The following is a 55821-nucleotide window of genomic DNA, read 5'->3' on the forward strand; positions in this document are numbered from 1 at the left end:
TGAAAGCGAGCCGGAAGTTCGACGCCACATGCGACTGCCATTGGCGCGACGGCACAACGAAGCACTTCCGCTTCAAGACGATCGCGGCGGTCAAGGCTGAACTGAAGCGCCTGGGCTATTAGCCGCCGGCGAGGGCTCGCTTCCCGGATGTTGCCCTCGCCACCTCGCCTATGCTGACCCGCAATCGTCACCAGCGCCAGCACAGGCACAGGCTGGGTCGCTCGTCAGAACTCCATATCACCGAAGTCACCGCCATTATCGGAGCTGGAATCGCCTGCCTGATCGGCTTCGTCCGGCTGCGGCGTCGGCTGTTCAGCTGCCTTCGCTTCGCTGCCGCCAAACACGCCGGCGATCGCGTTGCCGAGCAGCACGCCGCCCGCCACGCCCATCGCGGTCTGCGCGGCGCCGGCAAGAAAACCGCCGCCTGCCCGCTGTGGCGTGTCCTGCGGCCCTTCAGTTGCAACGGAGGCGGTGCGCCCTACCCGCGGAACCGAGCCTGAGCGCCTGCCGCCGCTGCGGCCGAAGAAGCCGCTGAGCGGTCCACCGCCGGCCGGCTGCCGCGCCTGCTCCTCCAGTTCTTCTATGCGCGCCTGAGCTGCGTTCAGGGCCTGCTCCTGCACCACGATCGTCTGGGCCATGTAATATGGCGCCCCAGGCTGCTGGGTGATCTGGTCCTGGATGAAGCGCTCTGCTTCGGCATCGCGCGGCGGCGCCTGGCGCTCGGCGCTTGCCAACTTCTCGAAGAGCTGTCCGATCGCTTGCTGATCGTTTCTGTCCATGATGTCCAACTCCGGTCCTGGTTCAACGCCGGCTATTCGCGCTCGCCGGTGAAGTTCAACAGCAGTTGGAAGATGTTGATGAAGTTCAGATAGAGCGAGAATGCACCGAAGACAGCGAGTTTCTGCTGTGATTCCGCGCCGAAGTTTTCTGCATACTGCTCCTTGATCGTCTGGGTATCCCAGGCGGTGAGGCCGATGAAGACGGCGATGCCGATCACAGAGATCGCGAATTGGAGCGCGGTCGAGCCCAGGAAGATATTGACGATGCTGGCGATCACCACGCCGATCAGGCCCATGATCAGGAACGACGAAAACTGCGTCAGGTCGCGTTTGGTCGTGTACCCGTAAAGGCTGGTCGCGCCGAACATGGTGGCGGCGACGAAGAAGGTGCGTGCGATGCTGGTGCCGGTAAAGACCAGGAACACGGAAGCCAGCGACAGGCCCATGACCGCGCAGAATGCCCAGAACATCGCCTGGGCGCCGGCTGCCGACATCGCCTGCATCCGAAACGAGAACAAGACCACAAAGGCCAGCGGGGCCAGCATCACCACCCATTTCAGCGGTGTGGAGAAGATCGGCACGTAAAGAGCGGGCGTGGAAGCCACCACGAACGCGATCACGCCCGTAACGACGAGGCCAAGGCCCATATAGTTATAGACGCGCAGCATGTGCCGGCGCAGGCCTTCATTGTAGACGGCTCCGGCTCGGGCTTCGGCCCCGATATATCCGAGATTGTTCATGTGGTTCTCCTTCTTGCAGGTCGATCAGTAAAGCGTTTTGGCGAGGGCTTCGGCCGTGCGATCGAGACCGCCGACATCGCTGCGTCCGACGACCGCGTAGGCGACCTCGCCGATCTGGAAATAAGCCGAGGAAACTTCGCCCGAGGGAACGACGGTCGGCTTGACGACGTCGAATGTTCCGGGCCTGATCGCGAACAACGAGACCAGCCCCATCTCTTTCGTCTCGACAGCCATCTCGACGCTCGGTCCGAATTGCGATGGATAGATCTGCACGTCACGGACCGTCCAGTCCGCTGGCAGCGATGGCATCACGATCGCCGTCGCGGCGCGGATTTCGTCGGCATTGTAGCCGGGTGCTTCGGGTTGCGACGACATCGCCTCGCGCACGAGCGTCGTGCGGTGCGCCCGGACCGCGTCCTCCACATAGGCCGGCGGATGGGTCGAAGCGACGACTTCCGTCACCGATATCGGTCCGATGAGCCCGTTCGCAAGCCAGCCGGCAGCGACGAAGACAGCGACTGCCGCAGCTCGCTGCAAAGCACCAAGGACGCGGCCGCGCGCCAATCCCCGCTCCAGCCGCCGTGCAGCATCGGCCGTCGCGGGCCGCGCCATGCCTTTCGATCCGGCAAGCGCCACGCGCAATTCGTCACGCATCCGTAAGTCGGACATCACCCGCGCGGCCGCGTCCGGGCGGGCCGAAAGGAACGCCTCGACCTCGATGCGACGAGCCACGTCCAGCTGATCGTCGACATAGGCGTCGAGATCGGCGTCGGTCACGGGATCGCGCAGTTGGTTCATGATCCACCTCCGACGATCTTCAGATGGCCTTTCGCGCGTGCCGGCACCGCGTCCTCCATCTCGCGCAGGGCCGCACGCGCCCTGCCGATGCGCGACATCAGCGTGCCAAGCGGCACGCCACTCACCTCAGCGGCCTGGCTGTAGCTAAGCCCCTCGATGGCGACGAGATGCAACGCCGAACGCTGCTCCTCCGGCAATTCGAAAAACGCTTCGCGCACCTGCGCCAGACGGACCGAATGTTCCTGCGGAGCCTGGACATTCGCCTCGGCGAGATAGCCGGCCTGTTCGATGCGCATTGCTTCGGATTTGCGGGACCGCAGACCGTCGATGAATGCATTATGGACGATCGACAGCAGCCATACGCGAAGATTTCCGCCGGAGCGGAAGCTGCCGCGTCGCTCATAGGCACGCACCAGCGCATCATGCACCAGATCCTCTGCATCGGCGCTGTCGCGCGTCAGCGAGCGTGCATAGCGGCGCAGCGAACCGAGCTGTCCCAGAATATCGAAGCGTGGCATCGGCCGTTTCATGTCCTGTTTACGGAGCAGGTCGGGATGTTAATCCCGCTCTCCCCGAAATTTTCTTACGGCTCGCCGCGTTCTCGTCCTGGGAGATATCGGGCCCGCTCTCGCCCGCCAGATAGTATCGGCCGCCCTCGAGGCAAACCGGCGCCGAGTTGGCGCATATGAAACTGCTGGCAAAGTACGGCCGGTTTGCGTATCACTCCGCCGCCAACGGAACCTTATCGATGTTCGAAAATCTCCAGCCCGCGCCTGCCGACAAGATCCTGGCCTTGATCGGTCTCTATCGCGCCGACCCGCGTCCCGACAAGGTCGATCTTGGTGTCGGCGTTTATAGGGATCGCGACGGCAAGACGCCGGTGATGCGCGCGGTGCGCGAAGCCGAAAAGCGGCTGCTGCAGGGCCAGGATACCAAGACCTATCTCGGCCTTGCCGGCGATACCGCCTTCAACGCGGCGATGGCCAGGTTGGTGTTCGGCCCAGCCCCCGACCTGACGCGCATTCGTGCGGCGCAGGCGCCAGGCGGCTCCGGCGCGCTGCGGCTGGTAGCAGAGCTGCTGAAAAGGACCCGCACCGACGCGATGGTCTGGCTGTCGGATCCGACATGGCCGAACCACATGCCGGTGATGCGCGCCGCTGGCCTGCAGACACGCGAATATCCCTATTTCGACGCTGCTTCTGGTGCGGTTCGCTTCGACGACATGCTGAATGCATTGAGAACCGCCAATCCTGGCGACGTCGTATTGTTGCATGGCTGTTGCCATAACCCGACAGGCGCCAATCTAGACATCTCGCAATGGGCTGCCATTGCCGATCTTGTCGTTGAGCGCGGCCTGCTGCCCTTTGTCGACATCGCCTATCAGGGCTTTGGCGAGGGACTTGATGCGGATGCCGCCGGCTTGCGCCTTCTGGCGGCAAAAGTTCCGGAAATGGTCGTTGCCTCCAGCTGCTCGAAGAACTTTTCCGTCTATCGCGACCGAGTCGGTGCAGCGCTGATCATGGCGAAAGGTGGCGCGCAGGCGGATTTGGCGATGGGCCAGATGCTGTCGGCGGCGCGCGCCATGTATTCGATGCCGCCGGACCACGGCGCGGCGGCGGTGCGCATCGTGCTTGAAGACCCCGCATTGCGTTCCGACTGGGAGGCAGAGCTTGAAGAGATGCGGCTGCGCATGCTACGGCTGCGCGTCCAGTTCGCCGAGGCGCTGCGGCGGCAGTCCAACTCCGACCGTTTCGATTTCGTCGCCAGCCATCGCGGCATGTTTTCCCGGCTTGGCCTGTCGGAAGCGCAAGTCGAGCGGCTGCGCGCCGAGCATGCCATCTACATGGTCGGCGACAGCCGCATCAACGTTGCCGGCCTGCCCGAGGACGGCATGGATGCGCTCGCCAAGGCGATAGTCTCCGTGCTCGACTGATACTTTTTGCTAGTTAGTATCTTTTCCGGAAACCGGCTTCCACTTTCGGATCATGGTCTGGCCGCCCATCTGTGGACAAGACGCCCTCGCCGGCTGAAGCCGTTGGCCGCGCGGCCGGGTACAGGATAGCGTTCGCCTGATGAAACCCTCGAAAGACATTTCCCGGCTGATCGAGATCATGGCCGCGCTGCGGGCGCCGGAAACCGGCTGCCCGTGGGATATCGAGCAGGACTTTTCGACAATCGCGCCGTACACGATCGAGGAAGCCTACGAAGTGGCGGACGCCATTGCGCGCGGCGATCTGGACGATCTGCGGGATGAACTCGGCGATCTCCTGCTGCAAGTGGTCTACCACGCGCAAATGGCCGAGGAGGCCGGCGAATTTTCATTCGGCGATGTGGTCCTGGCCATCACCACAAAAATGATCCGCCGCCACCCCCATGTCTTCGGCGACGACAAGGCGCGCAGCGCCGGCATGGCCAAGGGCATGTGGGAAAAGATCAAGGCAGAGGAAAAGGCGGAGAAGCGCAGTGCGCGCCTCGCCCGTGGGCTCGACCCGGAAGACCATGGCAAGGGCTTTCTCGACAGTGTGCCGGTCGCCCTGCCCGCGCTGACCCGGGCGCTCAAGCTGCAGGAAAAGGCCGCCCGCGTCGGCTTCGACTGGAGCGAGGCGGCGCCGATCCTCGACAAGATCGAGGAGGAGATCGGCGAACTACGCGAGGCGCTGGCCAAAGGCGACACTGCGCCGATCGAGGACGAGTTCGGCGACATGCTGTTTGCGGTCGTCAATCTCGGCCGGCACCTCAAAATTGATTCCGAAGCGGCACTCAGCGGCACCAACGAAAAATTCCGGTCGCGCTTCCACTATGTCGAGCGGACGCTGCAAGCGTCGGGAAACAGCCTCGAAGAGGCGACGCTGGACGAGATGGAAGCGCTCTGGCAGCAGGCAAAAAGCGCGAAGTAAACGCCTCTACCCGTTGTTTTGACGGCGCAATCGGCTTTCGATCTCTTGCCGAGCGCTGTGTGTAGCCTTGAGCGCGACGGTTACGCTGCCATCCTCATTGTCGTCGCGCGAGATGATGTCGCCGTTGCGGTAAAGCCAGTCGACGACGCCGAGTTGGTCGGGCTTGAGTGTGACGGTGAACGTCTCCAGTTCGCCCGACATCATCGTCTCGATGATCGCCTTCAGCGCATCGATGCCCTCGCCGGTTACCGCCGATATGGCGATCGGCGGTGCCTTCTTGCCGTCAGCACCATCGGCAAGCAGCCGCGCCCGGTTGCCCTCGTCGAGCCGGTCGATCTTGTTCCATACTTCGATGACGCGCTTGCTATCGCGGGCATCGACGCCGAGATCGGCAAGGATGCGCTCGACATCTTCGGCCTGCGCGGCCGTATCGGGATCGGAGATGTCGCGCAGATGAATGACGAGGTCTGCCTCGACCACTTCCTCCAGCGTCGCCCTGAAGGCCGCGACCAGATGCGTTGGCAGGTCGGAAATGAAGCCGACCGTATCGGAAAGGATGATCGGCGTGCCGTGCGGCAGGCGCACGCGGCGCAGCGTCGGGTCGAGCGTGGCAAACAGCATGTCTTCGGCCAGCACCCCTGCTCCGGTCAGCCGGTTGAACAGAGTCGACTTGCCGGCATTGGTGTAGCCGACGATCGCCATCACCGGAAATGGCACCTTCTTGCGCTTGGCGCGGTGCAGGTCGCGGGTGCGGCGCACAGTTTCGAGCTCGTGCTTCAGCTTGGTGATCTTGTCCTGCAGCACACGCCGATCCGACTCGATCTGGGTCTCGCCAGGGCCGCCGAGAAAGCCGGCGCCGCCACGCTGGCGCTCGAGGTGGGTCCAGCTCCGCACAAGGCGGCCTTTCTGGTAGTTGAGATGGGCAAGATCGACCTGCAGCGTGCCTTCCTTGGTGCGGGCGCGCTCGCCGAAAATCTCCAGGATCAGCCCGGTGCGGTCGAGCACCTTGGCGTTCAACTCTTTTTCGAGGTTGCGCTGCTGTACCGGGGTCAGCGGATGATCGACAATGACCACTTCCGCGTGGCCCTCTTTGACGATCTCAGCGAACTCCGCCACCTTGCCGCTGCCGAGCAAGGTCGCCGGGCGTGGATCGTTGACGGTCACCACCGCCGTGTGGACCAGGTCGAGGTCGATTGCGCTGGCGAGGCCGACGGCCTCGTCGCGACGAGCCTCGGCGGAACGGCTCAGGCGGGGGCGGTTGGTGTCGTCGTCGCCACGCGGCTGCCGGGTAAGCACCGGCACGATAACCACCGCCCGGGTCGGGCCGTTGGCCTCTGTCCCGGTCTGATGTGCTGGTTTTCCGCGAACGCTGCGGTCCGCGTCTTTCTCACGTGCCAATCAGGCGCCCTGGCTTTCCTCACCATCGAACATCTGAACCGGCTGGCTCGGCATGATCGTGGAAATAGCGTGCTTGTAGACAAGCTGGGAATGGCCGTCGCGACGCAGCAGAACGCAGAAATTGTCGAACGAAGTGACCACGCCGGTCAGCTTCACGCCGTTGATGAGAAAGATGGTGAGTGGATTTTTGCTCTTGCGAACTGAATTCAGGAACAGGTCCTGAAGATTTTGCGATCGTTCCGCCATTGTTCTTGTCTTTCGCCGATCCCCTTCGGTTTGCAGGCCAATGCGCCAAATTAGCCGGCACATGTCAAGCACGCAAACACCATCTTGCCGTCAGTAACGACAAGCAGAACGAGATATATTGATGTTCATTCCATCTGTGCGGTTATCAGGCTGGACTTTTTTCCGCAACGTCAAAAAAGGCCTGCCGTAATGAAACTGTTATCGAGCCCGGGTGGCCGTTGGCGACGGGAGTGCCATCGATCGCCACCACCGGCATGGCAATCGTGGTCGCGGAGCTGATGAAAACCTCGCGCGCGGCCTTGGCTTCAGCCACCGAAAAACCGCGCTCCTCGATCTTCAGGCCGAGCTTGGCGGCCACGTCGAACAGCGTCGTACGGGTGATGCCGCGCAGGATGCCGTGCTCGGCCGGCCGCGTCACCAGCACGCCATCCCCGGTGATGATCCAGGCGTTCGACGATCCACCTTCCTTGACGGTGCCGTCGACATCGACGAACCAGGCCTCCTGAGCGCCGGCTTCCTTGGCTTTCTGCTTGGCCAGCACGTTCGGCAGCAGGCCGACCGACTTGATATCGACCCGATCCCACCGGTTCTCCGGCACTGTGATAACCCGGATCCCGCTCTCGGCCCGCTTCGCGGCAGCTGCAGGATCGGCTTTTTTGGCGGTCACCACCAGCGACGGCTTCGTGTCCGCCGGCGGGAAGAAAAACTCGCGGCTGGCGACGCCGCGTGTCACCTGGACATAGACCAGGCCGTCGACGACATGGTTGCGGCGCACCACCTCGCGCATGACGAGCGGCAGCACGCCGCGCGTGATCGGCCAATCGATCGAGAGTTCGGCAAGTGAGCGGTTCAATCGGGCGAGATGGCGCGGCATGTCGACGATGAAGCCTCGTGCCACCTCGCAGACCTCGTAGACGCCGTCGGCGAATTGATAGCCACGGTCCTCGATATGCACGGAAGCTTCGGCGTGAGCGACGTAGCGCCCGTTCACATAGGCAATGCGCGGCATGGCTAATCCCTGAGAGAAGTCCAGCTTTCTTATGCGATTCCAAGACCGCCGTAACCGATAATTGCGTGGGCCACGACTGGTTTGGCTGTCAGACGCCCAGCGACTTCAGCTTGCGGTGCAATGCAGAGCGTTCCATGCCGATAAACTCTGCCGTCTTCGAGATGTTGCCGCCAAAACGGTTGATCTGGGCGATCAGATAGTCCTTCTCGAATTGTTCGCGCGCTTCCCGCAGCGGCAGCGCCATTATGTGCTGATCGGATTTGTTTGGAGTGCGCGGCATGACGTCGCCGATCTCGGCAGGCAGGAGATCGGCGGTGATCGGCGCATCGACATCGTCGCCGCGCGCCAGGATCATCAGCCGCTCGACATTGTTGCGCAACTGGCGAACGTTGCCCGGCCAGTTATGCGCCTGCAGCACCGCCAGCGCGTCGTCGCCGATGCGGCGCGGCTTGATGCCGGCCTGGCGAGCGATCTGCTTCATGAAATTGTCGACCAGATAGGGAATGTCCTCGCGACGCTCGGCCAGTCCCGGCACCATGACCGGAACCACGGCCAGGCGATGATAAAGGTCCTCACGGAAACGGCCGTCGGCGATCATGGCTTCCAGGTTCTGCGAGGTCGACGAGACGATGCGCACGTCGACCTTGACCCGCTTGGTGCCCCCTACCCGCTCGAACTGCTGTTCGACCAGCACGCGCAGGATCTTGTTTTGCGTCTCGCGCGGCATGTCGGCCACTTCATCAATGTAGAGAATGCCGCGATGGGCTTCCTCCAGCGCGCCGACCTTGCGTTCGACGCCGTTCGATTCGGTGCCGAACAACTCGATCTCCATACGCTCAGGCGTGATGTTGGCGGCGCTCAGCGTCACAAACGGTGCACTCTTGCGCGCCGACAGTGCGTGGATGGCGCGCGCCGCCAGTTCTTTGCCCGAGCCGGAGGGGCCAATGATCATGACGCGGCTGTTGGTCGGCGCGACGCGCTCGATGGTCTGGCGCAATTGGCTCATTGCCGACGACATGCCGATGAGGTCGAAAGTCTCGCCGCTGCGCAGCTTGAGATCCGAAACCTCGCGTCTCAATTTGGAGGTTTCGAGCGCCCGTTCGGCAATGAGGATCAGCCTGTCGGCCTTGAATGGCTTTTCGATGAAATCATAGGCGCCGCGGCGGATGGCCGAGACTGCCGTTTCGATATTGCCGTGGCCCGAGATCATCACCACCGGCAGGTTCGGGTGCATCGTCTTGATCTCGTCCAGCAAGGCCAGGCCATCGAGCCGCGAGCCCTGCAGCCAGATGTCGAGGAAGACCAGCCTGGGTGCCCGGTCGGCAACCGCCGCAAGCGCGCTGTCGGCGTCAAACGCCGTGCGTGTTTCGTGACCTTCGTCGCTCAGGATACCGGCGACGAGTTCGCGGATGTCTTCCTCGTCATCGACGATGAGAATATCAGACGCCATTACCGACCTTTTCAGTTTCTTTTTCGTGTTCCGTCTTGCCCTCGCCGCGTACCGGAACGGTGGCGGCAACCGGCAGGATGATGCTGATCATTGCACCCCGCCCATCGTGGAAGTCCGCTGGTGCATCGTGCAATTCGAGTCGCCCGCCATGGTCCTCCACGATCTTCTTGACGATAGCGAGGCCAAGCCCGGTGCCTTTCTCGCGTGTCGTCATGTAAGGCTCGAGCAAGCGCTGCCGGTTTTCGCGCGGCAAGCCCCTGCCGTTGTCGATGACGTCGATTCGAATCGCGCCATTCTGACGCCCGGCTTGAATCCGGATTATGCCGTGCGGACGATCCTCTGCATCAAGTCCGTCGATGGCTTCGGCAGCATTCTTGATGACGTTGCCGAACGCCTGCGCCATCAGCCGGCTGTCGAATGTGCCTTTGAGCGGCTCATTGCCGAAGACGCGCTCGAAGGTGATGTCGGCGCGGCTCACTTCGACCAGGAACGAGGCTTCGCGCAAGGAATCGCGCAGATCGATGGCCTTCATTTCCGGTTTCGGCATGCGGGCGAACGCCGAGAACTCGTCGACCATGCGGCCGATGTCCTCCACTTGCCTGATGATGGTGTCGGTGCATTGATCGAAAACCTCACGGTCCTCGGTGATGACCTTGCCGTAACGGCGCTTGATGCGCTCGGCCGAAAGCTGGATCGGCGTCAGCGGGTTCTTGATCTCGTGGGCAATGCGCCGCGCCACGTCGGCCCATGCGGAGGAACGCTGTGCCTGGACCAGATCGGTAATGTCGTCGACTGTCACGACGTAGGATTTATCCTCCGAACCGTCGTCGCCGGCTTCAATCGTGATCTGCACGTTGAAGGTCCGTTCAGTGCCGGCACGATAGAAGGTGACCTGTTCGCGATAGACCGGCTTGCCCGACTTGCGGCCGATCTCGAAGACGCGGCCGACATGCGGCAGCACGGCGGAAAGGTTCTGCCCAAGCGCTGCCGTGGCGGATATGGCCAGCATCGTTTCGGCCGAACGGTTGACGATGGTGACGATGCCATATGGATCGACGCCGATGACCCCGGCGGTGACGCCGGCAAGCACCGCCTCCGAAAAGCGTCGCCGCTCGTCGATCAAATCCTTGGCCGACAGGATCTCGTTGCGCTGCGATTTCAGCTCCATCAGCATCTTGTTGAAGGTGTCGCCGAGCGAGGCGACGTCGCCGTCGGAGGGGCGGACTGGCACGGCCACATCGAGATTGCCGGTAGCGACCTCGTCGGCCGCGCCGATGAGCTGACGAATCGGCCGCACCAGGCGGTCGGCCACCGCAATGCCGGTCCAGATGGCGGACAGGATGATGATCAGCGTCAGCGACAGATAGGGAAGCGCGAAAGCCACTTGCGAGGTGCGGCGATTGTCTTCGAGACCGCGATATTCGGCGGTGTTGGATTTGACGATCTGCCGCGCCTTGATCACCTCGGGATCGACGAGGCGAATGGTGTAGAGATAGAGGCCGTCGATCTCGCGCAGCTTGACGATGGCACCCATGATGTTGCGGGTGCGCGGTTCTATCAGCACCGGCTTGCCGTCGGCAGCGCTTGCCACGGCGCCCTCAGGCGGCTCCGGCATGGCAAAGTCCGCGTCGGTCTTGGCGCTCATAACGAAGGAACCATCGGGCTTGATGAGTGCTGCGTGCGCCAGCGAGCGTCCCACCGCCTCCTTGTTCATGAGGTCGAGAAAACCGGTACGATCGAGGCCGTAAAGCGTGCGCGAAGCGTCGAGGTCGTAAGCCATCGACAACGTCGTGCCCTGAAGATTTCGCGCGTTTTCCTGCACATAGGCGTCGGCGATCGACAATGACGAATTGACGATCGTCTTGGTGCGGATCTCGAACCAGCGGTCGAGGCCGATGTCGAGCGTGATCGACGCGATGATCGCCACCATGATCGCGGGGATGGCGGCGACTAGCGCAAACATCGCCACTATGCGCACATGCAGGCGCGACGCAGCCTTGCCATGCCGTCGTGCCATCAGGATGCGATGCACCTCGCGGCCGACCAGCAAGATCAGAAACAGGACGAACGCCGCATTAAGCGCAATCAGCGCCAGCGTCGTCCTCGCGTCGGGCGTGATCGGCGTCGCGCCGACCAGAATGGCGAAGGAGATCGCCGCCGTCACCAGCGCACCGGCAACGGCGATCACGCCCGGCAGCGCAAGCAGCCGGCGACCGTCTCGCGCGCCCGTATTGCTGAAAAGCGATTTGCTCAGTGTCGGTGCGTGCAGGGCCATGTCGCCGTCTAGAGCCAGTGATTGCGTCGGATGTATGCAACGCATTGTGGCGATTATGCAACAAGTGTGGCCGAGACGGAAATCTTTCGGCAATCGATCCCCTGGAAAGCGCTCGTAAAGGGATTCGTCTAGACCTGCCTGGACGATTTGTAGACGTTGACGCCGAGTTCGCGAATCTTCTTGCGCAGCGTGTTGCGGTTGAGTCCGAGCAATTCGGCGGCCTTGATCTGGTTACCGCGCGTTGCGGTCATCGAGGCGAGGACCAGGGGATACTCGACCTCGGAGAGGATTCGCTGATAAAGGCCGGCCGGCGGCAAGTCGCCGGCAAACGAGGCAAAATAGCGCTGCAGGAAATGCTCCACCGCCTGGCCGATGGAAAGGTCGTCGGGAATGAGGTTGCCGCCACCTGGAACGACAGGCCTTTCGCCGGTCTTCAACTCCGCCTCGATGATCTCCGCTGAGATCTCGTCCTGCGAATACAGTGCGGCCAGTCTGCGGATGAGATTTTCGAGTTCGCGCACGTTACCGGGCCATGGGTAGCGCTTCATCAGCTCGATGCCGCCGGTGGAAATGCGCTTGGTCTGCAAGCCTTCACTGACGCCGAGCTTGAAGAAGTGGCGGACGAGGTCCGGAATGTCCTCCGAGCGCTCGCGCAGCGCCGGCAGCCTGAGCGGCACAACGTTCAAACGGTAGAACAGGTCCTCGCGGAAAAGCCCCTGATTGATCAGTGTGCGCAGGTCCTTGTTGGTGGCAGCGACGATGCGCACGTCGGTCTTGATCGGCGTGCGGCCGCCGACCGTGGTGTATTCGCCCTGCTGCAGCACACGCAGCAGCCGCGTCTGCGCTTCCATCGGCATATCACCGATCTCGTCGAGGAAGAGCGTGCCGCCTTCGGCCTGCTCGAAACGGCCGGTGGAGCGGTTCTGTGCGCCGGTAAAGGCGCCCTTCTCGTGCCCGAATAGTTCCGATTCGATCAGGTCGCGTGGGATCGCCGCCATGTTGATGGCGACGAAGGGGCCACCACGACGACGGCCATATTCATGCAGCGCGCGCGCCACCAGTTCCTTGCCGGTACCCGATTCGCCCGAGATCATCACCGTCAGGTCGGTCTGCATCATGCGCGCCAGCATGCGGTAGATGTCCTGCATGGCCGCCGAGCGGCCGACCAGCGGCATCGTTTCAGGCGGCTCGTCGGCACGCGTATCGATCTTGGGCCGCCGCGGCTCGGAAAGCGCGCGGTTGACGATGTTGAGCAGCTCCGTCAGGTCGAACGGTTTCGGCAGATATTCATAGGCTCCGGTTTCGGAGGCCCGGATCGCAGTCATGAACGTGTTCTGCGCACTCATGACGATGACCGGCAGTTCCGGTCGCGCCTTCTTGATGCGCGGCAGCATGTCGAAGGCGTTCTCGTCGGGCATGACAACGTCGGTGATGACCAGATCGCCCTCGCCCGCCGCCACCCAGCGCCACAGCGTCGAGGCATTGGAGGTGACGCGCACGTCGTGACCGACGCGCGAAAGCGCCTGGTTGAGGACAGTGCGGATGGCCGCATCGTCGTCGGCGACGAGAATATTGCCGCGAACGGTCATTTGCGGTCTCCTTCACCGTCGTCGTCGGTGCCAAACTGAGTTTCTTTCCACGCCGGCATCAGGATACGGAAGGTGGTCCCGCGCGGCGTCGATTCGCATTCAATGATGCCGCCATGCTCGCCGACGATCTTTGCGACCAGCGCCAGACCGAGACCGGAGCCGTTCGGCTTGGTGGTGATGAAGGGATCGAACAGGATCGGCAGGATATCTTCGGAGACACCCGAACCGTTGTCGCGCACGCAGAATTCCAATGGCAGCGACACGCGGTCCTGCGTTCCGGGCACGGAAACACGGATGCCCGGGCGGAAGGCGGTCGACAGCATGATCTCGCCCTGCGGATCGCTGCCGATCGCCTCGGCGGCATTTTTTACCAGATTGAGGAATACTTGGATGAGCTGGTCGCGATTGGCAAAGACCGGAGGCAATGATGGATCATAATCCTCTAATATCTTGATCCTCTTGGCAAAACCGTTCTTGGCGATTGCCTTAACATGGTCGAGCACGACATGGATGTTGACAGGGTAGCGGTCGATCGGCCGCTCGTCGGAAAACACCTCCATGCGGTCGACCAGCGAGACAATGCGGTCGGTCTCGTCGGTGATCAGCCTGGTCAGTGCGCGATCCTCGTCGGACGCCGACAGCTCTAGCAACTGCGCCGCACCACGAATGCCGGACAGCGGGTTCTTGATCTCATGGGCAAGCATCGCGGCGAGGCCGGTGACCGAGCGCGCCGCACCGCGATGCGTCATCTGCCGGTCGATCTTGTCGGCCATTGAGCGTTCCTGGAACATTACCACGACGGAGCCTGGAAATTCCGTCACAGGCGCGACGTAGAGATCGACCACCTTCTCGATGCCGAGCCGCGGCGACGACACGTCCACCCGGTATTCGTTGACCGGCGCCCGGCGCTCGCGCACCTGGTCGACAAGCGTCAGCAGCGGGCTGCCGAAAGGAATGAGCTTGTGCAGCGTGTTGCGGGCGAGCACCGTGGCGCTCGACCGGAAAAAATCCTCGGCATCGGCATTGGCGAAGGTGATGAAACCTTGCGGATCGACCATGATCACCGGCCGGCGAATGGTATTGAGCACAATATGCGCGGCGTCCGCCATATCCGTGCTCTGTGTGACGGTGGCGTTCATGCCGCACTCCGCAGGTTCGCCGCTTCGGGAGCGGTTGAAAACATGTCGCGCAGCAACGCAATGACACGCCCAGGCTCGAAAGACGTGAGTATGGCTTTGCGCCGGTCATCGCTTGTGGCGGCGTGGCGGTCGAGATACCAGCCGAGATGCTTGCGTGCCTGGCGCAATCCGCTTTCCACGCCATAGAACGTCAGCATGTCTTCGTAATGGGCAATGACGTAATCGGACAGCGTTTGCGGGCTGGCCGGCATGCCAGATACCGGCTCGGCCAGCGCGGTCGCTACAATGCTGCCGGCCGTCCAAGGCGCGCCATAGTGCGCGCGGCCGATCATCACCGCGTCGGCGCCGGACTGGTCGAGGATCGACGCTGCCTCCGCCGGCGAGCCGACATCGCCATTGGCAACGACCGGGATCGAGACGGCCTGCTTGACACGTGCGATGGCACGCCAGTCGGCCGTGCCCTGATAGAACTGGCAACGTGTGCGGCCGTGCACCGTCACCATCATCACCCCGGCCTGCTCGGCGCGTCGCGCCAGCATCGGCGCGTTGAGCGCGCCTTCGTCCCAGCCGAGCCGCATTTTGACCGTGACCGGCACGTCGACCGCGCCGACTACCGCTTCGATCAGCGACAGCGCGTGGTCGAGGTCTCGCATCAGTGCCGAACCGGCATGGCCGCCCGTCACTTTTTTGGCCGGACAGCCCATGTTGATGTCGATGATGTCGGCGCCTTCGCCGACCGCGATTCGCGCGCCCTCGGCCATGTGCATCGCCTCGCGGCCGGCAAGCTGGACCATGTGGACAGGCAGCCCGGAATGACGGATGCGCAGGCCGGAACCAGCCCTGCCCTTTGCAAGCTCACCGCTCGCCACCATTTCCGAAACAACCAGCCCGGCGCCATGCGCATGGGCGCGCTGCCGGAACGGTTCGTCGGTAATGCCCGACATCGGCGCGAGAAACACGCGGTTGCGGATTCTCACGCCACCCACATCCAGCGGCGAAGCCAATTTGGTCACATCAGGCATGCACAAAAACCAAGCACCTTCGGTTGCTGCACATTCTCTAGCCAGAATGATGGCAATGTGCAACGCGCAATGTCGTGATATTAAGGCGGATTTGGGAAAATACGGATCGCCGCACCGCATCAATCCTGGGTCTTCCGAAAGCGATACCACTTTTCGGGATCATGCGCTAAGCGTCTCGGCATGAGAGATGTCAACGAAAAGCAAGCTGCGGACGACAAGGTCGCGGTGGTCATCGTTGCCGCCGGCCGCGGCGCGCGCGCCGGACAGGCCAAGGGGCCGAAGCAGTACCAGCAGATTGGCGGCGGCGCCGTTATCGCACGCACGCTCGACGCCTTTCTGACGCATCCGAAAATTGGAGCTGTCGTCGTTGCTATACATGCCGAAGACGACGCGCTTTTCCGCCGCGCCGCCGGCGCGAACGCCGACCGTGTCGTCGCGGTGATCGGCGGTACGTCACGGCAGGAGTCCGTCCGGCTTGGACTGCTGGCGTTGAGAAGCCATGCGCCGGGCCGGGTCCTGATCCATGATGCGGCTCGGCCGTTTGTCGATGCGGAACTGATAGACCGTACGATCGCCGCCATTGAAGAGCGCCAGGGAGCGCTGCCTGCTTTGCCCGTTGCCGATACGCTGAAGCGCGAAACGGCCGAAGGCATGATCGGCGAAACAGTGTCCAGGGCCGGGCTCCATGCCGCACAAACACCACAAGGCTTTCCGTTCTGGCCGATCCTGGCCGCGCACGAAAAGGCTCATCATCTGGGCAAGGCGGATTTTACCGACGATGCGGCAATCGCCGAATGGGCGCATATTCCGGTGAAGATCGTTCCCGGCTCGCCGGACAATGTCAAACTGACCTGGGCAAGGGATATTGCGATGGCGGATCAGCGGCTTTCCGGGGGGGCACGTTTTCCGGACATCCGAACCGGCAATGGCTATGACGTCCATGCCTTCGAGCCCGGCGACCATGTCACCCTGTGCGGCGTCGCCATTCCACACGACAGGAAGTTATCCGGCCATTCGGATGCCGATGTCGGTCTCCATGCCTTGACCGACGCCCTGCTGGCCACCTGCGGCGCCGGTGACATCGGCACGCATTTCCCGCCCTCCGACCCGCAGTGGAAAGGGGCCGCTTCACGCATCTTCGTCGAACACGCGGTGAAGCTGGTGCGCGAGGGCGGCGGGCGCATTGCCAACGCCGACATCACCCTGATCTGCGAGGCGCCGCGCGTCGGCCCACATCGCGAGGCAATGACCGAAGCGCTTTCGGCAATGCTGCGAATTTCGCGCAATCGCATCTCGATCAAGGCGACAACCAATGAGAAGCTCGGCTTCGTCGGCCGTGAGGAAGGCATAGCGGCCATCGCGACCGCCAGCGTTGTGTTTCCAGGGGATGTCCCCGAGTGAGCAATAGCGATCTCGCAGATGCCCTGCTTCAGGCCTGCCAGCAGCGCGGCATCATGCTGGCGACGGCGGAGAGCTGCACCGGCGGCATGATCATCGCCGCGCTGACCGACATCGCCGGCTCTTCCGCGGTGATCGATCGCGGCTTCATCACCTATTCCAACCAGGCCAAGACCGAGATGCTCGGCGTCTCGGCCGCTACGCTCGAGGCGCACGGCGCGGTCTCGCGCGAGACTGCGGTGGAGATGGCGGCCGGAGCCTTGGCGCATTCGCCGGCCGGGCTCGCCCTGGCGGTGACTGGCATCGCCGGTCCGGACGGCGGCTCTGCGGAAAAACCTGTCGGCCTGGTCTGGTTCGGCGTTGCCGTGGCTGGCCGGCCGGTAGTCAGCGAATGCCAGCTGTTCGCCGACAAGGGCCGTGATTTCATCCGCCGGGAGACGGTCCGACGTGCGCTTGAACTGGGTTTACGCGCGCTCGCCGCGGATCAGGCTGCCGATGGCGCGCCGTAGATGATTTCGGCACGTTTCTCGAACGCCTCGGAGAACATGCGGAAGGCGCGGTCGAACATGGTTCCCATGAGCGCACCCAGAATGCGGCTCTTAAACTCGTAGTCGATAAAGAAGCAGACGTTGCAACCGCCGCCGTCCGCCGGGTCGAAGCGCCAGACATTGCTGAGATATTTGAACGGGCCGTCGATATATTTGACGTCGATGGCGTTCTCGTCAGGCTTCAGCAGCACCTGCGTGGTGAAAGTCTCGCGGATCGCCTTGTAGCCGATGCTCATGTCCGCGATGAGCAGGGTGCGTCCGTTGCGTTCCTTGCGCGAACGAACCGTAAGTGCCTCGCAAAGCGGCAGGAATTGCGGATAGGATTCGATATCGGCAACCAGAGCGAACATCTGTTCCGGCGTATGCGCAACGCGGCTATGGGCTTCGAATTGTGGCATGAAACCAGTGTGTTAGGCGGACTTCCTGAGAAACGCTTCGCGCGCCGCGCGCAACCTAGCAAAGTCGTCCCCGGCATGGTGCGACGAGCGCGTCAGCGGGCTCGACGCTACCAGCAGGAAGCCCTTGGTCCTGCCGATCGTCTCAAAGGACTTGAATTCCTCCGGCGTGACGAAGCGGATCACCGGATGGTGCTTCTTCGACGGCTGCAGATATTGGCCGATGGTCATGAAGTCGACATTGGCCGAACGCAAATCGTCCATCAGCTGCAGGATTTCGTTCCGCTCCTCGCCAAGGCCGACCATGATACCGGACTTGGTGAAGATCGAGGGATCGAGTTCCTTGACCCGCTGCAAGAGCCTGATCGAGTGGAAATAGCGCGCACCCGGCCGAACAGTCAGATAGTTCGACGGAACGGTCTCGAGATTATGGTTGAAAACGTCCGGCTTGGCCGCCACGACGATCTCCAGTGCACCGTCCTTGCGCAGGAAATCGGGCGTCAGGATTTCGATTGTCGTCGACGGGGTTGCTGCCCTGATCGCACGGATGACATCGGCAAAATGCTGGGCCCCGCCATCGGCGAGATCGTCGCGATCGACGGAGGTGATGACGACATGGCTCAAGCCCATTTGCTTGACCGCATGCGCGACACGCGCCGGCTCGTCGGGATCGAGTGCGGTCGGGATGCCGGTGGCGACATTGCAAAAGGCGCAGGCCCGCGTGCAGATGTCGCCCATGATCATGAAGGTGGCGTGCTTCTTCTCCCAGCACTCGCCGATATTGGGGCAGCCCGCCTCTTCGCAAACCGTCACCAGTTTGTGAGACTTCACGATTTCGCGCGTCTCGGCATAGCCTTTCGACATCGGCGCCTTGACGCGGATCCAGTCAGGCTTGCGCAGTACGTCCTGATCCGGCTTGTGCGCCTTTTCGGGATGCCGCAGGCGCGGCGCATTGGCAATCGTGTCGAGGACGGTGACCATGTGAAACCCGGCTCATTGGCAAGCGCTTGTCCAGCGCTCGCTCTACCCACGTCATCTAGGACTTTTCGGCGAAAAGAAAAAGGCCGCGATCACGCATGCCGCGGTGGCCTTTTTCGCATAGCAAGTGCCGACAGAGGTTAGCGGCGTACCAGTCGTCCGACCGCAATCAGAATGCAGGCACCGATGAAGCCGGTGATCAGATAGGCGATCCAGCCGACGCCGAAGATGCCGATGTTCAGGGCCTGCAAGATGGCATTCAACACGATTGCGCCGACAATGCCGAGAACGATGTTCATGAGGATGCCGGTATTGCTCTTCATGACCATCTCGGCGAGCCATCCCGCCAGGCCGCCGATGATGATGGCTGCAACCCAGCCCACGCCGTTCATTTCCATATGCCCTCTCCTTGTATGATGGATGATGCCTGCGAAACGAATTGCTCTGCCGTCGAGTTCCTTTGTGTCTTCCGTGTGAGACTCGCCCAACTAATTTATCATGCATTCAGTGCGCGGCCATAGGCGTCGAGTACACTCTCCTTCATCATCTCCGACAGCGTCGGGTGCGGGAAGATCGTGTGCATCAGCTCTTCCTCGGTGGTCTCCAGATTCATCGCCACGACGAAGCCCTGGATCAGTTCGGTTACTTCTGCGCCGACCATGTGGGCACCCAGCAACTGGCCGGTCTTCTTGTCGAAAATGGTCTTGACGAAGCCTTGGTCCTCGCCGAGCGCAATCGCCTTGCCGTTTGCGGCGAACTGGAAGCGGCCGACGCGGATGTCCTTGCCATCGGCGTTCGCTTTGGCTTCCGTCAGTCCGACCGAGGCGACTTGCGGATTGCAATAGGTGCAGCCCGGGATCTTCAGCTTGTCAATGGCATGCACGCCGGGGAAATTGGCGATCTTTTCCACGCACACCACGCCCTCATGCTCGGCCTTGTGGGCGAGCATCGGCGGTCCGGCGACATCGCCGATGGCATAGATGCCGGGCACGTTGGTCTTGCCGTAGCCGTCGACGACGACGCAGCCGCGTTCGGTCTTCACGCCGAGCGCCTCGAGGCCGAGATTCTCGATGTTGCCCTGTACGCCGACGGCCGAGATCATGCGGTCGGCGGTGATCTTCTCGACCTTGCCGTCCTTCATCTCGACATGCGCGGTGACCGAGTTAGTGCCCTTCTCGACCTTGGTCACCTTGGCTTCTAAGATGATCTTCATGCCCTGCTTCTCGAACTGCTTCTGCGCGAATTTCGAGACCTCGGCGTCCTCGACCGGCATCACAGCCGGCAGCAGTTCGACCACCGTCACCTCGGCGCCCATGGTGCGGTAGAACGAGGCGAACTCGATGCCGATGGCGCCCGAGCCCATCACCAGCAGCGATTTCGGCATCTCTTTCGGCACCATCGCCTCGAAATAGGTCCAGATCAACTTGCCGTCAGGCTCGATGCCGGGCAGCGCGCGCGGCCTGGCGCCGGTCGCCAGGATGATGTGCTTGGCGCTATAGGTGCCCTCGCCCTTGACGCCCTTGGGCGCCGGCGGCTGCGGCTCCATCGGCTTCTTCGACGATTTCGACACGACGATCTCGCCAGGTTTGGTCAGCTTGGCTTCGCCCCAGATGACGTCGACCTTGTTCTTCTTCATCAGGAAGCCGACGCCGCCGTTGAGCCGCAGCGAGACCTTTCGCGAGCGATCGACGACGGCGGCTGTGTCAACGCTGACCTTGCCGTCAATCTTCAGGCCATAGTCCTTCAGATGATCCGAATAGTGCATGATCTCGGCGGAGCGCAGCAGCGCTTTGGTCGGAATGCAGCCCCAGTTGAGGCAGATGCCGCCCAAGTGCTCGCGCTCGACAATCGCCGTCTTGAAGCCAAGCTGCGCCGAACGCACTGCAGTGACATAGCCGCCGGGGCCAGAGCCGATGATGATGACGTCGTAGTTCTCAGCCACGGCTTTCTCCCTTCATAATTCCAACATGACGCGCACGAGCGGCGCCAGCGCTTGCCCGACGTTCCGCGTGTTTTCCGCGTCGAGGTGGACGCCGTCGAGTGGCGTCGTTTTGGCCACCCTGCCCGCATCGAAGAAGCCGCAGCCGGCCTCGTCGGCGAGGGCGGAATATTGCGGCGCCAGCCGCTTTGACGCGTCATCGCCGCCGGCGAACATTTCCTTGAACTCGGCGTTTTCCGTGCGGCTGACTACGGGCGGCGCGACGATCAGGATCTGCGGCGCCGGCCAATCGAACGGGTAATCGTGACCGCGCACGATATCGATCAGGCGTTGCATGCCTTGCTTGGCCGCGACAGGATTGCCGTGAACCCACGGCTTCATATCGTTCGCGCCGAGCATGATGATGATTAAGTCGATCGGCGCATGCGTCGTCAGGATTGTTGGCAGCAGCCTTGCGCCATTGCGGTCCGCCCCGGCCAAATGATCGTCGAAGGCGGTGGTTCGGCCATTCAGGCCTTCGGCGATGACCTCGACGCCGCTGCCCAATGCCGCCTGCATCACGCTCGGCCAGCGACCTTCCAGCGGGTGCCGGCCAAGGCCTGCCGCGTCATAGCCCCAGGTAAGCGAATCGCCGTAGCAGAGGACCGTCTTCATGTGCCTGCCCCGCCGAAATCTGGTTGCGAGCGCCCCAATCGCCAGCGCACGAAAAGCCACTGGACCAGCACCGTAGCGATGCCCGGCAGGACCAGACCGGCGACGATGGGAAGATCGCTCGACCACTGGCGCTTGCCCGGCGGCTGGGAGAAAGTCCAGCCGGTCAGGGCAACTCCAATGAGCACAAAAAATCCTAACCCTATGATCGCCGTCAGTTTTGTTGCCCGTTGTGGGTCCGGCATGAATTGTGTGATGAAGAACGCGAGCGTCGCGAGGATGGTGACGAGAGCCGAGATCATGAATACAAGGATGTACTCTACGTCGGCATTGGTGGCGACGGCGAGCCACTGCGTCACCAATCCGCCCGCCAACCCGGAAAGAAAGAAGGCAAAAAGGCTGGTGAAGAATTTCCGCACCGCCCTGTTCCCCTCTCTTAGACCAGCATGCCCATCGGATTTTCGATCATACGCTTGAAGGCGACGAGCAGCTCGGCGCCGAGCGCACCGTCGACTGCGCGGTGATCGGTCGACAGCGTCACCGACATGATTGTTGCGATCTTGATCTCGCCGTTCTTTACCACTGCGCGTTGCTCGCCGGCGCCGACCGCCAGGATCGTCGCATGCGGCGGGTTGATGACGGCGGAAAAATCCTTGATGCCGAACATGCCGAGATTGGACACCGCCGTGGTGCCGCCCTGATATTCTTCCGGCTTCAGCTTGCGACTGCGGGCGCGGCCGGCAAGATCCTTCATCTCGTTGGAGATGACGGACATCGTCTTTTCCTCAGCACGCCGGATGATCGGGGTGATCAGGCCGCCGGGGATCGAAACGGCAACGCCGACATCGGCGTGCTTGTGCTTGATCATGGCGTTTTCTGTCCACGACGCATTGGCATCCGGAACCGCCATCAGCGCCATGGCAAGAGCCTTGATGACCATGTCGTTGACCGACAGCTTGTAGGCCGGCGTTTCGCCCTTCTCGGTCTTCTTCACCGGCGCGGCCGCATTGATCTGCGTGCGGAGCGCCAGAAGTGCGTCGAGCTCGCAGTCGAGCGTCAGATAGAAATGCGGGATGGTGGTCTTGGCCTCGACCAGCCGCCTCGCAATGGTCTTGCGCATATTGTCGTGCGGGATCAGCTCGTAGGAGCCTTCGGCAAACAGTTTGAGCACCTGCTCGTCCGACATCGCCTTGGGTGCTGCGGCCGCAGGTGCCGGAGCGCCGGCGGGCGCCGCTTTTGCCGCTGGTGCCGCCTTGGCGCCGCCACTGGAAATTGCGGCATCGACATCGGCCTTGACGACGCGGCCATGCGGGCCGGTGCCTGTCAGCACCGCGACATCGACGCCGGCTTCCTTGGCAATGCGTCGTGCCAGCGGCGAGGCGAAGATGCGCTCACCGTTGACATGGCCGTTGGCGGCCGGCGCCGCTTCCGCCTTAGCTGCAGGTGCGGCAGGCTCCTGCTTCGGCGCTTCGGGCTTTGGTGTTTCAGCTTTGGAGACGTCCGCTTTCGGAGCCTCAGCCTTTGCCGGTGCAGCGCCGTCACCGCTTTTCGCGGCAGAAGCAGCATCCTCGCCCTCGGCCGCCAGCACCGCGATCAGCGCATTGACCTTGACGCCTTCAGTGCCCGCTGGAACCACCAGCTTGGCGACCGTGCCTTCGTCGACGGCTTCGACTTCCATCGTTGCCTTGTCGGTCTCGATCTCGGCAATCACGTCGCCCGGCGAGACCTTGTCGCCTTCCTTGACCAGCCACTTGGAAAGGCTGCCTTCTTCCATCGTGGGCGAAAGCGCCGGCATGGTGATGTTGATCGGCATTTTGTCCTCCCGCCCTGCTCAGCGATACGTGACGGCTTTGACCGCCTCGACGACCTCGCCGACATTGGGCAGCGCCAGCTTTTCGAGGTTCGCCGCATAGGGCATCGGCACGTCCTTGCCGGCAATGGTAATGACCGGTGCATCGAGGAAATCGAAGGCGCGCTGCGAGACCTGATTGGCGATATGGTCGCCGACCGAGTTCTGCGGAAAGCCTTCCTCGACCACCACCAGGCGATTGGTCTTCTTGACCGAGGCGATGATCGTGTCGAAGTCGAGCGGGCGGATGGTGCGCAAGTCGATGATCTCGGCATCGATGCCCATGCCGCGCAACTCCGCCTCCGCCTTGAGCGCGTAGGTCATGCCGATGCCGAACGAGACGATGGTCACGTCCTTGCCGGATTTGTGAATGCGCGCCTTGCCGATCGGCAACACGAAATCATCTATCTTCGGCACGTCGAAGGAGTGGCCGTAAAGGATTTCGTTTTCGAGGAAGATGACCGGGTTCGGATCGCGGATCGCCGCCTTGAGCAGACCCTTGGCGTCGGCGGCGGTATAAGGCATCACCACCTTCAAGCCGGGAATATGGCTGTACCAGGCGGCATAGCACTGCGAATGCTGCGCGGCGACGCGGGCAGCAGCGCCGTTCGGGCCGCGAAAGACGATCGGGGCGCCCATCTGGCCGCCGGACATATAGAGCGTCTTGGCGGCTGAATTGATGATCTGGTCGATCGCCTGCATGGCGAAGTTGAAGGTCATGAATTCGACGATCGGCTTCAGGCCGGCCATCGCCGCGCCAACACCAACGCCGGCAAAGCCGTGCTCGGTGATCGGCGTGTCGACCACGCGTCTCGGACCGAATTCCTGCAACAGGCCTTGTGTGATCTTGTAGGCGCCCTGGTACTCGGCGACTTCCTCGCCCATGACGAAGACGTCGCCGTCGCGGCGCATTTCCTCCGCCATTGCGTCGCGCAAGGCTTCACGCACTGTGGTCGAGACCATTTCGGTGCCGGCCGGGATGTCCGGATCGGCGGCAATTTCCAACCTGGGCGCAGCGGCGACAGGTGCTGCCGCTTCGCTCTTGGCCGCAGCAGCCGCGGGGGCCGGAGCGGCCGCGGGCGCTTCCGCTTGCGCCTCAATAGCCTCCTCGCCGATACCTTCGCCTGCCTCGTCGATGTCTTCGCCATCGACGGCCAGCACAGCGATCAGCGTGTTGACTTTGACACCTTCGGTGCCGGCAGGAACCACGATCTTGGCAAGCGTGCCGTCGTCCACGGCTTCGACTTCCATCGTTGCCTTGTCCGTCTCTATCTCGGCAATGGCGTCACCCGCCGCGACCTTGTCGCCCTCTTTCTTCAACCACTTGGAAACATTACCCTCTTCCATGGTCGGCGAGAGGGCGGGCATGAGAATTTCGATCGGCATGTCCTTGCCCTCTCGTTAAAGTACGATGTCGGTCCAGAGCTCGGACGGATCCGGCTCCGCGTCGTTCTGGGCAAATTCTGCGGCATCGGCGACAACGTCGCGGACTTCCTTGTCGATGGCCTTGAGCTCGTCCTCGCTTGCCCATTTCTTGTCGAGCAGCCGCGCTTTGACCTGTTCGATCGGGTCACGTTCGGAGCGCATTTTCTGCACTTCTTCCTTGGAGCGGTATTTTGCCGGATCCGACATCGAATGGCCGCGGTAACGATAGGTCTGCATTTCGAGAATGAGCGGCCCGTTGCCGGCGCGGCACCATTCGGCGGCGAGGTCGCCGGCTGCCTTTACAGCGCGCACATCCATGCCGTCGACCTGGATGCCTGGAATCTTGAAGGATGCGCCGCGGTGCGAGAAATCCGTCTCGGCCGATGAGCGCGAGACCGAGGTGCCCATGGCGTAGCGGTTGTTCTCGATGATGTAGATCACCGGAAGCTTCCACAGCGAGGCCATGTTGAAGCTTTCGTAGACCTGGCCCTGGTTCGCCGCGCCATCGCCGAAATAGGTCAGCGTCACATTGTTGTTGCCGCGATAGCGGTTGGCGAAGGCAATGCCGGTGCCGAGCGACACTTGCGCGCCGACGATGCCGTGGCCGCCGTAAAAATGCTTCTCCTTGGAGAACATGTGCATGGAGCCGCCCTTGCCTCTCGACAGGCCGCTACGGCGCCCGGTCAGTTCGGCCATGACGCCGCGCGGTGACAACTCCATGGCCAGCATATGACCATGGTCGCGATAGGCGGTGATCATCTGGTCGCCGTCGATCAGCGCCATCTTCATGCCGGTAACGACCGCTTCCTGGCCGATGTAGAGGTGGCAGAAACCGCCGATGAAGCCCATGCCGTAAAGCTGGCCGGCCTTTTCCTCGAAGCGGCGGATGAGCAGCATGTGCCGGTAGGCGGCAAGCTCCTGGTCTTTGGTGAATTCAACAGGCTTCGGGGTGGAAAGGCCCGGCATCTTGCCGTCTAATTTGGATTTGGCAGGCGCTTTTCTGGTGGCGGTGGCCATGCATCACTCCCTGTTGGCGTCTCTTGGCGGACAGCGAGGGAGATCAGTTCTCCCACCAATTTGAGGCAGGCTAACATGCAGGGAAGGCTTTCGCCATGCCGAAAACGCATGGCTGTCATGCATCTAAGCAATTAAAATCATTGCAAATATCGCTGATTAACTGAGATCAGGTTATCTTGCGACCGGCAGCATGATGGTGATCTCGTCGGCGTGGGACAGATTAAGCGCCTTGCGCGCCTGCTCGTCCAGCATGTCCTTCTCCAGCGTGCCCTCATGCATCAGCTGAACGCGGCGCTCGAGATCGATCCGGCGCGCCCTGACGGCATCGAGCCTGCCCTGCAATTCGGCAGTCTCGGCTTCGAGCTGATACTTGGAATAGATGCCGAACTCGCCATGATAGGCATGGAAACCGAAATAAGTCAGGAACACCACGCAGAGCGAGGGGATGATCAGCCGGCCGGTGTTTCTTTGCTTGTGCTGGCGTGTCCACATGGTCCGAATCCTCTACGCCGCCTTTGTCGCCCGATTGTGCTTAATGGACGGTTACAGCCTGTTGGATTCAGAGCCTGGAAGCAAAAAAGGGCGGGAATGTCCCCGCCCTCGTCGCCACGGATTTTCTCTCGAAATCAGCTTTTCACGATCGACTTGCCGGCATATCGCGCCTGCTTGCCGAGCTCCTCCTCAATGCGGATGAGCTGGTTGTACTTGGCCATGCGATCCGAGCGCGACAGCGAGCCCGTCTTGATCTGCCCGCAATTGGTGGCAACGGCGAGATCGGCGATGGTCGAATCCTCGGTCTCGCCCGAGCGGTGCGACATCACCGCGGTATAGCCGGCCTTGTGCGCGGTCTCGACGGCGTCGAGCGTTTCGGTAAGCGAGCCGATCTGGTTGACCTTGACCAGGATCGAATTGGCGACACCCATGCGGATGCCGTCGCGCAGCCGCGCCGAGTTGGTGACGAACAGATCGTCGCCAACCAGCTGCGTTTGCTTGCCGATGAGATCAGTCAGTATTTTCCAGCCGTCCCAGTCATCCTCGGCCAGGCCGTCCTCAATGGTGATGATCGGGTAGTCGGCAGCGAGTTTGGCTAGATATTTGGCCTGCGCCTTCGGGTCGCGGGTTTTCCTCTCGCCTTCATAGACGTAGTTGCCATCCTTGAAGAATTCGGTCGCCGCGCAGTCGAGGCCTAGCGCAACCTCCTCGCCGGGCTTGAAGCCAGCCTGCTCGATCGATTCCATGATGAAGTCGAGCGCGGCCGGCGCGCCCTTCAGGTTGGGGGCAAAGCCGCCCTCGTCGCCGACATTGGTGTTATGGCCGGCGTCCTTCAGCTTCTTTCGCAGCGTATGAAAGATCTCCGAGCCCCAGCGCACGCCGTCGCGTAGCGTCGGCGCGCCGATCGGGAGGATCATGAATTCCTGGAAATCGATCGGGTTGTCGGCATGCGCGCCGCCATTGATGATGTTCATCATAGGCACCGGCAGCACATGGGCCTTGGTGCCGCCGACATAACGATAGAGCGGCAGGTCGGCCGCTTCGGCCGCGGCCTTGGCCACAGCCAGCGACACGCCGAGGATGGCATTGGCGCCGAGCCGGCTCTTGTTGGGCGTACCATCGAGCTCGATCATGGTCTGGTCGATATGGATCTGATTCTCTGCCTCCATGCCGCCGATCGCCTCGAACAGCTCGCCGTTCACCGCCTCGACCGCCGTGAGCACGCCCTTGCCGAGATAGCGGGGGCCGCCATCGCGCAGTTCGACCGCCTCATGCGCGCCGGTCGAGGCGCCGGACGGCACCGCGGCGCGACCCATCGAGCCGTCTTCGAGCACGATGTCGACCTCGACGGTCGGATTTCCGCGGCTGTCCAGGATTTCACGCCCGACAATGTCGATGATGGCCGTCATTGCGATGTCCCCGATTGATCGATTGAAGCGTCGCGCACCTCTTAGCCAAAGCGCCGCAAAACGCAATCGGGGCACTTGCAAATATTGCCCGTGCGCTACGGATTCACGAAGCACGAAGCGCTGTCATCATTTGTCATACGCGGCATGCCGGTTTCTGGTTTATGGCTGTTGTCGCGCGGGGCGAAACAGGAGGAGTTTCGCCATGTCCCAGTTGAGCGGTATTGTGAGTTTGTTCCTGATCGCGGCTGCGTTCCTGACGTCGTGCGACAATCAGCAACCCCCGCAGGGATCGTCGCCTTTGCCGGCCCTGCAGATTGCGCAGTAGCATCCCGCCACATCGAAGGCCCCCGATTTCCCGGGGGCCTTTTTGATTCCAGGAGACTTAGTCAGTGCCAGCAAGGTCAGTGCCAGTAAGGCTCGACCTTGTAGTAGTTGTATGAGGCGTCACGCGCGGCCTCGCCGTCGGCGCCGGTCAGCTCGTTGATCGAATAGGAAGGAGCGGCCATCAGCTGGTCTTTGGTGAACGGCACGACATAGCCGCCCTTGTTCTCATCATAGTCAAGGCTCGCCCACGGAATGGCGTGGTATTTCTCGCCGATGCCGAGAAATCCGCCAAAACCGATCACGGCAAACATGATTCCGTTCGACAGTTTGTCGAGCATGACATCCTCGATGTCGCCGATATGAGTGCCTTCCGTATTGTAGACCGATGTGCCGATAACCCGCGAAGCGGCGATGGCTTCGGTGTGTCCCGTCTGGGTCGTCATGGTGTGCTCCTCGTCGTCGTTGACATTAGATTTTGACAATGAGGGCCGCGGGCTAAGGTTCCAGGCGGGTTCGAAATTCTTCAAAGTTTTCTTGGCGGCGCTGCTGTGGCGCAACTGCTGGTTCAACCCACGCTTTTGGCAATGCGATCGAACGCCATCAGCCGTTCAAGCAATGCGGGAAGATCCTTTAGCGGCACCATGTTGGGACCGTCGGAAGGCGCGTTGTCGGGGTCCTGGTGCGTCTCGATGAAGACGCCGGCGACGCCAACCGCGACGGCCGCGCGCGCCAGCGTCTCGACAAAGCGCCGGTCGCCTCCGGACGAACCGCCCTGCCCACCCGGCTGCTGCACGGAATGGGTGGCATCGAAAATCACCGGCGCGCCGATCTCGGCCATGATCGGCAGCGCCCGCATGTCGGACACCAGGGTGTTGTAACCAAAGGATGCGCCGCGCTCGGTGACCAAGACATTGGCGTTGCCGGAGCCGATGATTTTGGCGACGACGTTCTTCATGTCCCACGGCGCGAGGAATTGCCCCTTCTTCACATTCACCACCTTGCCGGTTCTTGCCGCAGCGATCAGCAAATCGGTCTGGCGGCTGAGGAAGGCAGGAATCTGCAGGATATCGGCATGCGGAGCGACGATCGCGCATTGTTCCTCAGTGTGGACGTCAGTCAGGATCGGCAGCGAAAAATTGTTGCGCAAGTCGTCGAAGATCGGCATTGCCGCTTCAAGTCCCGCACCGCGCGTGCCGCCAAGCGATGTGCGATTGGCCTTGTCGTAGCTGGTCTTGTAGACGAGCCCGATTCCGAGCCGTTCCGTCAATTCCTTCAGTGCACCGGCCATGTCGAACGCGTGCTGCCGCGATTCCAGCTGGCATGGACCGGCGATCAGCGACAGGGGCGCGCTGTTGCCGAAAATGACCTTGCCGATCGCAACGGAAGAATTTGGCATCAGAGGATTGAGATTGTTCATGCGATCTCCCGGAAAATGAAGGCTGCGCCCTGCCCTGGCGCCGGCGGCACGATGATATCACCGCCGCGCATGTGGTGTTCGACGGAATTGGCTGCAAGCAGCTTGGCGACGGTGTCGCCGTGCCTAACCGAAAAGACGATCCCAGCAAAGCGGAGTTCAGATGGCGCGCCGGCAGGAATGCCGAAGCGTGCCGAATAGGCTGCAGGATCCAGAACGGTCACGACGGCATTCGGCAGCTCATAGACAGTGCCGCCGCCCTGCGCCTTGATCCCAGCCGCGATCGAAATCACATTGCGTTGTTCGAAGGGTTCGCCACTGGCTGCCACGATTTCGACAATGCCGGTTGCGCCATTAGCGTGGGCCTGCGACGCAGTGCGGTCGACGTTCGGCGCATTGATCCGCTCGCAGGCGAAGAGAAAAGCGTCCGTTGCCTTGCCTGTAGCCGCGAAGGCCAGTTTGAACGATGCGGTGTCGCTCTTTCCCGTCGCATCGGTGAAGGCGCGCGAAAAGCTTAGCGCGTCTCCCGCCGACAGACCGGCTTCCATGTAGCGCGCGTGGTCCGCGGCGGCGCTTTCGGTGCCCAGCGCCACGGCAGAAAATCCTTCATCGCCGTTTTCTTCGCGATACGTGCGATCACGCACGACAAAGACATTGCGGTTCGAGATCGCCGTTGCCGCGGCCTGCCGGTCAGCGACCGCGAGCGGCTCGAGATAGGTGCCGTCGGTGAGGAAGACACAGCAGTTTTCCGTTCCGAAAGGGTGGATACCTGTCGGCGCAACGGTAAAGCCGAGCGAGGTCAAGCGCGCCCGCGCAACATCGAGGCTCGCTGTCGGCAGCACCAGGTGATCGAGCGGATGAGGCCTTGCGGGGGTGTTCTCGGTCATGTCCCGCGCGATGTGCCTCATTCCTGAAAATGGTTCAAGGGCTTGGCCGACGTCTCAGCGGCAAGACCACCTCAGCCCGTAGGGGACGGCGGCTCGTCAACTTGCAACGATGTCGGCCGAATAACGCAATTCGCGCAGAGGTTTGACCCGGCTGGTCGTCTCTGCATAGAGCGGATGCGCCTTGTAGGCGGCGAGCGCCGCTTCGTCCTCGAACTCGGCGTAGACGACCACATCGATCTCATCCGAGAGCGGGTCGACCTTGGTGTTGAGCGTTACCTCGAAATGACGCGAATGAGGTATCTTGCCAAGCGCCAGGAGGCCCGTGCGCACTGCCTCGACATCCACTTTACGCCGTGCGCTGAAGAAAACGATATGCCGGATCAACCCAGCCTCCTCGACCGTTGGACCGGCGTTCTTTTGTGTCAGCGGGAGCGTGCCGTCAATCGGCAGGTTTGTCGCGTCTGCGAACCGTAGCAGCGAAGAGAAACTACACCATGCTGGTTACATAGTGCACGATGCGGGTCACCTCCCTGACCGTCCTGTCGAGGTAGCGGCCTTGGTTGTAAATGCCGTCCCAGATCAGGAAAAAGGTGACGGTCGTGATGACGATGACATAACGCATGACTAAAACTAGCGCATATGGACGGTTGCAACCATAGCGATTCCGGCCCTGCTGGGACTCTCCCCGAATTTAACGGCCTTTGGTCTGTCCGCTGCGATGCTTGCTGGCCAGAATGGCGCTACCGCTGCAGGGCGCCTTGGAAAGATAACCCCGCTCGGCTTCGACGACCGCTTCCCGCCTCGATCGACCAACTGCCACACGATTATTCCGGTGGGATTTCGACGGACGCGCTGGATCTGGTCATGCCTGCCGTCAAGCGGCGTTTCGCACCACCTGCTTGAAGAGGCCCCCTGTCTCAAACGGATTGGCCGTATCGGCACACTGTCTTAACCCTGAGACAGTTGGAGCCGACGCTCAAATCCTCGCCTCAAAGAGTGATGCGGTACTTGGAAAACCCCGCTTCGCCCTCGCCCGCCGGCTCGATCTTCAGCGACTTCACTTGCGCAATAAACTCTCTCGCCTTGGCGCCGGTCTCGAACACGACGCTGGTTTCCGGCAGCGGCGCAAACGACCAGTTAGCATCCGCCGACGGGTTGATGGTGCCTTCGCTGACGATATAGCGCACGATCACGTCGCGGTTGGTGTCGGGCGCTTCGTAGATGATCTTCGAGGCATTGATCTCCGGGAAATTGCCCCCGCCGCCGGCTCGGTAGTTGTTGGTGGCGACGACGAATTTCCGCATGGGGCCAATTGGTTTGCCGTCGAACATCAAGTCAATGATGCGGGTCGAGCCAGCATTCACCAGCCCGCCCTTCGAATCATATTTCGGTGGCTGCGACAGATCGATCTTGTATGTGACGCCGTCGATCACGTCGAAATTATAAGACGGGAAGTCGGTGTTGATGAGCGCCTGGTCGGCTTTGCCCGGTTCGATCCGGTTGAAGATGCCGGCCGACATTTCCAGCCATTCCTTCACCTCTGCCCCGGTGATTTCGACGGCGCGCACCGTGTTTGGATAGAGGTAGAGGTCGGCGACGTTCTTGATGGCGATATCGCCCACCGGCACGTCGGTGTAATAGTCGGCGCCGTTGCGCCCGCCCGCCTTGAACGGTGCCGCCGCCGACAACAGCGGCATATCCTTCCACTCTGTGTTCTTCAGGATGTCCTTCAAGTACCAGGTCTGCGCCTGGCTGACGATCTGCACCGATGGATCGTCGGCGACCAGCGCAAAATAGGAATAGAGCGGCGCCGAGGTTTTGCCGACCGGCCGGCGCACATAGGCAAGCGTCGCCTCGTGGTCCTGTTTGAGCGCGTCGACGATGCGCTGGTCGTCCGCGACGGTCGGCTTGTTCGTCTTGTCGACCCGCTCAAAAATCGGCCTGGCCTCAGAGGTCGTCGAAACGATTTTCCACGTCGATCCGTCGCGCTCCAGCAACAGATCGATCAGCCCCATGTGCGAGCCCCAGAAGCCGGCCATGACGGCGGGCTTGCCTTGCAATGTGCCTTTCGCCGTATCGACGGCGTCCAGCGACTGAAAGTCCTTCTTGCCGGGGAAGACCAGATGCTGGTGGCCGGTGAACACCGCATCGATACCTTCGACACCGGCAACGAAGAAGGAGGCATTCTCCATCATGTCGCTTTGCTTCACATCGATGCCGGAATGGGAGAGCGCAATGACGATGTCGGCGCCTTCTTCCTTCATTTGCGGCACCCACGCCTTGGCCGCCTCGACGATGTCGCGCGTCTTGACGCTGCCCTCGAGATTTTTCAGGTCCCAGACCATGATCTGCGGCGGCACGAAGCCGATGATGCCGATCCTGATCGGTTGCTCGGTGCCCGACCCGTCTTTGATGTTCCTTTCGAGGATGACGTAAGGCTTGAGATAAAGCTTGTCGTCGCGCGGGTTCGCGGCGAGCTCCGTGCCGCGGATCAGGTTCGCGCAGACAAACGGGAAATTGGCACCGGCCAGCACCTTGTCCATGAACGACAGGCCATAGTTGAACTCGTGGTTGCCGAGCGTCGAGCATTCGTAGCCGAGCAGGTTCATGCCCTTCATGACCGGATGCAGATCGCCATCCTTCATCCCCCTCTCGTAGGCGATGTAGTCGCCCATCGGGTTGCCTTGCAGAAGGTCGCCATTATCGATCAGCATCGCGTTGGTTGCTTCCTTGCGCACGGCTTCAATCAACGATGCCGTTCGCGATAGCCCCATCGTGTCGTTAGCTTTGTCGGCGTAATAGTCGTAAGGCAGCACATTCACGTGGATGTCGGTCGTCTCCATAATCCTCAGATGCGCCTGATTGGCTTGAGCCCGGGCGGAGAACGGGTGCAGCATGATCAGCGCTCCGCTGGCGGCAACGCCGGCGAGGAAATCGCGGCGTGAGACGAGGTGGCGCAATTGGGACATTCGTTCTCTCTTCCTTCCACGACGTGACAAGTCCTGCCCGAAGCAAAGCTTCGCGCCGAAATCCAGCCGAGTCCAGAAGCCGATTCCATCAAGAGGAGGTGACGCGCCGATGAATGTCCGGCAGCGAACAATCAGCCCTTATCGTCGTCGCCCTGGGTGATCAGCCGCGCGCTGCGCTGACCGGTGAAGTAGATCCATAGCCAACTCAGGGAAACCGCAAGCCGGTTACGAAAGCCGATCAGGAAGTAAATATGCGCCAAGCCCCATAGCCACCAGGCAAGCCGGCCGGTAAGCTTGATCCAGCCGAAATCGATGGCCGCCGCGCGCTTGCCGATCGTCGCCAAATCGCCGTCATGCCTGTAGCTGAAAGGACGCGGTGTCGCGTCACCGGCAAGCCTTGCCTTGATCGCCGTGGCGACGTGCCGTCCCTGCTGCTTGGCGGCGGGCGCGACGCCCGGCACCAGCCGGCCATCCGGTCGCAGGACGTGCGCTACGTCACCGATGACGAAAATCTCCGGGTTTCCCGGTACAGTGAGGTCGGGCTCGACAAGCACCCTGCCCGCGCGGTCCGCTGCCGCGCCGAGCCATTCGGCGGCCGGCGAAGCGGCGACGCCCGCCGCCCACAGGATTGTCCTAGCCGGCAAATGCCTGTCGCCGAAGACGACACCCTCGGCATCGCAGCGCGTAACCGCCCGGCCGAGTTCGACGGTCACGCCGAGCCGTTCGAGCGCCTTCATTGCATAATCGGAGAGTTCCGGCGCGAAATTGGCAAGAACGCGGTCGCCGGCCTCAATCAGCGCCACACGCGTCTGCCGCGTGTCGATGTTGCGGAACTCGCCGCGCAGCGTGTCATGCGCCAGTTCGGCAATGGTGCCGGCCAATTCCACGCCGGTCGGCCCGCCGCCGACGATCGCCAGCGTCAGCAGTGCCTGGCGCTTGGCGGGATCGGTTTCCCGCTCGGCCTGCTCGAAAGCCAAAAGAATACGCCGTCGAATGGTGGTGGCGTCCTCCAGTGTCTTCAGGCCCGGCGCGAACGGCTCCCATTCGTCATGGCCGAAATAGGCGTGCCGCGCACCGGTGGCCAGCACCAGCGTGTCGTAGGCGACCGTGCCGCCGTCCTGCAGCAGCACCCGCTTGCCGGTGCGGTCGATGCCAGTCACGGTGGCAAGCAGCGTCGTCACGTCCTTGCGCCTGCGCAGGAGATGGCGGATCGGCCAAGCCACTTCGGAGGTGGCCAGGGCCGTCGTCGCCACCTGGTAGAGCAGCGGCTGAAAAAGGTGATGATTGCGCCTGTCGATCATGGTGATGCGCACCGGCGCGCCGGCAAGTGCGCGGGTGAATTCGAGGCCGCCGAAACCGGCGCCTACGACGACGACGTGATGGTTGGCTATGTTCATCTCACTCATCCCTCTCGCCAAGGCTGATGTAAGTATCCTTGTGCAGTGCAGCAATGCCTGCGCTGCAACTGCCTGGGACTCGTCTCTTGATGTCGTGAATACGCATGCTGCAGACTCATTCCCGGATATAGCTTACGTCCCGGATACGACTTGGTCGGAACAGTATATTGCAGGTGAAGCATGGCTAGGAATGAAGATGAAGACTCAGCGCAGTACGCCTCGCCGCCTTGTTTTATGCACGAGCTTGATCCGGAGTTCCAAGCGCCGCTATCCGACTGGACCGACGTAAGGCGCTGGCGCAAGGCCGAGCGCGAGCGGTTGATCGTATCCCGCCTTGCCGTTTCGGCCGACACGCGCGCAGCCATGTCGCAGCGCATTGCCGAAGGGCTCGACGCGGTGATCGGCGACATCGCCGGCCGCATGGTCAGCCTCTATTGGCCGTTTCGCGGCGAGCCGGACCTGCGCCCGTGGATGGAAACCGTTAACGCGCGGGGCGGGCGCACGGCGTTGCCCGTCGTTGTCGAGAAAGACCGGCCGCTTGTCTTTCGCGCCTATACCCACGGAGACCGGCTGGAGAAGGGCGTCTGGAATATCCCGATACCGGCTGACGGCGATCCGGTGTTACCCGACATCGTCATTTCGCCGATTGTCGGCATCGATCCTGGGCAGTTTCGCCTGGGTTATGGCGGCGGCTTCTTCGATCGCACGCTTGCCGCGATGCCCTTCAAACCGCTGGTCATCGGCGTCGGCTACGAACTGCAGCGCATCGTCACCATCTACCCGCAGCCGCACGACATTCCGATGGACCGTGTGGTGACCGAGGCAGTCAAGGACTAGGCGAGTTCGGGGCCTAGGCGAGTTCAGGCTTCATTCCCACGGCCGTGCGATCGACGATTTCGCGCAAGGCAAAAGACGAATTGATCTTCGTCACATGCGGCATTGCCGACAGCCACTCCTTGTGGATACGTTCGTAGTCGACGAGATCCTTTGCCGCGATGCGCAGGATGTAGTCATATTCGCCCGACATCAAATGGCAGGACAGGACGTTCGGGCAGCGCTTTATCGCTGCCTCAAAATCCGACAACGTCTTCTCGAATTGCCCGGACAGCGATATATGCACGATCGCCGTCATCTGGTGCCCAAGCGCAGCGTTGGACAGCCGGGCATGATAGCCGCGGATGGTTCCGGATTTCTCCAGATTGTCCAGCCGCCGCGAACAGGCCGACTGCGACAGGCCAACCTTCTCGGCGAGCGCTGCGTTGGGTATCCGCCCGTCTTTCTGCAACGTCTCGAGAATGGCGATATCAATCCTGTCGAGCGGCATTTTTGCGGGTTCCTGCGAGAATTCTAATGTTTTGCGCAACGATTATCGAACAGTGGCCTCTCTGGCAAGCGCATTCGCAAACACTTACCGAACGATTCGTGGTTCACTATCTCTAGACAGGGAACAGGTCCTAAAAGGGCCGGATCAGGAGAAAAAGATGCGCGTCGGTTGCCCCCGGGAAATCAAGAACCATGAATACCGCGTCGGCCTGACACCGGGTTCGGTCCGTGAATATGTCGCGCATGGCCATGAAGTGCTGATCGAGACCGGCGCCGGCGCCGGCATCGGCGCCGATGACAACGCGTATCGCGCCGCCGGCGCCACGATTGCCAAAACGGCCGCCGACGTTTTTGCCAAGTCTGACATGATCGTGAAGGTCAAGGAGCCGCAGCCCAACGAATGGGTTCAGCTCCGCGACGGCCAGATCCTCTATACCTATCTGCATCTTGCCCCGGATCCGGAGCAGACCAAGGGCCTGCTGGCCTCCGGCGTGACCGCGATAGCCTACGAGACGGTCACCGACGAGCGCGGCGGTCTGCCGCTGCTAGCACCGATGTCGGAAGTCGCCGGCCGCCTGTCGATCCAGGCGGGCGCAACGGCGCTGCAAAAGGCCAATGGTGGCCGCGGCGTGCTACTTGGCGGCGTGCCCGGCGTGCTCCCCGGCAAGGTCACTGTGCTCGGCGGCGGCGTCGTCGGCCTGCATGCTGCACGGATGGCCGCCGGCCTTGGCGCCGACGTCACCATCATTGACCGCTCGATCCCGCGCCTGCGTCAGCTCGACGACATCTTTGGCGGCCGCGTCCACACCCGCTACTCGACCGTCGAGGCGCTGGAGGAAGAATGTTTTTCGGCTGACATCGTCGTCGGCGCCGTGCTGATCCCGGGGGCAGCAGCGCCAAAGCTGGTGACGCGCGAAATGCTGTCGGGCATGAAGAAAGGCGCCGTGCTGGTCGACGTCGCCATCGACCAGGGCGGCTGCTTCGAGACCTCGCACGCCACCACCCATGCCGAGCCGACCTATGAGGTCGATGGCGTCATCCACTATTGCGTCGCCAACATGCCGGGTGCGGTGCCGGTCACCTCGGCCCACGCGCTCAATAATGCGACGCTGCATTATGGCCTGCAGCTCGCCGACAAGGGCCTCAAGGCGCTGGTAGACGACCACCATCTGCGCAACGGGCTGAACGTCCACAAGGGCAAGATCACGAATCGCGCAGTGGCCGAAGCGCTCGGTTACGACCTGGTCGAGCCGAAGGCCGTTCTCGCCGCCTGAGCTGTCCGAATCTGCCTCTCCAGTGCCCGTCGGATTCGTCCGACGGGTTTTTTCTTATGTCGAAAAACTGAAAAGTGTCGGGCGCGCGGAATAACCGGACAACAAAAAAGTGGAGCCAAAGCCCCGCTTCCTCGGTTGTCGAAAATTCCCGCCGGTTCATCCGCGGTCGGCAAATCGATCGACAGTGTGTTTCTACCGCTTGTATGCGACGGGAGTACGACAGTCCCAAGCCGGTGCAGCCTGTCCGGTTACGCGCGGTCGATCCGGCACTGATAGCAATTGTTGCGCGCCGAGCGGATGTGGACGTAAGCGATGTCGTCGCGTTCGAACAACGTCTCTGCCCGTGCGGCAATTGCGTCGGTCGGAATGACGCCGCCGCTGCCGTAAACGATGCGGTCGTCCTTGCCATAACCACGCACAATGTAATCGCTGCTTTCGAGCATTTCGGGAAGCATTTTCCCCTCGGCGGCGCGTTCGCATTCTTTCGCATGCAGAAAGATCGGCCCCGTTTCGGCATAAGGCTGCAGCTCCGGAAAAGGCCGATAGGCCAAAACAAGATAGGCTTCTCCCACAGCAATATTTTTCAAGCAATGACGGCAAGGCACGCCGTCGCCATCCGAAATTTGCCGCTCTGGCTTCAAGCCATAAGCATCCGGCCCGCCGCGCTGAAGTGCCCGGACAGCATTGGTTGGCAAGGCTTTGAATTTTAGCGTCATGGCAAAATCTCCGGTGTCGTCGACCGGAATTATGCTCGCAAGACAGAGCTTCCCACCCGATTCCTGCCGAAATGGATCAATCCATCAGCGCGTCGAGACCACGAACCAGACCTTTGACCTGCTGTACCCGTCTGATGGCGAGCAGCGTGCCCGCCACGTAAGGCGCCGCGGACGAGCCGGCGTCGTGGCGTATGGTCAGCCGCTCGTCTGGCAGACCGAACAGCGCCTCGCAGGACAGGATGTAGGACGGCAGGCGAAGCGCGTGCACTTGCACCCCCTCGCCTGCGCCGACCGCACCACCGCGTGTGGCCGGCACGCCGGAGACCTCGGAGACCGGCTTTGCCGTTGAGGCCTTGCGGATGTCGGCCAGCGCTTCAGCAAGCTCTCGTGCGGTTCCGGAGGGCGCGTCGGGCTTCTTTGCACTAGCATAATCGATGACCTCGACATCCGGCACGTATTTTGCCGCCATAAGTGCAAACCGCTTCATCAGCGTGGCGGTGATGGAAAAGTTGCCAGCGGCAACAACGCCGACGCCATTGGCGCGCGCCGCGGCGTCGATCTCGGCATAGTCGGCAGCTCCCAGTCCCGACGTGCCGATCACCGTGTGCCGTCCGTTGTCGATGGCGAGCAGCACATGGTCTTTCACGACATGCGGCTTGGTGAAGTCGACCAGCACGTCCGACGGCGCCTCCAGCGCCTCGGCCAGCGAGGCCGAAACGGCAATACCATTAGCCGGCATACCAACCAGCAGACCGGAATCCTGCCCCGCGCCGCTGCGTGATACAGCCCCGGCCAGCGCCATGTCGCCTTGCGCCCCGATCGCCGGAACCAGCGCTTTGCCGACCCAGCCGGTCGCGCCGGCCATTACCACGCGTATTGCCATCGTGCGATCCTCCATCACCCATCGGTTTTTAGACGATAGCGATATGGAAAGAGCCAAGCTCATTCAAGTCGGGCTCGCCTTTGAGTGTTGATCCAGAGACTCTGGGACATTGCAAAGACAAGCTGAAGCTCGGATGAACGGGCCTGAAAATCAGGGCCGCATGACGCTGGCCGCGCGCTCGGCAAAAGACATCGGATGTACGACCTCCTTTTTTTGCGCCACTGGCGTAAAGCCGAGTTTTTGATAGAGCGGCAGTGCTGCTGGGTGATCGAGGGTGCAGGTCTGCACCGTCACCCGCTTTGGCCCGTGCGACCAGGCTGCGGCGATTGCCGCACCGAGGAACCAGCGGCCGATGCCTTGCCCGGTCGCGTGCTCCATCATTCCGAAATAAGCGAGTTCCACTTCCTCCGGCAAATGCGGCTTGAGGTCGAAGAAGCCGGCCGGCGCACCATCCAGATAAAGCACCCTGATGTCGCGGTCCTCGCGGTGGATGCCCGCCGCAAGCTCCTCGTCGCTCAGCCTCAAAACATTGACCCAGTGCCATTTGCGGCCGACCCGATCCATCAAATAGCGGTAGAAATGCAGGGGAATGTCTTTGGTCTTGAGCAGCGCGATCTGGCGGTTGTACGGCAGCGGCGGCGAATAGGCAGGCGGCACATGCATTTCGAGAAACGTCACGGTGACATCGATGTCTTCCAGCGATCCGTCTTCCATCACCGTCAGTCCTTGCCCGTCACGACAGGCGTGTCGGAAAGCCCGCCCCATTCGGTCCATGAACCGTCATAAAGCCTGTTGTCGGCATGGCCAAGCGTCTCCAAAGCTAGCGTGACGGCTGCCGCGGTGACGCCCGACCCGCAGGAGGTGACGACCGGCTTCGACAGGTCGATGCCGGCTCCTTCGATCACTTTGCGCAGCCTGTCCTTCGGCAACAATTCGCCGTTTTCCGAAAGCGCCGAAAACGGCACGTTGTGCGCGCCCGGCATATGGCCGGAGCGGATGCCGGGGCGCGGCTCCGGCTCGGTGCCGGCAAAACGGCCAGGCGAGCGCGCGTCGGCGATCTGGCTCTCCCCCGTCTCGACGATCCGGCGCATGTCGGCAAGGCTGGCGACGCGGGCGGCATCGAAGTTGGCATAAAACACGCAAGGCGCGATCTTCGTCGGCTCCGCAGTCACCGGCCGTCCGGCGGCTTTCCAACGATCGAAGCCGCCGTCGAGTATATAGACCTGGAACACGCCCATGACGCGAAACAACCACCAGGCGCGCGGTGCAGAAAAGAACCCTGGCCCGTCATAGACAACAATCGTGTCATCGGCCGAAATACCCATCGCGCCGACATATTGCGCGAAATGCTGCGGCGACGGCAGCGTGTGCGGCAGAGCCGCGTCGGGGTCCGAAACCGCATCCTGGTCGAGGAAGCGGGCGCCTGGAATATGCGCTACGTCGTACTCGGCGCGCGCGTCACGCTTTTGCGCCGGCAGATACCAGGACGCGTCGACAATCGTCAGGCCGGGTTCGCCGAGCCGCTTCTGTAACCAATCGGCATCGATGGTGAAAGGACTGTCGTCGGCCATCTTTTCTCTCCTGTCCCGTCCGTCGCAGTCCTATATCAGGCTGGCGGCATAGGACCAAAGCGAATGCGGAAGCGCCGGTTCTCGCGGCCCTTCTTCTCGATCTTGCCGATATGGATCTCGCCGATTTCGCTGGTGCTCTTTACATGGGTGCCGCCGCAAGGCTGGCTGTCGATCGAAGCGTTCTCGCCGATGCAGACCAATCGGATCCTTCCCGTGCCGGCCGGGGGCCGCACATTCTTGGATTTCACCAAGCCCGGATTGGATGCCAGTTCCTCGTCGGAAATGAGCCGGGTGAAGATCGGGTGGTCGGCTCGCACCAGCTCCATCAGTCTGGCCGTCACGTCTTCCTTGGTAAAGCCGGCGTCCGGGATGTCGAAATCGATACGGCTGTCGTCCTCGGAAACCGCGGCGCCGGTGATCGGGAACGGACAGACGACGGTAAGCAGGTGGCAGGCAGAATGCATGCGCATCAGCAACTGCCGCCGCGGCCAGTCGATGGCGAGCCTCATGCGCTCGCCCACCTTTGGAACTGCCTGCTCCGGCGCCGGCACATGGATGATCTCGTCCTTGGTTTCGCCGGTGATCGTAGCGGCAATCGCTATGCCGGTGCCGTCGGCGCGTTCGAGGCTGCCGGTGTCGCCCGGCTGCCCGCCCGATGTGGCGTAAAACACCGTCCGGTCCAGAATGATGCCGCCGCGATCATTGACTGCGACGACGGTGGCGTCGGCCGTCCCCAGATAGGCGTCGTCACGAAACAGCGCTTCGGTCTTGTGCGCCATCACGCAACCCTTTCGAACGGTACCGAAATCGTGCTCTGTTGCTCCATCCAGCCCGGCACCGGCAGCTTCTTTTCGCGCAGGAATTCAGGATTGAACAGCTTCGACTGGTAGCGCGTGCCGTAGTCGCAAAGCATGGTCACGATGGTGTGGCCGGGGCCTAGCTCGCGCGCCAGGCGAATGGCGCCGGCAATGTTGATGCCCGTCGAACCGCCAACGCAAAGCCCCTCCTCCTGGATCAGGTCGAATACGATCGGCAGCGCGTCCTCGTCGGGGATCTGGAAGGCAAAATCGGGTGTAAAGCCTTGGAGGTTGGCGGTGATCCGCCCCTGCCCGATGCCTTCGGTGATCGAACTGCCCTCGGATTTCAGTTCGCCGCTGGTGTAGAAGGAATAGAGCGCTGCCCCCAGCGGATCGGCCAGCGCGATCTTGACCTGGTTGTTTTTGGCCTTCAGCCCGAAACCGACGCCTGCCAGAGTGCCGCCGGAACCGACCGCCGACACGAAACCATCCACCTTGCCGTCGGTCTGGTTCCAGATTTCTTCGGCCGTGGTGCGGATATGGCCGTCACGGTTGGCGACATTGTCGAACTGGTTGGCCCAGATCGCGCCATTCGGCTCGCTCTTCGCCATCTGCTCGGCCAGCCGGCCCGACAGCTTCACGTAGTTGTTCGGGTTCTTGTAAGGCACGGCGGGCACTTCGATCAGCTCGGCGCCGAGCAGTTTGATTGTATCCTTCTTCTCCTGGCTCTGGGTGTCGGGAATGACGATCACCGTGCGGTAGCCGAGCGCCTTGGCAACCAGTGTCAATCCGATGCCGGTATTTCCGGCCGTCCCCTCGACGATGACGCCGCCGGGCCGCAGCAGCCCGCGCTGCTCCGCATCGCGGATGATAAACAGGCCGGCGCGGTCCTTTACCGACTGCCCGGGATTCATGAATTCGGCCTTGCCCAGGATCTCGCAGCCGGTTGCTTCCGAGGCCTTGTTGAGGCGGATCAGGGGCGTGTTGCCGATCACGTCGATCACAGAACGGGGCATGGAGATTCCTTTGTGGGTGCGGCGAAACCCTAGAAACCCGAAGCTTCGGTTTCAAGGCAAGAATTTGCCTGGTCCAGTCGCATTTCGCACACTGCAATTCCTGCAGCCAGGAGCGCCCTACCGGTATTCATTTCAACCATGTACCGAAAAGCACTCTTTTCATTCGATTTCTTCACCGGTAGAGCACAGGCTAAGAAGAGCCGGCGGGGCGCAACATGACACTCTATCGGGCCAATCCGAAGCATGGCGTCGCCTGGATTACGGGCGGCAGCAGCGGTATCGGCCGTTCGCTGGCCAAGGATCTTGCCGCTCGGGGCTATGTCGTCGCGGTGACTGCGCCAGATGACCATCCGATCGATACTCTCATCGTCGAAACGGCGCAGATGGCGGGCCGTGTCGCAGCCTATCCTTGCGACGTGACCGACGAAAAACGCATGGCGAAGACGGTTGCAGCGATCGAGAAAGATCTCGGTCCGATCGTGTTGGCAGTGTTCAACGCTGGAAGCTATATCGCAACGCCGGGCGAGGATCTTGTGGCGCGCAATTTCCGTCGGTCTTTCGAAGTCAATTATTTTGGCATCATCAATGGCCTGCTGCCAGTCATCGAACGCATGCGCGTGCGCTCGCGCGGCCATGTCGTGCTGATCGGTTCGGTTACCGCCTATTTCGGCTGGCCCACCACCGCCGCCTATGGCGGCACCAAGGCGGCGGTCAATATCCTGGCCGAGTCGCTGAAATACGATTTCGACAAGATGAACGTCCGCATCCAGGTGATTAATCCGGGCTTTGTCGACACGCGGCTGACCGAAAAGAACTTCCTGCCGATGCCGGGCTTGATGCCGGTCAATCTGGCCTCGCGCCGCATCGCGCAAGGCATCGAATACGGCGGCTTCGAAGTCACTTTCCCACGCCGCCTGAGTTGGACGCTGAAGTTGCTCAGGATGCTGCCGAGGCCGTTCTGCCGATGGGTGATCAGCACGGTCACCCGCTGGAATGCGCGGCCACTGAATTTCGACCGCAAGCCGCCAGTCGAGTAGGATCGGTGATGGGCGAGCGATCGTGTTTGCGGGTCGCTGGGGCGCCGCACATGAATTGGTGCCGGTCGACGATACCGGCGACCCGGACAACCACGTCATTGCCGGCGACGCGCTGTCGCCATCGACCACGGCTTTCCTCGCGTAGCGGACCGTCGTGTGGATCGAGGCGGTGGTAAGGTGAACCAAAGGTCCCCAAGCAAGAGGGCGACCGAAGCATCGCTCCGGTCGCCCTCTTCAATCGTGTGTGACCAAGCCAGGCTTGGCCGACCGCAACACGGTCAGATTATGCGGCCCGCGCTGTTGGCCGTTTGCCGCCGAAGCGGCGCTTGTTATTGCCCTTGAAGGGCTTGGCGCCTTCCGGCTTGCGCTCGCCCGCAAAGGCCGGCTTGTCGCCGAACCGCTTCTTGCCGAAGCCGTTGTTTGCGCCGCCGGGCCGCCTGCCGTCGCGACGGCCATTGTGGTCGTTGCGATCATTGGCCGGTTCGAAGCTGCGCTCGTTCTTCTCGGCGGGATTGCGCTGCGGATCGGGGCTGCCGAGATGGTCGGCAACGATCGGCAGCTTGGTGCGGATGATGCGCTCGACCTGACGCAGCTTGCTGTTTTCAGACGGGTCGCAGAGTGTGATGGCGATGCCGTCCATGCCGTTGCGGCCGGTGCGGCCGATGCGGTGGACATAGCTCTCCGCCTCGTCCGGCAGGTCGAAATTCACCACATGGCTGATGCCGGGCACGTCGATGCCGCGTGCAGCAATGTCGGTCGCCACGAGAATGCGCACCGAACCCTCACGGAAATCGTTGAGTGCCTTCTGGCGGGCGTTCTGCGACTTGTTGCCGTGGATGACGGCGGCCTTGAAGCCGTCGCGCTCGAGATCCTTGGTCACCCTGTCGGCGCCATGCTTGGTGCGCGAGAAGATGATGACGGACTTCATCGCCTCATCGGCAAGCATGTTGGCCAGCACCTGGCGCTTCTGCTTGGTGCGGGCAAAGACGACACCCTGCACGATCTCGGCTGCCGCGGTGCTGTGAGGAGCGACTTCGACGCGGATCGGGTTCTTCAGCAGGCCTTTCGCCAGTTCGGCGATCTCGGCCGGCATAGTCGCCGAGAACAGCACCGTCTGACGGTCCGGCGCCGTCGCCTTGGCGATGCGCTTCACGTCGTTGATGAAGCCCATGTCGAGCATGCGGTCGCCTTCGTCGAGCACCAGCCATTTGGTGTCGGCAAGCATCAGGTCGCCTTCACGCACAAGGTCGGTCAGCCGACCGGGCGTTGCGATCAGGATGTCGACGCCGGGCGCAACCTTCTTCACCTGGCTGAAGCGCGAGACGCCGCCCAGCACGAGCGCGGTCGATACATGCGCGCCCTTGGCGAGCAGCTTGATCATCTCCTCGATCTGCACCGCGAGTTCACGTGTCGGCGCCAGGATCAGCGCGCGGGCCGTCTTCGGCCGGCGCTTGGTGCCAAGTGCGATGATCTTCGACAGGATCGGCAGCGCGAACGCCGCCGTCTTGCCCGAGCCGGTCTGGGCGATGCCGAAAATGTCGCGGCCTTCGAGCTGCGGCGGGATCGCCTGGGCCTGGATCGGCTTCGGATCGGTAAAGCCGGCGGCATTGGTGGCCTTGAGCAGTGCGCCGGTAATTCCAAGTGCGGCGAAACCGTTCAGTTCCCCAGCGTCCTTACCGGTCAAAGTGTTTTCATTGGTCAAAATATTCTTCTTTCATGCGGCTCCTGGCCGCAAACATCAATGGGCGGCAGGGCGCAACCTGCCGTCGAAAATTGTCATGAAACGACAAGGCGGGCGGACATTATCGTCCGCACGGCTGCGCTGTCGTGCCCGCAGGCATCATGCCACGGGGCTTTTTCGCCACCTTGCCGATCTGTCGGGAAGAGGGAAAACAGACGCAACCAGTCTCATTCGTCGAGAAGGCCGGATTATCCCGGCCCAAGCGCCTATGCCGCCGCATATGGCCCAGTTCCCATCGAAATGCAAGGGGCCCGATGCTGCAGCGCAGCAAAAGCCATAAGGAAGCGGCGCTTGCGCTCTCTCGCTGGCATGATTACCACAATGCAGCTTTCCGTTTCGGGGACCGGTCATGAAGGACGTGCTGAAGGAACTCGAGCGCCGCCGCGAGATCGCCCGCATGGGCGGCGGCCAGGCCCGCATCGACGCCCAGCACAAGAAGGGCAAGCTGACCGCCCGCGAACGCATAGACGTCTTTCTCGACGAGGGCTCGTTCGAGGAGTTCGACATGTATGTCGAGCACCGCTCGACCGATTTCGGCATGGAGAAAACCAAGATCGCCGGCGACGGCGTCGTTACCGGCTGGGGCACCGTCAACGGTCGCCCGGTCTATCTTTTCGCCAAGGATTTCACCGTGTTCGGCGGCTCGCTGTCCGAGGCCCATGCCGAAAAGGTGGTCAAGGTCCAAGAGATGGCGCTGCGCAATCGCGCGCCGATCATCGGCCTTTACGACGCCGGCGGCGCCCGCATCCAGGAAGGCGTGGCGGCGCTCGGCGGCTATGCCGAGATCTTCCAGCGCAATGTACTGGCCTCTGGCGTCATCCCGCAGATTTCACTGATCATGGGCCCCTGCGCCGGCGGCGATGTCTATTCGCCGGCGATGACTGACTTCATCTTCATGGTTCGCGAAACGTCCTACATGTTCGTCACCGGGCCGGATGTGGTGAAGACCGTCACCAACGAGACGGTCACCGCCGAAAGCCTCGGCGGCGCTTCTATCCACACGACGAAGTCCTCGATCGCCGACGGAGCCTACGACAATGACGTCGAGGCGCTGCTGCAGATGCGCCGGCTGATCGATCTGCTGCCCGCTTCCAACACGGCGGAAATTCCCGAGATCGAATGCTACCAGTCGGTCACCGATCACGATCTGTCGCTCGACAGGCTGATCCCCGACAATGCCAACAAACCCTACGACATCAAAGAGTTGATCCTTAAAGTTGCCGACGAGGGTGACTTCTTCGAGATCCAGCAGAATTTTGCGAAAAACATCGTCACCGGCTTCGGCCGTGTCGAGGGCCGCACCGTCGGCTTCGTCGCCAATCAGCCGATGGTGCTGGCCGGCGTGCTCGATTCGGATGCCAGCCGCAAGGCGGCTCGTTTCGTGCGATTCTGCGACTGCTTCTCGATCCCGATCGTCACCTTCGTCGACGTGCCGGGCTTACAGCCCGGCACCGCGCAGGAATATGGTGGGTTGATCAAGCACGGCGCCAAGCTTCTGTTCGCCTATGCCGAAGCGACCGTGCCAAAGATCACCGTCATCACCAGAAAGGCCTATGGCGGCGCCTATGACGTGATGGCCTCGAAGCATCTGCGCGGCGACATGAACTATGCCTGGCCGACGGCGCAGATCGCGGTGATGGGCGCCAGGGGCGCGGTCGAGATCATCTACCGCAAGGACATCGGCGACGCGGAAAAGATCGCGGCACATACAAAAGCTTACGAGGATCGCTTCCTGTCCCCCTTCGTTGCCGCCGAGCGTGGCTATGTCGACGAGGTGATCATGCCGCATTCGACCCGCCGCCGCATCGCCCGCGCGCTCAGGATGCTGCGCAACAAGGATATGCAAAACCCCTGGAAGAAGCACGACAACATTCCGCTGTGAGGGGTTGATGTCGCGCCTGGTCCTCTATGTAGGAGCGCGTTTCGGCAGGTTTGCCATCCTGCTCTTCGTCCTGCCGCTGTTTTGCCCAATACTCCTGTGGTTCTGGTTCCTCGATTGCTATCCGCTCGCTGTCATCGCGACTGGCGTTGTTGCAATCCCGGCCGCGATGCTGGCCATCGTTCTGTTGATCGGGACATTGTTCGCCGGTTTTCGACCCAGCAAGGTGGACGGGATTACTCGGGAATCAGCCCCGAAATTGTGGGCTGTCTGGGAGAGTATTGCCGGCAAACACCGCGCCAGCCGCACGAGCATCATCCTGAGCGACGATCTCAACGCTAGCATCGGTGAAGAGCGGCCGTTTCTGGGCCTGCTTGGTCGCAGGGCAATTCTCACCGTGGGCCTGCCGCTGCTCGCAGCGACCGACCAAAAGGGGTTTGCGGCGATCTTGGCCCATGAGGACGCCCATCTGAAAAATAAAGATACAAATGGCGGGCTCAACCTGGCCGAACTCGAAAAGAGCTTCGATCTAATCTTCGACTTCGCCCCACCGGGAAAAACCGTTTCAGGCAGCCTGTTCTACTGGATGCTTGGCCCGCTGTCGCGCACGCTGGAGCGCGAAGAAATACGGTTGTCGCGGCGGGCGGAAATTGACGCAGATCGTCATGCAGCGATGTCCGGCGATGCACATGAAACGGCGCGCGCCCTGCTACTGATCGGTGCCGCCAGTGCATTCTTCGATGACCAAGTGTATATTCCGCTTAAACGTGAACTGCTTGGCACCATGGTACCGCCTCGTCCACCACTTGAAAGAGTTCTGGCGGCCGCCAGTCACCTGTCGAGGCTTCCCATCCTGCAAGAATATGCGCAAAAGGCCTGGGACGCGCCAGATAACGAAAGCGCGGATCATCCGCCCTGGTCCGAACGTTTGACTGCTCTTGGATTTAGCTCGGCTCCAGAGATAGAACCAGTTCTGGTTTCCGCCTTGTCGAGCCTGCTGAGCGATGAGATCGTCGCCGAACATGTCCGCCATTTCGACGGCGAATGGACATCGAAGATCGCCGACTATCTCGATCGATAGCTATCCACCTGAAACTATAGCGGCTAATGCCCAGTCGGCGCAGGCTATTCCGCTTCCGCCGCTCCGAACCCGGCCCCCCTCGTCGCGCGGACAGCGCCCGACCATGGCGTGGCGTGATTGTCGATGCGCATCTGGAAGATAAAATAAGTCGGCGAGCAGAAGCCGATGCCCTTCACTTTGCCGATACCGGGAATGTCGGGCGGCAGCGACTGGCACATGTAATCCTCGCGGCAGAAATGGTCGGCCGAGCAGGCAGGACGATTGCCGCGATTGACGGCGCCGCCCAGGCACTGGTCGAAATTATTGGTCGCCACGCAGGTGTCGAATTTCTTGCCGCCGACCAGCCCGCAGATCTCGTTGGGCATCGGCTTGCCCGTCTTGAAGGCGGCAAAGCTGCGATCCCGGTCGTCGCAGCCGCGATAGGCGATACCCGCCGGCACACCGATCTTCGGCGGTCGGCAGGTGTAGGCGGCGCGCGAAATGCTTGGCGCGAACGCCGCGAACTGACCGGTGATGGTATAGCGGTCATTGAAAGGCTGTGCCGGGTTGCTGGCGATCGAGCCGGTCAGGCACGGATGGCCGGAGAACATCTCTTCGCTGTGCTTGGGCAACAGGCATTGCGCCAGCTTGGTGCGTACGCCGGACGCGGTTGCCAGCTGCGTGCAGACGGTGCCGGCGCCGCATTGCCATGTTGCGCCGAAGCGGGCCGCATCCTGTGGCATCAGGCACGGCATCGCCATCTCGGCCGGCGAATAGGCGATTTCGCCGGCATCGTTCCAGGTCGCCGGCGGCGCGAACGATAACGGGCGAAAGCGGTTCGGTTCCTTGCCGTCGGCAGTCGCGCGCAGCCAGGCGACGCGGCGCGGGATGTCGGCGTGGAGATGCGGGGAGATGCCGACCTCGATGCGGTTGAGCGGCGAGGTCGTCTTGTCGTCGAGGCCGATGAAATGGAAGCCGGCGGTCGAGCCCGCCTGATGGCAGCCCTGGCAGGCGCCGTTGTCCAGCCGCTCGACCAATGCCTCCGGCGTGCGCACCAGCTTCAGCGCGGAGAAATCGACACCAGCGAAATCCGCGGGCTGGAACAGTGGCGTGAACGGGTGGTTGGCCTGCCTTGCACTGCCGAAGGTCGACCACGAAATGACCTTCCTTGCCAAGAATTCATCGGGGATTTGGTAGACGCCGAGATCGACCGCCGCGACGCTGGTGCGGACATAGTCCGCAAGTCTTGCTTTCAGCGCGGCGTCTTCGGCAAGGCGTGCCGCATCGGGCGTGTTTTCCAACGGCTTTTCGCTGGCAGCCGCTCCGTCGATGCCGAAAATTCGCATGAGATAGGCAGCCTGCCCGCCGAATTCGGTCTCCTGGCCGGAGGGGAAGCGCACCACTTGCGCATTGAGCTCGAGCTGCTTGAAGGTGAGCGCCGCCCTGTCCAGCGGCCCACCGATCAGCCAGCCGGCATCGACGTTCTCGTCGAGCTGTGGTGCCCAGCGCCCGGCGACGCCGACACAACCGCCATCGGCATCCGGCGCGGCATTGTAGACGGCACTGAAATTGAACGGCAGGCGCGAGCCCAGAACCTTGCCGTTTTTCTTGAAACTATAGGATAAGCGATAGACGAAGCGCACTTCGCCGCAACTCGTATCGCCTTGCAGCGCGGCGAAGTCGAGCCGGTCGAGCCGGTTGACTACGCCGACGAGGCGGAAGCGCGCGGCATCGGTCCTCAGCCAGCGCATGTCCATGACACGGCCAACATTGCCGTCGGTCACCTCGTAGAGCGGCCGACCGCCGGCCTTCATCTCGGCCCGCAATGCTGCGACGTCGCTTGCAATCGTTTCGACGATCGCGTGATAGGCCGGCGCCTTGTCGTAAAGCGTCTTCAAATCGCCCTTGCCATCGACGCCGAAAATGCCGGCGAACCCGTAACCGTTGCTGTCGAGGGCGACGAGAACGGCCGGGTCGTCGACGATCGTCAGCGGAGTTTCGGCGTTCGCAGCCTGCGCCATGAATACGGCGCTGACGATCGCAACGAGCAGCGTGAACAGGCGGTTCATTCGGCAGCTATCCCGCGACTTTCGATAAGCTCGCGCAGGACCGGCACCAGCGCCAGCGGCAGGTCCTCGGCGATCATCCCCGGTCCGAAACGGCTGCCGGCCTCGGCATGGATCCAGACTGCTGCACAGGCCGCTTCAAAGGCCGGCATGCCCTGCGCCAGCAGCGCGGCGATGATACCCGACAGCACGTCGCCCGAACCGGCGGTGGCCAGCCAAGGCGCGCCATTGCCGTTGATCGCTGCCCGGCCATCGGGGGCCGCAATCACAGTGTCGGCACCCTTGTAGACGAGAGTGGCGTTGGCCCGTTCGGCTGCGGCGCGTGCCTTGGCGAGTTTGGACAGGTCCTGGTCCTCGGCGATATCTGAAAAAAGCCTGGCGAATTCGCTGTCATGCGGCGTCATCACCAGAGCCGGCGCGCTCGGCCGGCTGGCGGCTTCGAACAGGGCATCCGGCGCGTCGCGAAACGAGGTGACGCCGTCGGCGTCGAGCACCAAGCCCTCAATCCCGCCGCCCTGCCCATGGGCGCCATTCAGCACGGCCAGGACGAATTCGCGCGTCTTCTCACCAATGCCAAATCCCGGGCCGAGCACGAAGGCCGATGGCCCACGGCTGCCGACGAATTCGTCCACATCCGCGACAGTGTCTACCTTGCGCAGCATGATCGAGGTCAGATGCGCCGCGTTCACATGGATGGCGTTCGCCGGCGACAGCATGGTGACTGCCCCTGCCCCGCTCCTTGCCGCGGCAAGCGCCGACAGCCGCGCAGCACCCGTCGCCGACGGCCCTCCGGAAAAGACGCCGACATGGCCGCGTTTATACTTATGGGTGTCGACGGCCGGAACCGGAAAGCGGCCAAGCCAGAGCGCCGGAATGTTCTCGAATGTTCGTGGTTCAAGCTGCGCAACAACACTGTCGCTTATGCCGATATCAGCGAGCATGATTTCGCCGCACAGCTCGCGCCCCGGCAACAAAAGATGGCCTGGCTTTTTTCGCGCAAAGGTCACGGTGATTCGGACGCGGAAAGCCTGACCGAGGACATTGCCGCTCTCACCAGAGACGCCCGACGGCAGGTCGACCGCGACGACCGGCAAATTCAACTCCGCCACATTGTCGATCGCCTTGGCGGGGTCGCCGGAAAGCGGCTTGGACAGCCCCGCCCCGTAAAGCGCATCGACCACGATCGAGCCCGTCTCGGCAACGAAATCCGACAGCGGCCGAGCTTCAACCGGACACTCCGAGGCAGCGACTGCTGCATCGCTGCCTCCTTTAGGCGATCCGGACGCCCATACCGAAACGTCGACGGCGCTCTCCCGAAGGATGCGCGCCACGACATAGCCGTCGCCGCCATTGTTGCCGGGGCCGCAAAGCACGTGGACGCGCGTTGCGTTCGGGTAGCGCTTGAGCACCACGGCAGCAACCGCAGCACCGGCATTGCGCATCAGGCCGATGCCGTCGAATGGACCAGCGGCAATCGCCAGCCGGTCGGCCTCGGCCATGTCGGACGGAGACAGAAGCTCATTGCTCATGCGGGCGACATGCACATCATTTCCCCAAGCATTGTCCAGTTTTTGATCCGACGCAAACCACGAAGGTCCCCAAGCAATTTGGCGGCGTACATCGTTCGGGACGACGGCGCGCAGCTGCCCATGAAATACCCGATCTGCCCAATTTTTGTGCGGACGGCAGGACCGGCGGTGTGTAGGCTCGCGGCATTCATGGCGCATCCGACGCAGGGAATGACGCGAATGTACATTCCCGCGTAGCATGGTATCCAAATCATGTGAGGCCGTTCGGCGCCCCATCAATTGGCACAGTTCGTGCTTGATTGAGGCGCAAGCGGGGCTCACAACCCGTCTTTTTTGGCAGTGGAGGCCACTTTTTACATGAAAAAGATCGAAGCGATCATCAAGCCGTTCAAGCTAGACGAAGTGAAGGAAGCGCTTCAGGAGGCCGGCCTGCAAGGTATCACCGTTACCGAGGCCAAAGGGTTTGGCCGCCAGAAGGGCCATACCGAGCTTTATCGCGGCGCCGAATATGTCGTCGACTTCCTGCCGAAGGTGAAAATCGAAGTCGTGCTCGGCGACGATGCGGTCGAAGCCGCGATCGAAGCCATCCGCAAGGCGGCCCAGACCGGCCGCATCGGCGACGGTAAGATCTTCGTCTCCAATATCGAGGAAGTGGTGCGCATTCGCACCGGCGAAACCGGCATGGACGCCGTCTGAATTTTCCCGTTAAAAGGCCATGTTCAAAACGTCATCACATAGGGAAGCAGGGACATGACGACAGCCAAAGACATCATGAAGCAGATCAAGGACAACGACGTTAAGTTCGTCGATCTGCGCTTCACCGATCCGAAGGGCAAACTGCAGCACGTTACGATGGATGTCGTCGAGGTCGAGGAAGACATGTTTGCCGATGGCGTCATGTTCGATGGTTCCTCGATCGCTGGCTGGAAGGCGATCAACGAGTCCGACATGGTGCTGATGCCGGATTCCGATACGGTGCATATGGACCCGTTCTTCGCGCAGTCGACCATGGTCATCCTGTGCGACATTCTCGATCCGATCTCGGGGGAATCCTACAACCGCGATCCGCGCGGCACCGCCAAGAAAGCCGAGGCCTACATGAAGGCCGAAGGCATCGGCGACCAGATCTTCGTCGGCCCGGAAGCCGAGTTCTTCGTCTTCGACGACGTCAAGTACAAGGCCGATCCCTACAACACCGGCTTCAGGCTGGATTCGACCGAACTGCCGTCCAATGACGACACCGACTACGAGACCGGCAACCTCGGTCATCGGCCGCGCATCAAGGGCGGCTATTTCCCGGTGCCGCCGGTCGATTCGGCGCAGGACATGCGCTCGGAAATGCTCACCGTGCTCGCCGAGATGGGCGTGCGCGTTGAAAAGCACCATCACGAAGTGGCCGCCGCCCAGCACGAGCTCGGCATCAAGTTCGACACGCTGGTCCGCAACGCCGACAAGATGCTGATCTATAAATATGTCGTGCACCAGGTCGCCAACGCCTACGGCAAGACGGCCACTTTCATGCCGAAGCCGGTGTTCGGCGACAATGGCTCGGGCATGCATGTCCACCAGTCGATTTGGAAAGAAGGCAAGCCGACCTTCGCCGGCAACGAATATGCCGGCCTGTCCGAGAGCTGCCTGTTCTACATCGGTGGCATCATCAAGCATGCCAAGGCGATCAACGCCTTTACCAACCCGCTGACCAATTCCTACAAGCGCCTGGTGCCGGGCTATGAGGCGCCGGTGCTGCTCGCCTATTCGGCACGCAACCGCTCGGCCTCCTGCCGCATTCCGTTCGGCTCATCGCCGAAATCCAAGCGCGTCGAGGTCCGCTTTCCCGATCCGGGCGCGAACCCCTATCTCGCCTTCGCCGCCATGCTGATGGCCGGCCTCGACGGCATCAAGAACAAGATCCACCCGGGACAGCCGATGGACAAGGATCTCTACGATCTGCCGCCGAAGGAATTGAAGAAAATCCCGACCGTCTGCGGCTCGCTGCGCGAGGCTTTGCAGAGCCTCGACAAGGACCGCGGGTTCCTTAAGGCCGGCGGCGTCTTCGACGACGACCAAATCGACAGCTATATCGAGCTCAAGATGGCCGAGGTGATGCGCTTCGAAATGACGCCGCATCCGGTCGAATACGATATGTACTATTCGGTCTGATCCAGATCGTTGCAGCCAACAAAAAAACCCCGGCAGAGACGCCGGGGTTTTTTATTGTGATGCGATTGGAGAGAAAGTCACGGCGCAGACCTGAGGTCTACGCCGGGACGAATGCTCAAGCCGCGGCCGAAACTTCGGCGCTGGTAGGGACGGAGGCGGTCGTCTTCAATATCTGCGAGGCGATCTGGTAGGGGTCACCCTGCGAGTTCGGGCGGCGATCCTCGAGATAGCCCTTGTAGCCGTTATTGATAAAGGAATGCGGCACACGGATCGAGGCGCCGCGGTCGGCGATGCCGTAGCTGAACCTGTTCCAGGGCGCGGTCTCGTGCTTGCCGGTCAAACGCTTGTCGTTGTCCGGCCCATAGACGGCGATGTGATCCATCAGGTTTTTGTCGAAGGCTGCCATCAGCGCCTCGAAATAGCCCTTGCCGCCGACTTCGCGCATATAGGCGGTCGAGAAGTTGGCATGCATGCCGGAGCCGTTCCAATCGGTGTCGCCGAGCGGCTTGCAGTGATATTCGATGTCGATGCCGTACTTCTCGGTCAGGCGCTGCAACAAATAGCGCGCCATCCACATCTGGTCGGCGGCCTTCTTGGAGCCCTTGCCGAAGATCTGGAATTCCCACTGGCCTTTGGCCACCTCGGCGTTGATGCCTTCATGGTTGATGCCGGCAGCAAGGCAAAGGTCGAGATGCTCCTCGACGATCTGCCTGGCGACTGAGCCGACATTGCTGTAGCCGACGCCGGTATAGTACGGGCCTTGCGGCGCCGGATAGCCGCTCTCGGGGAAGCCGAGCGGGCGGCCGTCCTTGTAGAAGAAATATTCCTGCTCGAAGCCGAACCAGGCGCCCTCGTCGTCGAGGATGGTGGCGCGCTTATTGGACGCATGCGGCGTCACGCCATCGGGCATCATGACCTCGCACATAACGAGCGCGCCATTGGTGCGGGCCGGATCCGGGTAGACGGCGACCGGCTTCAAAACGCAGTCGGAGCTGTGGCCCTCGGCCTGCATGGTCGAAGAACCGTCGAAGCCCCACAGCGGAAGCTGGTCGAGCGTCGGAAACTCGGCATAGTCCTTGACCTGCGTCTTTCCGCGAAGATTGGGAACCGGGGTGTATCCATCGAGCCAAATGTACTCGAGCTTGTATTTCGTCATTCTAGCCTCTCGTTGCTTGATCACCGAACCCTGGATGGCGCCGGGGCGAGCCGGCCTATCCAGCAGCCGACCTGCCGGATTATCAAAAAGCAATTCGTGTGCCATTCTCGCCGGCGACGGGTGCGGCAAAGTGAGGTCGCATCGGCGCAAAATTGCCGGGCCGCTGCAAGGTGCGCTGGGATCACTCACAAGCATAGTTTGCATAAATAATGTGCAACTAGTGATCTTTTTATAATCATATTGCCTAATTCGATTGCTGAACCTATCTTGGGGAAAGGTTGAATCGGCTAGGTTCTGTCGAAGAAAGGAAACCGACAATGGAAATCACTTCCACTCGTCAGTCGGCCAAAATCCTGATGTTCCCGGTGGCAGCGCGCGTGTCTGCCTCAAATTTAAGCGGAAAGGCTAAGTTCGCGGCAGAACTTGCTTCTTTGCGCAACCGCACGGATTTCGGAAGTGCCTGGTATCATGAGGCAGCGATCGAGGAAGCGAAACAGGATCGGAAGAGCTAGGCTTCTCCGTCCGCGTATTTGATAAATTGGCAAAGCCCGGCGCGATCGCTCGCGCCGGGCTTTGCTTGAGCCGGGACAGGTCGGCTACTGCTTGGTGTGCAGGTCTGTTCCGAGGGTATCCCTGACGAAGATCATGCCAATGATCAGCGACATCGCTGCAACGGCGACCGGATACCAGAGGCCGTAATAGATGTTGCCCTTAGCCGCGCTCAGCGCGAAGACGGTCACCGGCAGTAAACCGCCAAACCAGCCATTGCCAATATGATAAGGCAGCGACATGCCGGTGTAGCGGATGCGGGTCGGGAACATCTCGACCAGGATCGCAGCGATCGGCCCGTAAACCATGGTCACGTACAGAACCAGGATGAACAGGATGCCGATGGTCAGCGGCCAGTTGATCTGTGCCGGATCCGCGAACATGGCAAAAGCGCCGGACGCGGGAATGTTGTAGACTGTCACCTCGGTTGCGCCAGCCGCTTCTTCCTTGGTCAGGATCTTGTCAGCGACTGCCTTGTCTGTCGGGACGGTCGTTTTTTCGCCGGCACGAATCGCGGTGGCATCGAGTTTAAGCTCGGGATTGGCAGCCACAAAAGCGTCGAGCTTCTGGTCGGCCACTTTCGATGCCGCACGCTTTAGAGGATAACCTCCATCCTGTAAGGCGATATTG

General features: G+C 61.8%; 56 protein-coding genes and 1 pseudogene (2 of these 57 only partly in view). 15 read left to right on the forward strand and 42 right to left on the reverse strand.

Going from position 1 to position 55821, the window contains the following annotated elements:
• Window positions 1–122, forward strand: the 3' end of a protein-coding gene (locus tag NKI29_RS03075) for a hypothetical protein (RefSeq protein ID WP_352754740.1). 469 nt of this gene lie to the left of the window's left edge; only the last 122 of its 591 coding nucleotides appear in the window; its start codon lies off the left edge, out of view; its stop codon occupies window positions 120–122.
• A gap of 102 nt (window positions 123–224) precedes the next feature.
• Here NKI29_RS03075 and NKI29_RS03080 read toward each other — a convergent pair whose 3' ends face one another.
• The 4 genes from NKI29_RS03080 to NKI29_RS03095 are packed head-to-tail and all read right to left on the reverse strand — an operon-like array spanning window position 225 to window position 2847.
• The gene (locus tag NKI29_RS03080) at window positions 225–779 is read right to left on the reverse strand and encodes a DUF2076 domain-containing protein (protein ID WP_352754737.1); all 555 of its coding nucleotides are present in this window, start codon (window positions 777–779) and stop codon (window positions 225–227) included.
• A gap of 32 nt (window positions 780–811) precedes the next feature.
• Window positions 812–1519 carry a Bax inhibitor-1/YccA family protein gene (locus NKI29_RS03085; RefSeq protein WP_352568614.1) on the reverse strand — a complete coding sequence of 236 codons (708 nt, stop codon included), beginning with the start codon at window positions 1517–1519 and terminating at the stop codon, window positions 812–814.
• A 24-nt stretch (window positions 1520–1543) separates the two neighbouring features.
• On the reverse strand, window positions 1544–2317 hold the full coding sequence (locus tag NKI29_RS03090) for an anti-sigma factor family protein (protein WP_352448928.1): 774 nt from the start codon (window positions 2315–2317) through the stop codon (window positions 1544–1546).
• On the reverse strand, window positions 2314–2847 hold the full coding sequence (locus tag NKI29_RS03095) for a sigma-70 family RNA polymerase sigma factor (protein ID WP_502896622.1): 534 nt from the start codon (window positions 2845–2847) through the stop codon (window positions 2314–2316). The genes NKI29_RS03090 and NKI29_RS03095 overlap by 4 nt, the downstream gene beginning before the upstream one ends.
• A gap of 218 nt (window positions 2848–3065) precedes the next feature.
• On the opposite strand from NKI29_RS03095, the gene NKI29_RS03100 reads away from it, so the two are divergent.
• Both NKI29_RS03100 and mazG read left to right on the forward strand, forming a co-directional pair.
• A complete protein-coding gene (locus NKI29_RS03100; protein WP_352568613.1) occupies window positions 3066–4250 on the forward strand; it encodes an amino acid aminotransferase in 1185 nt (394 codons plus the stop codon).
• 139 nt (window positions 4251–4389) lie between these two features.
• Window positions 4390–5214, forward strand: coding sequence for a nucleoside triphosphate pyrophosphohydrolase (gene mazG / locus NKI29_RS03105; protein WP_352568612.1), 825 nt, complete (start codon window positions 4390–4392; stop codon window positions 5212–5214).
• 6 nt (window positions 5215–5220) lie between these two features.
• Here the strand turns inward: mazG and hflX are convergent, their stop codons facing one another.
• The 8 genes from hflX to dusB form a co-directional block, all read right to left on the reverse strand.
• Complete coding sequence (gene hflX, locus NKI29_RS03110; protein WP_352568611.1) at window positions 5221–6612, reverse strand: GTPase HflX; 1392 nt, start codon at window positions 6610–6612, stop codon at window positions 5221–5223.
• The gene (gene hfq, locus NKI29_RS03115; protein WP_006202172.1) at window positions 6613–6858 is read right to left on the reverse strand and encodes an RNA chaperone Hfq; all 246 of its coding nucleotides are present in this window, start codon (window positions 6856–6858) and stop codon (window positions 6613–6615) included.
• Between the two features lie 145 nt (window positions 6859–7003).
• Window positions 7004–7867, reverse strand: coding sequence for a D-amino-acid transaminase (locus NKI29_RS03120; RefSeq protein ID WP_352568610.1), 864 nt, complete (start codon window positions 7865–7867; stop codon window positions 7004–7006).
• Window positions 7868–7955: 88 nt separating this feature from the next.
• Entirely contained in the window at window positions 7956–9317 is a 1362-nt protein-coding gene (gene ntrX, locus NKI29_RS03125; RefSeq protein WP_023675072.1) for a nitrogen assimilation response regulator NtrX, read from the reverse strand.
• Window positions 9307–11592: a sensor histidine kinase NtrY-like gene (locus NKI29_RS03130; protein WP_352502927.1), complete on the reverse strand. Its 2286-nt coding sequence runs from the start codon at window positions 11590–11592 to the stop codon at window positions 9307–9309. The genes ntrX and NKI29_RS03130 overlap by 11 nt, the downstream gene beginning before the upstream one ends.
• A gap of 128 nt (window positions 11593–11720) precedes the next feature.
• Complete coding sequence (gene ntrC, locus NKI29_RS03135) at window positions 11721–13181, reverse strand: nitrogen regulation protein NR(I) (RefSeq protein ID WP_254817199.1); 1461 nt, start codon at window positions 13179–13181, stop codon at window positions 11721–11723.
• Window positions 13178–14320: a two-component system sensor histidine kinase NtrB gene (locus NKI29_RS03140; RefSeq protein WP_352568608.1), complete on the reverse strand. Its 1143-nt coding sequence runs from the start codon at window positions 14318–14320 to the stop codon at window positions 13178–13180. Before NKI29_RS03140 ends, ntrC begins: the two co-directional genes overlap by 4 nt.
• Window positions 14317–15342: a tRNA dihydrouridine synthase DusB gene (dusB, locus tag NKI29_RS03145; protein ID WP_352795545.1), complete on the reverse strand. Its 1026-nt coding sequence runs from the start codon at window positions 15340–15342 to the stop codon at window positions 14317–14319. The genes NKI29_RS03140 and dusB overlap by 4 nt, the downstream gene beginning before the upstream one ends.
• Before the next feature lie 180 nt (window positions 15343–15522).
• Between dusB and NKI29_RS03150 the strand changes: the two genes are divergently transcribed.
• Both NKI29_RS03150 and NKI29_RS03155 read left to right on the forward strand, forming a co-directional pair.
• Entirely contained in the window at window positions 15523–16743 is a 1221-nt protein-coding gene (locus tag NKI29_RS03150; RefSeq protein ID WP_352568606.1) for a bifunctional 2-C-methyl-D-erythritol 4-phosphate cytidylyltransferase/2-C-methyl-D-erythritol 2,4-cyclodiphosphate synthase, read from the forward strand.
• Entirely contained in the window at window positions 16740–17249 is a 510-nt protein-coding gene (locus NKI29_RS03155) for a CinA family protein (protein ID WP_352568605.1), read from the forward strand. Before NKI29_RS03150 ends, NKI29_RS03155 begins: the two co-directional genes overlap by 4 nt.
• Here the strand turns inward: NKI29_RS03155 and NKI29_RS03160 are convergent.
• The 11 genes from NKI29_RS03160 to eno form a co-directional block, all read right to left on the reverse strand.
• A complete protein-coding gene (locus NKI29_RS03160; protein WP_023675079.1) occupies window positions 17225–17686 on the reverse strand; it encodes a type II toxin-antitoxin system RatA family toxin in 462 nt (153 codons plus the stop codon). The two genes, NKI29_RS03155 and NKI29_RS03160, sit on opposite strands and share 25 nt — an antisense overlap.
• A 12-nt stretch (window positions 17687–17698) precedes the next feature.
• Window positions 17699–18664, reverse strand: coding sequence for a lipoyl synthase (gene lipA / locus NKI29_RS03165; RefSeq protein ID WP_023675080.1), 966 nt, complete (start codon window positions 18662–18664; stop codon window positions 17699–17701).
• Window positions 18665–18801: 137 nt separating this feature from the next.
• Window positions 18802–19059, reverse strand: a complete 258-nt coding sequence (locus NKI29_RS03170) for a GlsB/YeaQ/YmgE family stress response membrane protein (RefSeq protein ID WP_023675081.1) — start codon at window positions 19057–19059, stop codon at window positions 18802–18804.
• A 98-nt stretch (window positions 19060–19157) separates the two neighbouring features.
• The gene (gene lpdA, locus NKI29_RS03175; RefSeq protein WP_352568604.1) at window positions 19158–20603 is read right to left on the reverse strand and encodes a dihydrolipoyl dehydrogenase; all 1446 of its coding nucleotides are present in this window, start codon (window positions 20601–20603) and stop codon (window positions 19158–19160) included.
• 12 nt (window positions 20604–20615) lie between these two features.
• Window positions 20616–21254 (reverse strand): SGNH/GDSL hydrolase family protein, encoded by a 639-nt coding sequence (locus NKI29_RS03180; RefSeq protein WP_352568603.1) that lies wholly within the window; start codon window positions 21252–21254, stop codon window positions 20616–20618.
• Window positions 21251–21670: a hypothetical protein gene (locus NKI29_RS03185; protein WP_352568602.1), complete on the reverse strand. Its 420-nt coding sequence runs from the start codon at window positions 21668–21670 to the stop codon at window positions 21251–21253. Before NKI29_RS03185 ends, NKI29_RS03180 begins: the two co-directional genes overlap by 4 nt.
• Before the next feature lie 17 nt (window positions 21671–21687).
• Window positions 21688–23064 carry a pyruvate dehydrogenase complex dihydrolipoamide acetyltransferase gene (locus NKI29_RS03190; RefSeq protein WP_352568601.1) on the reverse strand — a complete coding sequence of 459 codons (1377 nt, stop codon included), beginning with the start codon at window positions 23062–23064 and terminating at the stop codon, window positions 21688–21690.
• An 18-nt stretch (window positions 23065–23082) separates the two neighbouring features.
• Window positions 23083–24486, reverse strand: a complete 1404-nt coding sequence (locus NKI29_RS03195) for a pyruvate dehydrogenase complex E1 component subunit beta (RefSeq protein ID WP_352795547.1) — start codon at window positions 24484–24486, stop codon at window positions 23083–23085.
• A 15-nt stretch (window positions 24487–24501) separates the two neighbouring features.
• Entirely contained in the window at window positions 24502–25491 is a 990-nt protein-coding gene (gene pdhA, locus NKI29_RS03200; RefSeq protein WP_245274631.1) for a pyruvate dehydrogenase (acetyl-transferring) E1 component subunit alpha, read from the reverse strand.
• A gap of 222 nt (window positions 25492–25713) precedes the next feature.
• Entirely contained in the window at window positions 25714–26034 is a 321-nt protein-coding gene (locus NKI29_RS03205; RefSeq protein WP_023675088.1) for an FtsB family cell division protein, read from the reverse strand.
• Between the two features lie 134 nt (window positions 26035–26168).
• A complete protein-coding gene (gene eno, locus NKI29_RS03210; RefSeq protein ID WP_352795548.1) occupies window positions 26169–27443 on the reverse strand; it encodes a phosphopyruvate hydratase in 1275 nt (424 codons plus the stop codon).
• Between the two features lie 202 nt (window positions 27444–27645).
• Between eno and NKI29_RS03215 the strand changes: the two genes are divergently transcribed.
• A complete protein-coding gene (locus tag NKI29_RS03215; RefSeq protein WP_084642452.1) occupies window positions 27646–27768 on the forward strand; it encodes a hypothetical protein in 123 nt (40 codons plus the stop codon).
• 76 nt (window positions 27769–27844) lie between these two features.
• Here the strand turns inward: NKI29_RS03215 and NKI29_RS03220 are convergent, their stop codons facing one another.
• From NKI29_RS03220 to NKI29_RS03250, 7 genes are all read right to left on the reverse strand, one after another.
• Window positions 27845–28210: a PRC-barrel domain-containing protein gene (locus tag NKI29_RS03220; RefSeq protein ID WP_023675091.1), complete on the reverse strand. Its 366-nt coding sequence runs from the start codon at window positions 28208–28210 to the stop codon at window positions 27845–27847.
• A 122-nt stretch (window positions 28211–28332) separates the two neighbouring features.
• Window positions 28333–29184, reverse strand: a complete 852-nt coding sequence (kdsA, locus tag NKI29_RS03225) for a 3-deoxy-8-phosphooctulonate synthase (protein WP_031211318.1) — start codon at window positions 29182–29184, stop codon at window positions 28333–28335.
• Window positions 29181–30068 carry a VOC family protein gene (locus NKI29_RS03230; RefSeq protein ID WP_352795549.1) on the reverse strand — a complete coding sequence of 296 codons (888 nt, stop codon included), beginning with the start codon at window positions 30066–30068 and terminating at the stop codon, window positions 29181–29183. The genes kdsA and NKI29_RS03230 overlap by 4 nt, the downstream gene beginning before the upstream one ends.
• 96 nt (window positions 30069–30164) lie before the next feature.
• Complete coding sequence (locus tag NKI29_RS03235) at window positions 30165–30452, reverse strand: Dabb family protein (protein ID WP_352621726.1); 288 nt, start codon at window positions 30450–30452, stop codon at window positions 30165–30167.
• A gap of 103 nt (window positions 30453–30555) precedes the next feature.
• Entirely contained in the window at window positions 30556–30690 is a 135-nt protein-coding gene (locus tag NKI29_RS03240) for a hypothetical protein (protein WP_292655342.1), read from the reverse strand.
• A gap of 367 nt (window positions 30691–31057) precedes the next feature.
• On the reverse strand, window positions 31058–33037 hold the full coding sequence (locus NKI29_RS03245; protein WP_352754731.1) for a bifunctional 2',3'-cyclic-nucleotide 2'-phosphodiesterase/3'-nucleotidase: 1980 nt from the start codon (window positions 33035–33037) through the stop codon (window positions 31058–31060).
• A gap of 131 nt (window positions 33038–33168) precedes the next feature.
• Window positions 33169–34434 carry an NAD(P)/FAD-dependent oxidoreductase gene (locus tag NKI29_RS03250; RefSeq protein ID WP_352698827.1) on the reverse strand — a complete coding sequence of 422 codons (1266 nt, stop codon included), beginning with the start codon at window positions 34432–34434 and terminating at the stop codon, window positions 33169–33171.
• 180 nt (window positions 34435–34614) lie between these two features.
• Between NKI29_RS03250 and NKI29_RS03255 the strand changes: the two genes are divergently transcribed.
• Window positions 34615–35271 (forward strand): 5-formyltetrahydrofolate cyclo-ligase, encoded by a 657-nt coding sequence (locus tag NKI29_RS03255; protein WP_352568591.1) that lies wholly within the window; start codon window positions 34615–34617, stop codon window positions 35269–35271.
• A 13-nt stretch (window positions 35272–35284) separates the two neighbouring features.
• Here NKI29_RS03255 and NKI29_RS03260 read toward each other — a convergent pair whose 3' ends face one another.
• Window positions 35285–35758: an Lrp/AsnC family transcriptional regulator gene (locus NKI29_RS03260; RefSeq protein WP_023675099.1), complete on the reverse strand. Its 474-nt coding sequence runs from the start codon at window positions 35756–35758 to the stop codon at window positions 35285–35287.
• Window positions 35759–35915: 157 nt separating this feature from the next.
• Between NKI29_RS03260 and ald the strand changes: the two genes are divergently transcribed.
• A complete protein-coding gene (gene ald, locus NKI29_RS03265; protein WP_023675100.1) occupies window positions 35916–37031 on the forward strand; it encodes an alanine dehydrogenase in 1116 nt (371 codons plus the stop codon).
• Window positions 37032–37279: 248 nt separating this feature from the next.
• Here the strand turns inward: ald and NKI29_RS03270 are convergent, their stop codons facing one another.
• The 6 genes from NKI29_RS03270 to NKI29_RS03295 form a co-directional block, all read right to left on the reverse strand.
• The gene (locus NKI29_RS03270) at window positions 37280–37747 is read right to left on the reverse strand and encodes a DUF1203 domain-containing protein (protein WP_352457506.1); all 468 of its coding nucleotides are present in this window, start codon (window positions 37745–37747) and stop codon (window positions 37280–37282) included.
• Between the two features lie 76 nt (window positions 37748–37823).
• Entirely contained in the window at window positions 37824–38630 is an 807-nt protein-coding gene (dapB, locus tag NKI29_RS03275) for a 4-hydroxy-tetrahydrodipicolinate reductase (RefSeq protein ID WP_352568589.1), read from the reverse strand.
• 150 nt (window positions 38631–38780) lie between these two features.
• On the reverse strand, window positions 38781–39344 hold the full coding sequence (locus NKI29_RS03280) for a GNAT family N-acetyltransferase (RefSeq protein WP_352448953.1): 564 nt from the start codon (window positions 39342–39344) through the stop codon (window positions 38781–38783).
• Between the two features lie 5 nt (window positions 39345–39349).
• Entirely contained in the window at window positions 39350–40201 is an 852-nt protein-coding gene (gene sseA / locus NKI29_RS03285) for a 3-mercaptopyruvate sulfurtransferase (RefSeq protein WP_023675104.1), read from the reverse strand.
• Window positions 40202–40236: 35 nt separating this feature from the next.
• Window positions 40237–40980, reverse strand: a complete 744-nt coding sequence (locus NKI29_RS03290) for an alanyl-tRNA editing protein (protein WP_023675105.1) — start codon at window positions 40978–40980, stop codon at window positions 40237–40239.
• On the reverse strand, window positions 40980–42014 hold the full coding sequence (locus NKI29_RS03295; protein ID WP_023675106.1) for a cysteine synthase A: 1035 nt from the start codon (window positions 42012–42014) through the stop codon (window positions 40980–40982). The genes NKI29_RS03290 and NKI29_RS03295 overlap by 1 nt, the downstream gene beginning before the upstream one ends.
• Window positions 42015–42229: 215 nt before the next feature.
• Between NKI29_RS03295 and NKI29_RS03300 the strand changes: the two genes are divergently transcribed.
• Window positions 42230–43051, forward strand: coding sequence for an SDR family oxidoreductase (locus NKI29_RS03300; protein WP_352457508.1), 822 nt, complete (start codon window positions 42230–42232; stop codon window positions 43049–43051).
• Between the two features lie 28 nt (window positions 43052–43079).
• Window positions 43080–43196 (forward strand): annotated as a pseudogene (locus NKI29_RS03305) (alpha/beta hydrolase); the annotation flags it as partial.
• A gap of 138 nt (window positions 43197–43334) precedes the next feature.
• Here the strand turns inward: NKI29_RS03305 and NKI29_RS03310 are convergent.
• The gene (locus tag NKI29_RS03310; protein ID WP_352754730.1) at window positions 43335–44753 is read right to left on the reverse strand and encodes a DEAD/DEAH box helicase; all 1419 of its coding nucleotides are present in this window, start codon (window positions 44751–44753) and stop codon (window positions 43335–43337) included.
• Between the two features lie 388 nt (window positions 44754–45141).
• Here NKI29_RS03310 and NKI29_RS03315 point away from each other — a divergent pair, with 388 nt between their 5' ends.
• The gene (locus tag NKI29_RS03315; protein WP_352795550.1) at window positions 45142–46674 is read left to right on the forward strand and encodes an acyl-CoA carboxylase subunit beta; all 1533 of its coding nucleotides are present in this window, start codon (window positions 45142–45144) and stop codon (window positions 46672–46674) included.
• Between the two features lie 7 nt (window positions 46675–46681).
• Window positions 46682–47752, forward strand: a complete 1071-nt coding sequence (locus tag NKI29_RS03320; protein ID WP_352754729.1) for a M48 family metallopeptidase — start codon at window positions 46682–46684, stop codon at window positions 47750–47752.
• Window positions 47753–47796: 44 nt separating this feature from the next.
• Here the strand turns inward: NKI29_RS03320 and NKI29_RS03325 are convergent, their stop codons facing one another.
• On the reverse strand, window positions 47797–49800 hold the full coding sequence (locus NKI29_RS03325) for a hypothetical protein (RefSeq protein ID WP_352754728.1): 2004 nt from the start codon (window positions 49798–49800) through the stop codon (window positions 47797–47799).
• Window positions 49797–51326, reverse strand: a complete 1530-nt coding sequence (locus tag NKI29_RS03330) for an NAD(P)H-hydrate dehydratase (protein ID WP_352681322.1) — start codon at window positions 51324–51326, stop codon at window positions 49797–49799. Before NKI29_RS03330 ends, NKI29_RS03325 begins: the two co-directional genes overlap by 4 nt.
• Before the next feature lie 357 nt (window positions 51327–51683).
• Here NKI29_RS03330 and NKI29_RS03335 point away from each other — a divergent pair, with 357 nt between their 5' ends.
• Entirely contained in the window at window positions 51684–52022 is a 339-nt protein-coding gene (locus tag NKI29_RS03335) for a P-II family nitrogen regulator (protein ID WP_019857988.1), read from the forward strand.
• Window positions 52023–52076: 54 nt separating this feature from the next.
• Window positions 52077–53486, forward strand: coding sequence for a type I glutamate--ammonia ligase (gene glnA, locus NKI29_RS03340; protein ID WP_352457514.1), 1410 nt, complete (start codon window positions 52077–52079; stop codon window positions 53484–53486).
• 115 nt (window positions 53487–53601) lie between these two features.
• Here glnA and NKI29_RS03345 read toward each other — a convergent pair whose 3' ends face one another.
• Window positions 53602–54642, reverse strand: a complete 1041-nt coding sequence (locus NKI29_RS03345) for a glutamine synthetase beta-grasp domain-containing protein (protein ID WP_352568582.1) — start codon at window positions 54640–54642, stop codon at window positions 53602–53604.
• A gap of 317 nt (window positions 54643–54959) precedes the next feature.
• Between NKI29_RS03345 and NKI29_RS03350 the strand changes: the two genes are divergently transcribed.
• A complete protein-coding gene (locus NKI29_RS03350; RefSeq protein WP_352568581.1) occupies window positions 54960–55154 on the forward strand; it encodes a DUF2735 domain-containing protein in 195 nt (64 codons plus the stop codon).
• Window positions 55155–55238: 84 nt separating this feature from the next.
• Here NKI29_RS03350 and NKI29_RS03355 read toward each other — a convergent pair whose 3' ends face one another.
• Window positions 55239–55821 carry the 3' end of an MFS transporter gene (locus NKI29_RS03355; protein ID WP_352754727.1) on the reverse strand. 1304 nt of this gene lie beyond the right edge of the window, so only the last 583 of its 1887 coding nucleotides appear in the window; its start codon lies off the right edge, out of view — the gene reads right to left on this strand; it ends in the stop codon at window positions 55239–55241.

The sequence above is a fragment of the Mesorhizobium sp. M0678 genome (assembly GCF_040320505.1).
GTDB lineage: Bacteria > Pseudomonadota > Alphaproteobacteria > Rhizobiales > Rhizobiaceae > Mesorhizobium.

Coding starts and splice junctions, on each gene's coding strand:
- NKI29_RS03170 (WP_023675081.1), bottom strand. CDS start 19,059: ATGGAAATGAACGGCGTGGGCTGGGTTGCAGCCATCATCATCGGCGGC.
- NKI29_RS03255 (WP_352568591.1), top strand. CDS start 34,615: ATGGCTAGGAATGAAGATGAAGACTCAGCGCAGTACGCCTCGCCGCCT.
- NKI29_RS03195 (WP_352795547.1), bottom strand. CDS start 24,486: ATGCCGATCGAAATTCTCATGCCCGCCCTCTCGCCGACCATGGAAGAG.
- NKI29_RS03100 (WP_352568613.1), top strand. CDS start 3,066: ATGTTCGAAAATCTCCAGCCCGCGCCTGCCGACAAGATCCTGGCCTTG.
- NKI29_RS03345 (WP_352568582.1), bottom strand. CDS start 54,642: ATGACGAAATACAAGCTCGAGTACATTTGGCTCGATGGATACACCCCG.
- NKI29_RS03280 (WP_352448953.1), bottom strand. CDS start 39,344: ATGGAAGACGGATCGCTGGAAGACATCGATGTCACCGTGACGTTTCTC.
- NKI29_RS03315 (WP_352795550.1), top strand. CDS start 45,142: ATGAAGGACGTGCTGAAGGAACTCGAGCGCCGCCGCGAGATCGCCCGC.
- NKI29_RS03190 (WP_352568601.1), bottom strand. CDS start 23,064: ATGCCGATCAACATCACCATGCCGGCGCTTTCGCCCACGATGGAAGAA.
- NKI29_RS03205 (WP_023675088.1), bottom strand. CDS start 26,034: ATGTGGACACGCCAGCACAAGCAAAGAAACACCGGCCGGCTGATCATC.
- mazG (WP_352568612.1), top strand. CDS start 4,390: ATGAAACCCTCGAAAGACATTTCCCGGCTGATCGAGATCATGGCCGCG.
- ntrC (WP_254817199.1), bottom strand. CDS start 13,181: ATGACCGTTCGCGGCAATATTCTCGTCGCCGACGACGATGCGGCCATC.
- glnA (WP_352457514.1), top strand. CDS start 52,077: ATGACGACAGCCAAAGACATCATGAAGCAGATCAAGGACAACGACGTT.
- NKI29_RS03270 (WP_352457506.1), bottom strand. CDS start 37,747: ATGACGCTAAAATTCAAAGCCTTGCCAACCAATGCTGTCCGGGCACTT.
- eno (WP_352795548.1), bottom strand. CDS start 27,443: ATGACGGCCATCATCGACATTGTCGGGCGTGAAATCCTGGACAGCCGC.
- NKI29_RS03300 (WP_352457508.1), top strand. CDS start 42,230: ATGACACTCTATCGGGCCAATCCGAAGCATGGCGTCGCCTGGATTACG.
- NKI29_RS03120 (WP_352568610.1), bottom strand. CDS start 7,867: ATGCCGCGCATTGCCTATGTGAACGGGCGCTACGTCGCTCACGCCGAA.
- dapB (WP_352568589.1), bottom strand. CDS start 38,630: ATGGCAATACGCGTGGTAATGGCCGGCGCGACCGGCTGGGTCGGCAAA.
- hfq (WP_006202172.1), bottom strand. CDS start 6,858: ATGGCGGAACGATCGCAAAATCTTCAGGACCTGTTCCTGAATTCAGTT.
- NKI29_RS03095 (WP_502896622.1), bottom strand. CDS start 2,847: ATGAAACGGCCGATGCCACGCTTCGATATTCTGGGACAGCTCGGTTCG.
- lipA (WP_023675080.1), bottom strand. CDS start 18,664: ATGGTCACCGTCCTCGACACGATTGCCAATGCGCCGCGCCTGCGGCAT.
- NKI29_RS03250 (WP_352698827.1), bottom strand. CDS start 34,434: ATGAACATAGCCAACCATCACGTCGTCGTCGTAGGCGCCGGTTTCGGC.
- NKI29_RS03220 (WP_023675091.1), bottom strand. CDS start 28,210: ATGACGACCCAGACGGGACACACCGAAGCCATCGCCGCTTCGCGGGTT.
- NKI29_RS03240 (WP_292655342.1), bottom strand. CDS start 30,690: ATGCGTTATGTCATCGTCATCACGACCGTCACCTTTTTCCTGATCTGG.
- NKI29_RS03335 (WP_019857988.1), top strand. CDS start 51,684: ATGAAAAAGATCGAAGCGATCATCAAGCCGTTCAAGCTAGACGAAGTG.
- ntrX (WP_023675072.1), bottom strand. CDS start 9,317: ATGGCGTCTGATATTCTCATCGTCGATGACGAGGAAGACATCCGCGAA.
- NKI29_RS03130 (WP_352502927.1), bottom strand. CDS start 11,592: ATGGCCCTGCACGCACCGACACTGAGCAAATCGCTTTTCAGCAATACG.
- NKI29_RS03215 (WP_084642452.1), top strand. CDS start 27,646: ATGTCCCAGTTGAGCGGTATTGTGAGTTTGTTCCTGATCGCGGCTGCG.
- dusB (WP_352795545.1), bottom strand. CDS start 15,342: ATGCCTGATGTGACCAAATTGGCTTCGCCGCTGGATGTGGGTGGCGTG.
- kdsA (WP_031211318.1), bottom strand. CDS start 29,184: ATGAACAATCTCAATCCTCTGATGCCAAATTCTTCCGTTGCGATCGGC.
- NKI29_RS03180 (WP_352568603.1), bottom strand. CDS start 21,254: ATGAAGACGGTCCTCTGCTACGGCGATTCGCTTACCTGGGGCTATGAC.
- ald (WP_023675100.1), top strand. CDS start 35,916: ATGCGCGTCGGTTGCCCCCGGGAAATCAAGAACCATGAATACCGCGTC.
- NKI29_RS03140 (WP_352568608.1), bottom strand. CDS start 14,320: ATGAACGCCACCGTCACACAGAGCACGGATATGGCGGACGCCGCGCAT.
- NKI29_RS03085 (WP_352568614.1), bottom strand. CDS start 1,519: ATGAACAATCTCGGATATATCGGGGCCGAAGCCCGAGCCGGAGCCGTC.
- sseA (WP_023675104.1), bottom strand. CDS start 40,201: ATGGCCGACGACAGTCCTTTCACCATCGATGCCGATTGGTTACAGAAG.
- NKI29_RS03080 (WP_352754737.1), bottom strand. CDS start 779: ATGGACAGAAACGATCAGCAAGCGATCGGACAGCTCTTCGAGAAGTTG.
- NKI29_RS03150 (WP_352568606.1), top strand. CDS start 15,523: ATGAGAGATGTCAACGAAAAGCAAGCTGCGGACGACAAGGTCGCGGTG.
- NKI29_RS03160 (WP_023675079.1), bottom strand. CDS start 17,686: ATGCCACAATTCGAAGCCCATAGCCGCGTTGCGCATACGCCGGAACAG.
- NKI29_RS03260 (WP_023675099.1), bottom strand. CDS start 35,758: ATGCCGCTCGACAGGATTGATATCGCCATTCTCGAGACGTTGCAGAAA.
- NKI29_RS03350 (WP_352568581.1), top strand. CDS start 54,960: ATGGAAATCACTTCCACTCGTCAGTCGGCCAAAATCCTGATGTTCCCG.
- NKI29_RS03245 (WP_352754731.1), bottom strand. CDS start 33,037: ATGTCCCAATTGCGCCACCTCGTCTCACGCCGCGATTTCCTCGCCGGC.
- NKI29_RS03090 (WP_352448928.1), bottom strand. CDS start 2,317: ATGAACCAACTGCGCGATCCCGTGACCGACGCCGATCTCGACGCCTAT.
- NKI29_RS03330 (WP_352681322.1), bottom strand. CDS start 51,326: ATGAGCAATGAGCTTCTGTCTCCGTCCGACATGGCCGAGGCCGACCGG.
- NKI29_RS03325 (WP_352754728.1), bottom strand. CDS start 49,800: ATGAACCGCCTGTTCACGCTGCTCGTTGCGATCGTCAGCGCCGTATTC.
- NKI29_RS03295 (WP_023675106.1), bottom strand. CDS start 42,014: ATGCCCCGTTCTGTGATCGACGTGATCGGCAACACGCCCCTGATCCGC.
- pdhA (WP_245274631.1), bottom strand. CDS start 25,491: ATGCCGGGCCTTTCCACCCCGAAGCCTGTTGAATTCACCAAAGACCAG.
- NKI29_RS03290 (WP_023675105.1), bottom strand. CDS start 40,980: ATGGCGCACAAGACCGAAGCGCTGTTTCGTGACGACGCCTATCTGGGG.
- NKI29_RS03320 (WP_352754729.1), top strand. CDS start 46,682: ATGTCGCGCCTGGTCCTCTATGTAGGAGCGCGTTTCGGCAGGTTTGCC.
- NKI29_RS03230 (WP_352795549.1), bottom strand. CDS start 30,068: ATGACCGAGAACACCCCCGCAAGGCCTCATCCGCTCGATCACCTGGTG.